Source organism: Pseudomonas sp. H26/SER47-MNA-CIBAN-0231 (assembly GCF_040310465.1).
Classification (GTDB): Bacteria; Pseudomonadota; Gammaproteobacteria; order Pseudomonadales; family Pseudomonadaceae; genus Aquipseudomonas; species Aquipseudomonas atacamensis.
Map to the genome: position 1 here is coordinate 228744 of NZ_JBEOPW010000006.1, position 56937 is coordinate 285680.

At 61.3% G+C, this 56937-nt stretch carries 52 protein-coding genes and 2 pseudogenes (2 of these 54 running past the window's edge); 29 read left to right on the forward strand and 25 right to left on the reverse strand.

Annotated features, from left to right (window positions below):
* Window positions 1–683, reverse strand: the 5' portion of a protein-coding gene (locus tag AAEZ10_RS27930) for a methyl-accepting chemotaxis protein (RefSeq protein ID WP_371915145.1). It extends 82 nt beyond the left edge of the window; only the first 683 of its 765 coding nucleotides appear in the window; its start codon is at window positions 681–683; the stop codon falls past the left edge of the window.
* A gap of 93 nt (window positions 684–776) precedes the next feature.
* Window positions 777–1862: pseudogene (locus AAEZ10_RS27935) on the reverse strand (HAMP domain-containing protein); the annotation flags it as partial.
* 230 nt (window positions 1863–2092) lie between these two features.
* Between AAEZ10_RS27935 and AAEZ10_RS12310 the strand changes: the two are divergent.
* Both AAEZ10_RS12310 and AAEZ10_RS12315 read left to right on the forward strand, forming a co-directional pair.
* On the forward strand, window positions 2093–2347 hold the full coding sequence (locus AAEZ10_RS12310) for a hypothetical protein (protein ID WP_016772095.1): 255 nt from the start codon (window positions 2093–2095) through the stop codon (window positions 2345–2347).
* Between the two features lie 29 nt (window positions 2348–2376).
* The gene (locus tag AAEZ10_RS12315; protein WP_016772094.1) at window positions 2377–2946 is read left to right on the forward strand and encodes a lipocalin family protein; all 570 of its coding nucleotides are present in this window, start codon (window positions 2377–2379) and stop codon (window positions 2944–2946) included.
* A 121-nt stretch (window positions 2947–3067) separates the two neighbouring features.
* Here the strand turns inward: AAEZ10_RS12315 and AAEZ10_RS12320 are convergent, their stop codons facing one another.
* Window positions 3068–4432: a formimidoylglutamate deiminase gene (locus tag AAEZ10_RS12320; RefSeq protein WP_350569376.1), complete on the reverse strand. Its 1365-nt coding sequence runs from the start codon at window positions 4430–4432 to the stop codon at window positions 3068–3070.
* A gap of 146 nt (window positions 4433–4578) precedes the next feature.
* Here AAEZ10_RS12320 and hutC point away from each other — a divergent pair, with 146 nt between their 5' ends.
* The 15 genes from hutC to mdoH all read left to right on the forward strand — a co-directional run bounded on the left by hutC (window position 4579) and on the right by mdoH (window position 24398).
* Window positions 4579–5289, forward strand: coding sequence for a histidine utilization transcriptional repressor HutC (gene hutC, locus AAEZ10_RS12325; protein ID WP_162999786.1), 711 nt, complete (start codon window positions 4579–4581; stop codon window positions 5287–5289).
* Window positions 5286–5855, forward strand: a complete 570-nt coding sequence (locus tag AAEZ10_RS12330) for a HutD/Ves family protein (RefSeq protein ID WP_122705160.1) — start codon at window positions 5286–5288, stop codon at window positions 5853–5855. The genes hutC and AAEZ10_RS12330 overlap by 4 nt, the downstream gene beginning before the upstream one ends.
* Before the next feature lie 471 nt (window positions 5856–6326).
* Complete coding sequence (gene hutU, locus AAEZ10_RS12335; RefSeq protein WP_122705159.1) at window positions 6327–8018, forward strand: urocanate hydratase; 1692 nt, start codon at window positions 6327–6329, stop codon at window positions 8016–8018.
* 163 nt (window positions 8019–8181) lie between these two features.
* A complete protein-coding gene (locus AAEZ10_RS12340) occupies window positions 8182–9654 on the forward strand; it encodes a purine-cytosine permease family protein (protein WP_350569379.1) in 1473 nt (490 codons plus the stop codon).
* Between the two features lie 71 nt (window positions 9655–9725).
* On the forward strand, window positions 9726–10694 hold the full coding sequence (locus tag AAEZ10_RS12345) for an ABC transporter substrate-binding protein (RefSeq protein ID WP_041477544.1): 969 nt from the start codon (window positions 9726–9728) through the stop codon (window positions 10692–10694).
* 68 nt (window positions 10695–10762) lie between these two features.
* A complete protein-coding gene (locus AAEZ10_RS12350) occupies window positions 10763–11614 on the forward strand; it encodes an ABC transporter permease (RefSeq protein WP_016772087.1) in 852 nt (283 codons plus the stop codon).
* Complete coding sequence (locus AAEZ10_RS12355) at window positions 11611–12441, forward strand: quaternary amine ABC transporter ATP-binding protein (RefSeq protein WP_016772086.1); 831 nt, start codon at window positions 11611–11613, stop codon at window positions 12439–12441. The genes AAEZ10_RS12350 and AAEZ10_RS12355 overlap by 4 nt, the downstream gene beginning before the upstream one ends.
* Before the next feature lie 184 nt (window positions 12442–12625).
* A complete protein-coding gene (hutH, locus tag AAEZ10_RS12360; protein WP_122508481.1) occupies window positions 12626–14149 on the forward strand; it encodes a histidine ammonia-lyase in 1524 nt (507 codons plus the stop codon).
* 116 nt (window positions 14150–14265) lie between these two features.
* Window positions 14266–15798 carry a histidine ammonia-lyase gene (gene hutH, locus AAEZ10_RS12365; protein WP_350569382.1) on the forward strand — a complete coding sequence of 511 codons (1533 nt, stop codon included), beginning with the start codon at window positions 14266–14268 and terminating at the stop codon, window positions 15796–15798.
* Window positions 15799–16042: 244 nt separating this feature from the next.
* Window positions 16043–17248: an imidazolonepropionase gene (gene hutI / locus AAEZ10_RS12370; RefSeq protein ID WP_350569384.1), complete on the forward strand. Its 1206-nt coding sequence runs from the start codon at window positions 16043–16045 to the stop codon at window positions 17246–17248.
* A 10-nt stretch (window positions 17249–17258) separates the two neighbouring features.
* Window positions 17259–18062: an N-formylglutamate deformylase gene (hutG, locus tag AAEZ10_RS12375; protein WP_350569386.1), complete on the forward strand. Its 804-nt coding sequence runs from the start codon at window positions 17259–17261 to the stop codon at window positions 18060–18062.
* A 280-nt stretch (window positions 18063–18342) separates the two neighbouring features.
* Window positions 18343–19314, forward strand: a complete 972-nt coding sequence (pip, locus tag AAEZ10_RS12380) for a prolyl aminopeptidase (protein WP_073471584.1) — start codon at window positions 18343–18345, stop codon at window positions 19312–19314.
* Complete coding sequence (gene dtd / locus AAEZ10_RS12385; protein ID WP_122881245.1) at window positions 19311–19748, forward strand: D-aminoacyl-tRNA deacylase; 438 nt, start codon at window positions 19311–19313, stop codon at window positions 19746–19748. Before pip ends, dtd begins: the two co-directional genes overlap by 4 nt.
* Window positions 19749–20053: 305 nt before the next feature.
* Window positions 20054–21835, forward strand: a complete 1782-nt coding sequence (locus tag AAEZ10_RS12390) for a glucan biosynthesis protein G (protein ID WP_162098724.1) — start codon at window positions 20054–20056, stop codon at window positions 21833–21835.
* Entirely contained in the window at window positions 21828–24398 is a 2571-nt protein-coding gene (gene mdoH, locus AAEZ10_RS12395) for a glucans biosynthesis glucosyltransferase MdoH (protein ID WP_024011251.1), read from the forward strand. Before AAEZ10_RS12390 ends, mdoH begins: the two co-directional genes overlap by 8 nt.
* A gap of 253 nt (window positions 24399–24651) precedes the next feature.
* On the opposite strand, the gene AAEZ10_RS27940 is transcribed toward mdoH, so the two are convergent.
* The 11 genes and pseudogenes from AAEZ10_RS27940 to ubiE all read right to left on the reverse strand — a co-directional run bounded on the left by AAEZ10_RS27940 (window position 24652) and on the right by ubiE (window position 32773).
* Window positions 24652–25524, reverse strand: coding sequence for a methyl-accepting chemotaxis protein (locus tag AAEZ10_RS27940; RefSeq protein ID WP_371915146.1), 873 nt, complete (start codon window positions 25522–25524; stop codon window positions 24652–24654).
* Window positions 25507–26568 (reverse strand): annotated as a pseudogene (locus AAEZ10_RS27945) (methyl-accepting chemotaxis protein); the annotation flags it as partial. The gene AAEZ10_RS27940 and the pseudogene AAEZ10_RS27945, both read right to left, overlap by 18 nt.
* Before the next feature lie 95 nt (window positions 26569–26663).
* Window positions 26664–27371 (reverse strand): 16S rRNA (uracil(1498)-N(3))-methyltransferase, encoded by a 708-nt coding sequence (locus AAEZ10_RS12405; protein WP_273528484.1) that lies wholly within the window; start codon window positions 27369–27371, stop codon window positions 26664–26666.
* The gene (tatC, locus tag AAEZ10_RS12410) at window positions 27368–28159 is read right to left on the reverse strand and encodes a twin-arginine translocase subunit TatC (RefSeq protein WP_016772075.1); all 792 of its coding nucleotides are present in this window, start codon (window positions 28157–28159) and stop codon (window positions 27368–27370) included. Before tatC ends, AAEZ10_RS12405 begins: the two co-directional genes overlap by 4 nt.
* Window positions 28156–28614, reverse strand: a complete 459-nt coding sequence (tatB, locus tag AAEZ10_RS12415) for a Sec-independent protein translocase protein TatB (RefSeq protein ID WP_110644829.1) — start codon at window positions 28612–28614, stop codon at window positions 28156–28158. Before tatB ends, tatC begins: the two co-directional genes overlap by 4 nt.
* Window positions 28615–28624: 10 nt before the next feature.
* On the reverse strand, window positions 28625–28906 hold the full coding sequence (locus AAEZ10_RS12420) for a twin-arginine translocase TatA/TatE family subunit (protein WP_016772073.1): 282 nt from the start codon (window positions 28904–28906) through the stop codon (window positions 28625–28627).
* A 25-nt stretch (window positions 28907–28931) separates the two neighbouring features.
* The gene (locus tag AAEZ10_RS12425; RefSeq protein ID WP_003220849.1) at window positions 28932–29264 is read right to left on the reverse strand and encodes a phosphoribosyl-ATP diphosphatase; all 333 of its coding nucleotides are present in this window, start codon (window positions 29262–29264) and stop codon (window positions 28932–28934) included.
* On the reverse strand, window positions 29257–29658 hold the full coding sequence (gene hisI / locus AAEZ10_RS12430) for a phosphoribosyl-AMP cyclohydrolase (protein WP_007899278.1): 402 nt from the start codon (window positions 29656–29658) through the stop codon (window positions 29257–29259). Before hisI ends, AAEZ10_RS12425 begins: the two co-directional genes overlap by 8 nt.
* A 120-nt stretch (window positions 29659–29778) precedes the next feature.
* A complete protein-coding gene (gene ubiB / locus AAEZ10_RS12435; RefSeq protein ID WP_024011256.1) occupies window positions 29779–31383 on the reverse strand; it encodes a ubiquinone biosynthesis regulatory protein kinase UbiB in 1605 nt (534 codons plus the stop codon).
* Window positions 31380–32003: a ubiquinone biosynthesis accessory factor UbiJ gene (locus AAEZ10_RS12440; protein ID WP_151551878.1), complete on the reverse strand. Its 624-nt coding sequence runs from the start codon at window positions 32001–32003 to the stop codon at window positions 31380–31382. The genes ubiB and AAEZ10_RS12440 overlap by 4 nt, the downstream gene beginning before the upstream one ends.
* Window positions 32003–32773 carry a bifunctional demethylmenaquinone methyltransferase/2-methoxy-6-polyprenyl-1,4-benzoquinol methylase UbiE gene (ubiE, locus tag AAEZ10_RS12445; RefSeq protein WP_016772069.1) on the reverse strand — a complete coding sequence of 257 codons (771 nt, stop codon included), beginning with the start codon at window positions 32771–32773 and terminating at the stop codon, window positions 32003–32005. Before ubiE ends, AAEZ10_RS12440 begins: the two co-directional genes overlap by 1 nt.
* 154 nt (window positions 32774–32927) lie before the next feature.
* Here ubiE and AAEZ10_RS12450 point away from each other — a divergent pair, with 154 nt between their 5' ends.
* From AAEZ10_RS12450 to AAEZ10_RS12460, 3 genes are all read left to right on the forward strand, one after another.
* Complete coding sequence (locus AAEZ10_RS12450; protein ID WP_016772068.1) at window positions 32928–33203, forward strand: polyhydroxyalkanoic acid system family protein; 276 nt, start codon at window positions 32928–32930, stop codon at window positions 33201–33203.
* Window positions 33204–33433: 230 nt separating this feature from the next.
* Entirely contained in the window at window positions 33434–33856 is a 423-nt protein-coding gene (locus AAEZ10_RS12455; RefSeq protein ID WP_016772067.1) for a phasin family protein, read from the forward strand.
* A 10-nt stretch (window positions 33857–33866) separates the two neighbouring features.
* Entirely contained in the window at window positions 33867–34772 is a 906-nt protein-coding gene (locus AAEZ10_RS12460; protein WP_350569394.1) for a phasin family protein, read from the forward strand.
* 254 nt (window positions 34773–35026) lie between these two features.
* Here AAEZ10_RS12460 and AAEZ10_RS12465 read toward each other — a convergent pair whose 3' ends face one another.
* The 9 genes from AAEZ10_RS12465 to argS form a co-directional block, all read right to left on the reverse strand.
* A complete protein-coding gene (locus AAEZ10_RS12465) occupies window positions 35027–35647 on the reverse strand; it encodes a TetR/AcrR family transcriptional regulator (protein ID WP_024011259.1) in 621 nt (206 codons plus the stop codon).
* A gap of 30 nt (window positions 35648–35677) precedes the next feature.
* A complete protein-coding gene (gene phaC, locus AAEZ10_RS12470) occupies window positions 35678–37360 on the reverse strand; it encodes a class II poly(R)-hydroxyalkanoic acid synthase (protein WP_073471594.1) in 1683 nt (560 codons plus the stop codon).
* A gap of 140 nt (window positions 37361–37500) precedes the next feature.
* On the reverse strand, window positions 37501–38355 hold the full coding sequence (phaZ, locus tag AAEZ10_RS12475; protein WP_016772063.1) for a poly(3-hydroxyalkanoate) depolymerase: 855 nt from the start codon (window positions 38353–38355) through the stop codon (window positions 37501–37503).
* A 215-nt stretch (window positions 38356–38570) separates the two neighbouring features.
* The gene (phaC, locus tag AAEZ10_RS12480) at window positions 38571–40250 is read right to left on the reverse strand and encodes a class II poly(R)-hydroxyalkanoic acid synthase (protein WP_350569397.1); all 1680 of its coding nucleotides are present in this window, start codon (window positions 40248–40250) and stop codon (window positions 38571–38573) included.
* A gap of 257 nt (window positions 40251–40507) precedes the next feature.
* Window positions 40508–40879, reverse strand: coding sequence for a gamma-butyrobetaine hydroxylase family protein (locus AAEZ10_RS12485; RefSeq protein ID WP_016772061.1), 372 nt, complete (start codon window positions 40877–40879; stop codon window positions 40508–40510).
* Window positions 40880–40956: 77 nt separating this feature from the next.
* Complete coding sequence (gene hslU / locus AAEZ10_RS12490) at window positions 40957–42294, reverse strand: ATP-dependent protease ATPase subunit HslU (RefSeq protein WP_350569399.1); 1338 nt, start codon at window positions 42292–42294, stop codon at window positions 40957–40959.
* A 55-nt stretch (window positions 42295–42349) separates the two neighbouring features.
* Window positions 42350–42880 (reverse strand): ATP-dependent protease subunit HslV, encoded by a 531-nt coding sequence (hslV, locus tag AAEZ10_RS12495; protein ID WP_007968352.1) that lies wholly within the window; start codon window positions 42878–42880, stop codon window positions 42350–42352.
* 233 nt (window positions 42881–43113) lie between these two features.
* The gene (locus AAEZ10_RS12500) at window positions 43114–43824 is read right to left on the reverse strand and encodes an SPOR domain-containing protein (protein WP_016772059.1); all 711 of its coding nucleotides are present in this window, start codon (window positions 43822–43824) and stop codon (window positions 43114–43116) included.
* Window position 43825: 1 nt separating this feature from the next.
* The gene (gene argS / locus AAEZ10_RS12505) at window positions 43826–45568 is read right to left on the reverse strand and encodes an arginine--tRNA ligase (protein WP_122751642.1); all 1743 of its coding nucleotides are present in this window, start codon (window positions 45566–45568) and stop codon (window positions 43826–43828) included.
* On the opposite strand from argS, the gene AAEZ10_RS12510 reads away from it, so the two are divergent.
* The gene (locus tag AAEZ10_RS12510) at window positions 45567–45689 is read left to right on the forward strand and encodes a hypothetical protein (protein WP_256674698.1); all 123 of its coding nucleotides are present in this window, start codon (window positions 45567–45569) and stop codon (window positions 45687–45689) included. The two genes, argS and AAEZ10_RS12510, sit on opposite strands and share 2 nt — an antisense overlap.
* A gap of 90 nt (window positions 45690–45779) precedes the next feature.
* Here the strand turns inward: AAEZ10_RS12510 and AAEZ10_RS12515 are convergent, their stop codons facing one another.
* The gene (locus AAEZ10_RS12515) at window positions 45780–47999 is read right to left on the reverse strand and encodes a primosomal protein N' (protein WP_350569403.1); all 2220 of its coding nucleotides are present in this window, start codon (window positions 47997–47999) and stop codon (window positions 45780–45782) included.
* A gap of 288 nt (window positions 48000–48287) precedes the next feature.
* Here AAEZ10_RS12515 and rpmE point away from each other — a divergent pair, with 288 nt between their 5' ends.
* The 3 genes from rpmE (at window position 48288) to AAEZ10_RS12530 (ending at window position 50786) form a co-directional block, all read left to right on the forward strand.
* The gene (rpmE, locus tag AAEZ10_RS12520; protein WP_016772055.1) at window positions 48288–48509 is read left to right on the forward strand and encodes a 50S ribosomal protein L31; all 222 of its coding nucleotides are present in this window, start codon (window positions 48288–48290) and stop codon (window positions 48507–48509) included.
* A 41-nt stretch (window positions 48510–48550) separates the two neighbouring features.
* Window positions 48551–49333 (forward strand): thermonuclease family protein, encoded by a 783-nt coding sequence (locus AAEZ10_RS12525; RefSeq protein ID WP_350569462.1) that lies wholly within the window; start codon window positions 48551–48553, stop codon window positions 49331–49333.
* A gap of 184 nt (window positions 49334–49517) precedes the next feature.
* The gene (locus tag AAEZ10_RS12530; protein ID WP_016772053.1) at window positions 49518–50786 is read left to right on the forward strand and encodes a malic enzyme-like NAD(P)-binding protein; all 1269 of its coding nucleotides are present in this window, start codon (window positions 49518–49520) and stop codon (window positions 50784–50786) included.
* A gap of 240 nt (window positions 50787–51026) precedes the next feature.
* Here AAEZ10_RS12530 and AAEZ10_RS12535 read toward each other — a convergent pair whose 3' ends face one another.
* Window positions 51027–53471: a penicillin-binding protein 1A gene (locus tag AAEZ10_RS12535; protein ID WP_502947689.1), complete on the reverse strand. Its 2445-nt coding sequence runs from the start codon at window positions 53469–53471 to the stop codon at window positions 51027–51029.
* A gap of 219 nt (window positions 53472–53690) precedes the next feature.
* Between AAEZ10_RS12535 and AAEZ10_RS12540 the strand changes: the two genes are divergently transcribed.
* The 5 genes in view from AAEZ10_RS12540 to AAEZ10_RS12560 are tightly spaced (at most 13 nt apart) and all read left to right on the forward strand, a layout consistent with a single transcriptional unit that may run on beyond the window.
* Complete coding sequence (locus AAEZ10_RS12540) at window positions 53691–54755, forward strand: pilus assembly protein PilM (RefSeq protein WP_024011266.1); 1065 nt, start codon at window positions 53691–53693, stop codon at window positions 54753–54755.
* Window positions 54755–55321: a PilN domain-containing protein gene (locus tag AAEZ10_RS12545; protein ID WP_016772051.1), complete on the forward strand. Its 567-nt coding sequence runs from the start codon at window positions 54755–54757 to the stop codon at window positions 55319–55321. Before AAEZ10_RS12540 ends, AAEZ10_RS12545 begins: the two co-directional genes overlap by 1 nt.
* Window positions 55318–55941 (forward strand): type 4a pilus biogenesis protein PilO, encoded by a 624-nt coding sequence (pilO, locus tag AAEZ10_RS12550; RefSeq protein ID WP_110644835.1) that lies wholly within the window; start codon window positions 55318–55320, stop codon window positions 55939–55941. The genes AAEZ10_RS12545 and pilO overlap by 4 nt, the downstream gene beginning before the upstream one ends.
* The gene (locus tag AAEZ10_RS12555; protein WP_073471601.1) at window positions 55938–56462 is read left to right on the forward strand and encodes a pilus assembly protein PilP; all 525 of its coding nucleotides are present in this window, start codon (window positions 55938–55940) and stop codon (window positions 56460–56462) included. The genes pilO and AAEZ10_RS12555 overlap by 4 nt, the downstream gene beginning before the upstream one ends.
* Window positions 56463–56475: 13 nt before the next feature.
* Window positions 56476–56937: the start of a type IV pilus secretin PilQ gene (locus AAEZ10_RS12560; RefSeq protein WP_122508496.1), read on the forward strand. 1617 nt of this gene lie beyond the right edge of the window; only the first 462 of its 2079 coding nucleotides appear in the window; its start codon is at window positions 56476–56478; its stop codon lies beyond the right edge, outside the window.

A 56937-nucleotide genomic window follows, 5' to 3' on the forward strand; every position in this document is an offset into this window, starting at 1 on the left:
AAGTTCTCCACCCCTTCCTGATTCAGCGTGTTGATCTCGTTGATATCGACATTGATCGACTCGACCACAGCAGTCTGCTCTTCAGTCGCGGTGGCCACCGACTGGTTCATGCCGTCGATTTCGCCGATGCGCTGGGTCACGCTGCCCAGACGCTCGCCGGCCTGGTTGGCGATGCCGACGCTGCTTTCGCTCTCGCGTTGGCTCTCGGTCATGATGCTCACCGCCTGGCGTGCGCCGACCTGCAGCTCTTCGATCATCTTCTGCACTTGCTGCGCCGAATCCTGGGTGCGGTGCGCGAGGTTGCGCACCTCGTCGGCGACCACGGCGAAACCGCGTCCGGCTTCACCGGCGCGCGCGGCTTCGATTGCGGCGTTGAGTGCGAGCAGGTTGGTCTGCTGGGAGATGCTGGTGATCACTTCGAGAATCTGACCGATGTTCACCGTGTTGCTGTTCAGCGTTTCGATGTTGCCGCAGGAGTCGCTGATCTTTGCCGACAGCTGTTGCATGGCGTGGATGGTTTTATCCACCACCTGCTGGCCGTCGACCGCGAGGCTGCGCGCATCGCTGGAATGCTGCGAGGCGAGGGCGGCGTTCTGGGCGATTTCCTGAGCGGCGGCGCCGAGCTGATTGATCGCGGCGGCGACACTGTTGGTGCGGCTGGCCTGCTGGTCGGAGTTGTACATCGACGAGTTCGAGGCAGCGACCACCCGCAGGGCGACTTCGTTGACCTGGCCGGTAGCCGAGGACACTTCGCGGATCGACGTATGAATGCGTTCGACGAAGCGGTTGAACGAAGTGCCCAGCGCGCCGAATTCATCATTGCCGTGAATCACCAGACGTTTGGTCAGATCGCCTTCGCCTTCAGCGATGTCATGCATCGCACGGCCCATGGTCAGCAGTGGCTGCATCAGCACGCGAATCAGCATGCCGAGCAGGCCGATGATGATCAGCACGGCGATGACCATGGCGATCAGTGCCGAGGTGCGGAATTCGCTGAGCATCGAGAACGCGGTGTCTTTGTCGAGCACCAGTGCCACGTACCAGTCAGCCGAAGGCACGCCGTTGACGCGAGTGAAGGAAATCAACTGGGTTTTGCCGTCGAACTCGACTTCTTTCAAGCCCGGACTGACTTGAGGCGCGCCGTTCGGATAGGCCTCGGCGAGGGTCTTGAGCACCAGCTTGCTGTCCGGGTGAATCAGGATCTTGCCTTCGGCGCTGACGATGAACGCATGACCGTGGCCGCCGAAGTTCAGCGAGTTGATGATCGCGCTGACGCTGGTCAGATCGATGTCGGCACCGGCGACGCCGAGCATTTGGCCCTGACGCTGCACCGGGGTGGCAACGGTGATCACCAGTTTGCCCGACGAAGCGGCGATGTACGGTTCGGTGACGATGGTTTGTTGTGCGCTGTTGGCCGCTTTGTACCAGCCGCGCGCGCGTGGATCGTAGTCCGGCGCACGGTTGCCGGCCGGCACCGAGAACATCACGCCGTCAGCACCGCCAAAATAGCTGAGCTGGAAATTGCCGGTGTAGGCGGGCAGGTCAATGATGCGCTTGAGGCTGGCGGGCGCATTGCCATCGACGGCGACTTGCTGCGACAGCGATTGCAGCAGTTGGATGCGGCTTTCCAGCCAGGTCTGAATGTTGCTGGTGGTCAGGCTGCCCAGTTCCTGCATGGTCGCTTCGGTGCTGCTGCTCAAGGCCTGACGCTGGCGATAGTCGTTGAAGAAGATGAAACAGGCGAACGCTACGGCCACCACAAGGGCAGCAGCCAGCAGAATCTTGTGGCTGAATTTCATGTTTCTGGTCATCGAATGAACTACCGCGAAGGGGCTGGTCAGGAAAGGGCGGCAATTTGCCATAATCGGCAGCGTTGCGCTGCTCTTATTTCGACCGCGCCGCGCCAAAGATTAGGCGCTTGCGGGGAAAGTCGACGAAATGCTCGTCGGCTTCACAAAGTTTTTGATTTACCGGCAAAAGCCGGACGGGCGGGCTGATAAATAGGCGTTCGGTCACGGAACCAGATGACACTTTTCTCTTCTAAGCTTCTGGTTGGCACCATGCCATCCCCCCTCGTTCCAGGAGTTTCACCATGTCGCTGCGATCTATCGCCCTGCTGTCGTTTTGCGTGCTATTGGCCGCATGCAGCAAGGTCAATCAGGAAAACTACTCCAAGCTCTCGGCCGGCATGGCCAAGTCCGAAGTGGAAACCCTTCTCGGCAAGCCCACTGATTGCTCGGGCGCGCTCGGTATGTCCAGCTGTACCTGGGGCGACAAGAACAGCTTTATCAGCGTGCAATACGCCGGTGACAAAGTGCTGATGTTTTCCGGCCAAGGCCTGAAGTAAACCGGGGCTTCGCGCCCACGGAGAAAAAAATGAAGCGGTTATTGCTGATCCTTTTTGCTGGCCTGGTACTGGCTGGCTGCGCCACTTCCGGCGTCGACCCGTTGGCGCCCAAGACCGTCAACAGCGTCAATCTCAAGCGTTATCAGGGCACCTGGTATGAACTGGCACGCTTGCCGATGTACTTTCAGCGCCACTGCGCGCAATCCGAAGCCCATTACACCCTCAAGCCTGACGGTAATGTCGGCGTGCTCAATCGTTGCCTGACCCCGGAGTGGCAGTGGGAAGAAGCCAAGGGCACGGCTTATCCACAAGTGCCGGGCAAGACCGACAAGCTCTGGGTCGAATTCGATAACTGGTTCTCGCGTCTGGTGCCGGGTGTGGCAAAGGGCGAGTACTGGGTGTTGTACGTCAGCGACGACTACAAGACCGCCATCGTCGGCGATCCGAGTCGCAAGTACTTGTGGCTGCTGTCACGCACACCGACCGTCAACGGTGTAGTGCGTGAAGAATTGCTGAGCAAGGCGCGTCAGCAGGGTTATGACACGACGCGACTGATCTGGCGGGCGTCGGATCGGCAGATGGCCAAGACATCCAATTAAGCCGCTATACAAATCAAATGTGGGAGCGAGCCTGCTCGCGAAGAGGGTGTATCAGTCGACATGAATATTGACTGATACACCGCGTTCGCGAGCAGGCTCGCTCCCACAGTTTGGTTTTGGGTCAACCCAAGAGATCGCGCAGGACCCGGGTGAAGGCTCGGGCGCTTTGCTCTTCGCCGGCATGCCGGCCATCGCGCACCACCCACTGACCATTGACCAGCACATCGCGCACCTGACGATCGCCGCCGGCGAACAACCAGCGATTGAGAATCCCGTCCCCCGCAGCCGTCGCCAGATACGGATCGCTACCGTCCAGGACAATCCAGTCCGCGCGCTTGCCCACTTCCAGCGCGCCGATCGGCTGCCCCAGCGCCTGTGCACCGCCGTCCAGCGCCGCGTCATACAGGGTGCGACCGACCATCGGCTGCTGCGCGCCATACAAGCGATTACGCCGCTGATCGCGCAGACGCTGACCATATTCCAGCCAGCGCAACTCTTCCACCACGCTTAGCGATACATGGCTGTCGGAGCCAATGCCCATGCGCCCGCCCTGGGCAAGAAAGTCCACCGCCGGGAAAATCCCGTCACCCAGATTCGCTTCAGTGGTCAGGCACAGCCCGGCGATCGCGCGACTGTTGGCCATCAGCGTGACTTCTTCCGGGTTGGCGTGGGTGGCGTGGACCAGACACCAGCGCTGATCGACTTCAGCGTTCTCGTAGAGCCATTGCAACGGACGGCGACCGCTCCAGCTCAGGCAATCGTCGACTTCTTTCTGCTGCTCGGCGATGTGGATGTGCACCGGGCATTGTTTGTCGCTGGCCGCCAACACTTCGCTGATTTGTTGCGGCGTCACCGCACGCAACGAGTGGAAACACAGGCCCAGCGATTGCGCCTTTTGCTGCGCCAGTAACGGCTGCAAACGCGCTTGCAGATTCAGATAGTTTTCAGTGTTGTTGATAAAGCGACGCTGGCCATCGTTGGGCGTCTGGCCACCGAAACCGGAATGGCTGTAGAGCACCGGCAGCAGGGTCAGACCGATGCCGCTTTCGCTGGCGGCCTGACTGATGCGCAAGGCCAGCTCGGCCGGATCGGCGTACGGTTGGCCGTTGCTGTCGTGGTGCACGTAGTGAAATTCGGCGACCGAGGTGTAACCGGCCTTGAGCATTTCGATGTACAGCTGACGGGCGATGATGCCGAGCTGATCCGGGCTGATTTTTCCGACGAGGCGGTACATCAGATCGCGCCAGGTCCAGAAACTGTCGTTGGGGTTGCCGGCCACTTCGGCCAATCCAGCCATGGCGCGCTGGAAGGCGTGAGAGTGCAGGTTGGGCATTCCCGGCAGCAACGGCCCGCGCAGGCGTTCGGCGCCGTCTGCGCTGGAATCGGCCTGGATTCGGGTCAACAGGCCATCGGCGCTGACCTCGAGACGTACATTGTTGGCCCATCCCTCAGGCAGCAGTGCGCATTCGGCAAAGAAGGCGGACATCGTTAGGCACCCCATCGCGTGTAATTTGTATATACATATACAGACGTTTGCCTGCCCGGTAAACTCCGGCAAGCTAGTCACTTTCATCCAATGAACAGGGATCAACCGTGCCGACTCCGCCTCCAGTTTCTCCGTTGGCCGCGAACATGGGCGACAGTCCGGCGCCTTTGTACGCCCGCGTCAAACAGATGATCACCCAGCAGATCGACAGCGGTAACTGGCCGCCGCACTACCGCGTACCGTCGGAAAGCGAACTGGTCAGCCAGCTCGGCTTCAGCCGCATGACCATCAACCGCGCCCTGCGCGAGATGACCGCCGATGGCTTGCTGGTGCGCATGCAAGGCGTGGGCACGTTTGTCGCCGAGCCGAAGAGCCAGTCAGCGCTGTTCGAGGTGCACAACATCGCCGATGAAATCGCCTCGCGCGGCCATCGCCATACCTGCCAGGTCATCACCCTCGAAGAAGAAGCTGCCGGCTCCGAACGCGCGCTGGCGCTGGACATGCGCGAAGGTCAGAAGGTCTTCCACTCGCTGATCGTGCATTACGAAAACGGCATTCCGGTGCAAATCGAAGACCGTTTCGTCAACGCACTGGTCGCGCCGGAATACCTCAAGCAGGATTTCACCCTGCAAACGCCTTATGCCTATCTCAACCAGGTCGCGCCGCTGACCGAGGGCGAGCACGTGGTCGAAGCCATCCTTGCCGAGCCGTCGGAGTGCAAGTTGCTGCAGATCGAAAAGGGCGAGCCGTGCCTGCTGATTCGTCGACGTACGTGGTCGGGGCGTCAACCGGTGACGGCGGCGCGTTTGATCCACCCGGGTTCGCGTCATCGTCTGGAAGGGCGCTTTCACAAATGAATGAGATAAAGGTTTTACGCGCCGAAGGCTACCCGCGCATGCCGTGGAAAAACGGCGGCGGCAGCACCGAGGAAATCGCCCGCGATGCTGGCGCTGGCCTGGACGGTTTCGGCTGGCGCCTCTCAATTGCCGACATCGCCGAATCGGGCGGTTTCTCGACATTCGCCGGTTACCAGCGAGTGATCACCGTGTTGCAGGGCGACGGCATGACTCTGTGCGTCGACGGTGACGCTACCCGTCCACTGTTACCCTTGGACCCGTTTGCTTTCAGCGGCGAAAGTCAGGTGTCCTGCACCTTGCTCGGCGGTGCGATTCGCGACTTCAATCTGATCTACGCGCCGCAACGTTACAGCGCGCGGTTGCAGTGGTTGGCCGGCGAGCAGCGGTTTTTCAGCTCTGCATCGACAGTGCTGGTGTTCAGTGTCAGTGAGCTGATGGACGTGCGTGTTGGCGACGGCGTTTCACAGCTCGGTCGGCATGATTGCCTGCAGCTGGACGGCAACAGCGGGCTGGTCGAAGTCTCCACCCATGGCGCTTGCTGCATAGTCGAACTTCTCCAAAACTGACCCCTGTGGCGAGGGGATTTATCCCCGCTGGGTCGCGAAGCGGCCCCATTCCTGATTAGAAAAGCGGTCTGCTGCGCAGCCCAGCGGGGATAAGTCCCCTCGCCACAAAAGCCATCCCCACTCTTGTTTCCCTTCCGCGCACCAACTTGTTACCGAACGCCCCAGCGTGGCGCAAAACCACACTGACCTGGCCCAGCCGCATCTCCTCAGAATCTCCTCCCGGAAAATTTCATCCACGCCAGAACCCTCGATTCAGGCGCTCTCCAGCCATGCCCGTGATTTTTCCTGAACACGCCTCCAGCAAGTTGGCCGCTTGATTGCATATGCTTGTATGTACAAGTAAAGACGTATGCGTATGAGTCGTCCGAGACTCTCCGCAGCGTCCACTGATTCGCTTGTCGCGCAGCACAGCGCGCAGGCTGCTGCCCACTGCCAGGGTTGGTTTGAATTGATCGCTGAGGAGTCTTTTTCGTGACTGACAATACCCAGAACAGCAACAAGTTTCGTGACGTGCAGATCCGCGCCGCACGCGGTAACACGCTGACCGCCAAGAGCTGGCTGACCGAAGCGCCGCTGCGCATGTTGATGAACAATCTCGACCCGGAAGTCGCCGAGAACCCGAAAGAACTGGTGGTCTATGGTGGCATCGGCCGCGCTGCGCGGAACTGGGAGTGCTACGACAAGATCGTTGAAAGCCTGACTAATCTGAACGACGACGAAACCCTGCTGGTGCAGTCGGGCAAGCCGGTCGGCGTATTCAAGACCCATAGCAACGCGCCGCGCGTGCTGATCGCCAACTCCAACCTGGTGCCGCACTGGGCGAGCTGGGAACACTTCAACGAACTCGACGCCAAAGGCCTGGCCATGTACGGCCAGATGACCGCCGGCAGCTGGATCTACATCGGCAGCCAGGGCATCGTTCAGGGCACCTACGAAACCTTCGTCGAAGCCGGGCGCCAGCATTACAACGCCGACCTCAAGGGGCGCTGGGTGCTCACCGCCGGCCTCGGTGGCATGGGCGGCGCACAACCGCTGGCCGCCACCCTGGCCGGCGCCTGCTCGCTGAACATCGAATGCCAGCAGGTCAGCATCGATTTCCGCCTGAAAAGCCGTTACGTCGATGAGCAAGCCAAAGACCTCGACGACGCTCTGGCGCGCATCGACAAATACACCAAAGAAGGCAAAGCGATTTCCATCGCCCTGCTCGGCAACGCGGCGGAAATCCTGCCGGAACTGGTCAAGCGCGGCGTGCGCCCGGACATGGTCACCGACCAGACCAGCGCCCACGACCCGCTCAACGGCTACCTGCCGGCCGGCTGGAGCTGGGACGAGTACCGCGCCCGCGCCAAGACCGAACCAGCCGCTGTGATCAAAGCCGCGAAGCAGTCGATGGCGGTGCACGTCAAAGCCATGCTGGAGTTCCAGAAGCAAGGCATCCCGACCTTCGACTACGGCAACAACATCCGTCAGATGGCTCAGGAAGAAGGCGTCGAAAACGCTTTCGATTTCCCGGGCTTCGTGCCGGCCTACATCCGTCCGCTGTTCTGCCGTGGTATCGGCCCGTTCCGTTGGGCGGCATTGTCGGGTGATCCGCAGGACATCTACAAAACCGACGCCAAGGTCAAAGAGCTGATCCCGGACGACGCGCACCTGCACAACTGGCTGGACATGGCCCGTGAGCGCATCAGCTTCCAGGGTCTGCCGGCGCGTATCTGCTGGGTCGGTCTGGGCCAGCGCGCCAAGCTCGGTCTGGCGTTCAATGAAATGGTCCGTAGCGGTGAGCTGTCGGCACCCGTGGTGATCGGCCGCGACCACCTCGACTCCGGCTCGGTCGCCAGCCCGAACCGCGAAACCGAATCGATGCAGGACGGTTCCGACGCCGTCTCCGACTGGCCGCTGCTCAACGCACTGCTGAACACCGCCAGCGGCGCGACCTGGGTCTCCTTGCACCACGGCGGCGGCGTCGGCATGGGCTTCTCGCAGCATTCGGGGATGGTGATCGTCTGCGACGGTACTGACGAAGCCGCCGAGCGCATCGCTCGCGTGCTGCACAACGACCCGGCGACTGGCGTCATGCGCCATGCCGATGCCGGTTACCAGATTGCCATCGACTGTGCGAAAGAGCAGGGGCTGAATCTGCCGATGATCACTGATGGCAAGTAATACGCTTTTGCTTCATGTGGGAGCGAGCTTGCTCGCGAAGAGGCCGGCACAGTCAACATTCGTGTCGGCAGACAGATTGCTTTCGCGAGCAAGCTCGCTCCCACAGAAAAGCAGCTCCACCGATGCTCAGTGAACCCGAATAGCAATCCACAGAGGTTGAATCATGGCGGTTAACAACGAACGTGCAGGCAGTACTCCGTTGATCGAAAGGCGTTCGATCGACTACATCCCGGAAGCGGAAAGACACGGTCGTCTGTTCAGTCAGTTCACCCTGTGGATGGGCGCCAACCTGCAGATCACCGCGATCGTCACTGGGGCCTTGGCCGTGGTGCTCGGCGGTGATGTGTTCTGGTCGTTGATCGGTCTGTTGATCGGCCAACTGCTCGGCGGTGGTGTGATGGCGCTGCATGCCGCGCAAGGGCCGAAACTGGGCTTGCCGCAGATGATCTCCAGTCGTGTGCAATTCGGCGTTTATGGCGCTGCGATTCCGATCGTGCTGGTATGCCTGATGTACCTGGGTTTCACCGCCACCGGTACGGTGCTCTCCGGGCAGGCGCTGGGGCAGTTGTTCGGTGTCAGCGACAGTGTTGGCATCCTGATTTTCGCCAGTGTCATCGTGCTGGTCACGGTGCTCGGTTATCGGGTAATCCACTGGATCGGCCGCGTCGCCAGCGTGATTGGCGTGATCGCTTTTGTGTTCCTGTTCTGGCGGCTGATGAGCCAGACCGACGTTGGTGCGCTCCTGCAGATTCGTCATTTCAGCTGGAGCAGCTTTCTGCTGGCGGTTTCGTTGGCGGCGTCCTGGCAGATCGCTTTCGGCCCGTATGTAGCGGACTACTCGCGTTACCTGCCGAGCGCCACTTCATCGGTGAAAACCTTTTTCGCCGCTGGCGCAGGTTCGGTGATCGGCGCCCAGGTGGCGATGATCCTCGGTGTGTTTGCCGCCGCTTCAGCCAACGGTCAATTCGCTGGCCATGAAGTCGCCTACATCGTCGGGCTCGGCGGTACCGGCGCCACTGCCGCGCTGCTGTATTTCAGTATCGCGTTCGGCAAGGTGACCATCTCGACGCTGAACTCCTACGGCAGCTTCATGTGCATCGCCACCATCATCAGTGGCTTCAAAGGGCACCTGACGGTTACGCGCATGCAGCGGTTGGTCTTCGTGCTGTTCATCGTCGGCGCGGCGACGCTGATTGCCCTGCTCGGGCAGCACTCGTTCCTCGGTGCGTTCAAGTCGTTCATCCTGTTTCTGCTCGCCTTCTTCACCCCGTGGAGCGCGATCAATCTGGTCGACTACTACTGCATCACCCGCGAGCGTTACGACGTGCCGGCGCTGGCCGATCCGAACGGCCGCTACGGCCGCTGGAACCTGCTCGGTATCAGCGTCTACGTGTTCGGCGTGCTGGTGCAGTTGCCGTTCATCTCGACCAAGTTCTACACCGGCCCACTGGTAGCCGCCCTCGGTGATGTCGACATTTCCTGGATCATCGGCCTGGTGCTGCCGGCCGCCGTCTATTACTTCTGCGCAAAGAAATGGCACAGCGCAGTGCCCGATCGCCTGATTCTGCCGGTCGAGCAGAACAGCACCCAACAAGCAAAAACGAGCGGGGCCGGTCGCGCTGCGGCGCAGGCCTGATCTGGACGTGGACCAGGCTGGATGCCTCTTGAACTGCCGTAAGCCCATTCATGATTAGGAGCGTCACGACAATGAAATCGAACAAGACCCTGCTGACCACATTGCTGTCCATGGGCCTGTTGGCCAGTGCCGGTGCGACGCAAGCCGCCGGCTGGTGCGAATCGGGCAAACCGGTGAAATTCGCCGGGCTGAACTGGGAGAGCGGCATGCTCCTGACCGACGTTATGCAAGTGGTGCTGGAGAAAGGTTACGGCTGCAAGACCGACAGCCTGCCGGGCAATTCCATCACCATGGAAAACGCCCTGAGCAGCAACGATATTCAAGTGTTCGCCGAAGAGTGGGTCGGCCGTAGCGAGGTCTGGAACAAGGCCGAGAAGGCCGGCAAGGTCGTCGGTGTCGGCGCACCGGTGGTGGGCGCGGTCGAAGGCTGGTACGTGCCGCGTTACGTGATCGAAGGCGACGCCAAGCGCAAGCTCGAGGCGAAAGCCCCGGACCTGAAAAACATCGCTGATCTGGGCAAGTATTCCGCCGTGTTCAAGGACGCTGAAGAGCCGTCCAAGGGCCGCTTCTATAACTGCCCGGCCGGCTGGACCTGCGAGCTCGACAACAGCGAAATGCTCAAGAGCTACGGTCTGGAAAACAGCTACACCAACTTCCGTCCGGGCACCGGACCTGCGCTGGATGCAGCGGTGCTGTCGAGCTACAAGCGTGGCGAGCCGATCCTCTTCTACTACTGGTCGCCAACGCCGCTGATGGGCCAGATCGATGCAGTCAAACTGGAAGAGAAACCCGGCGTCGACAAGACCGTCAGCATCAAGGTCGGCCTGTCGAAAACCTTCCACGACGAAGCCCCGGAACTGGTCGCCGTGCTGGAAAAGGTCAACCTGCCGATCGACCTGCTCAATCAGAACCTCGGCCGCATGGCCAAGGAACGTATCGAGTCGGCAAAACTGGCGAAAATCTTCCTCAAGGAACATCCTGAAGTCTGGCACGCATGGGTGAGCGACGACGCAGCCAAGAAAATCGACGCGGCCTTGTAGGTCAGGTTTCCCGGCTGCCAGCACGGCAGCCGGACGCTTGATCGCAACCCCTTGATTGAGAGTCCCTTATGTTTCCCGAAAGTTTTACCTTTTCCATCGCCGACTGGGTCAACGGTTGGGTCGATTCGCTGGTGACCAATTACGGCGACGTGTTCCGGCACATCTCCGACACGCTGCTGTGGGCCATCGTCAGTCTCGAAGGTTTGCTGCGTGCGGCGCCGTGGTGGTTGATGCTGGCAATTGTCGGTGTCATCGCCTGGCACGCCACGCGCAAAGTCGTCACCACCGCCGTGATTGTCGGCTTGCTGTTTCTGGTGGGTGCGGTCGGCCTGTGGGACAAGCTCATGCAGACCCTAGCGCTGATGATGGTCGCGACGATCATTTCGGTGCTGATCGGCATCCCGCTGGGGATACTCTCTGCACGCAGCAATCGCCTGCGTTCGGTGCTGATGCCGCTGCTCGACATCATGCAGACCATGCCGAGTTTCGTGTACCTGATTCCGGTGCTGATGCTGTTCGGCCTGGGCAAGGTGCCGGCGATTTTCGCCACGGTGATCTACGCCGCGCCGCCGCTGATTCGCTTGACCGATCTGGGCATTCGCCAGGTCGACGGCGAAGTCATGGAGGCGATCAACGCCTTCGGCGCCAACCGCTGGCAGCAACTGTTCGGCGTGCAACTGCCGCTGGCGCTGCCGAGCATCATGGCCGGGATCAACCAGACCACGATGATGGCCCTGTCGATGGTGGTGATCGCCTCGATGATCGGCGCCCGTGGCCTCGGTGAAGACGTACTGGTGGGGATTCAGACCCTCAACGTCGGCCGTGGTCTCGAAGCCGGGCTGGCGATCGTGATTCTCGCTGTGGTCATCGACCGCATCACTCAAGCGTACGGTCGGCCACGGCACGAGGTGAGCAAATGAGCAACGCAAGCGTGAGCAAGATCGAAGTGCGCAACGTCTTCAAGATTTTCGGCAACCGCGCCAAGGATGCGCTGGCCATGGTCGGCCAGGGCAAGAGCAAGGATCAGGTGCTCAACGAAACCGGTTGCGTGGTCGGCGTGAACGACTTGTCGCTGAGCATCGGCACCGGCGAAATCTTTGTGATCATGGGCCTGTCCGGCTCGGGCAAATCCACCCTGGTACGGCACTTCAATCGCCTGATCGACCCCACCAGCGGGGCGATTCTGGTCGATGGCGAGGACATCCTGCAGTACGACATGGACGCCCTGCGCGAATTTCGTCGACACAAGATCAGCATGGTGTTCCAGAGCTTCGGTCTGCTGCCGCACAAAACCGTGCTCGATAACGTCGCCTACGGCCTGAAAGTGCGCGGCGAGAGCAAGCAGGTCTGCGCCGAACGCGCGCTGCACTGGATCAACACCGTGGGCCTGAAGGGCTACGAAAACAAATACCCGCACCAGCTCTCCGGCGGCATGCGTCAGCGCGTCGGCCTCGCCCGTGCATTGGCGGCGGACACCGACATCATCCTCATGGACGAAGCGTTCAGTGCGCTGGATCCGCTGATCCGCGCCGAGATGCAGGACCAGTTGCTGGAGCTGCAAAAGACCCTGCACAAAACCATCGTCTTCATCACCCACGACCTCGACGAAGCCGTGCGCATCGGCAATCGCATCGCGATTCTCAAGGATGGCCGGTTGATCCAGGTGGGTACGCCGAGAGAGATCCTGCATTCGCCGGCGGATGAGTATGTCGACCGGTTCGTACAGCGGCGGGCGGCGGTGGTGTGACGCTGAGTGGCCGTTGTGGTGAGGGGATTTATCCCCGTTCGGCTGCGAAGCAGTCGTAAAACCGGCCACTGCGGTCTGTCTGACGGATTTGCGGGCATGGTTTGGGGCGGCTTCGCCACCCAACGGGGATAAATCCCCTCACCACTGGGTTACCGGCATCAACAGAATTGGTATGAGGTTTTAGATGTCCCAGGCTGAAAAAATCGCTATCACAGGCAGCCCTCTGCGTTGGCAGGACGTGGTCGCTGTCGCCCGTCACGGTGCGCCGCTGGAACTGTCCAGCGACACCTGGGCGCGCATCGACAACGCTCAGGCCATCGTTCAGCGCATCGTCGCCAGCGGCGAGCGTGCCTATGGCGTCAACACCGGTCTGGGCGGTCTGTCCAACGTTTCGCTGCAAGACGAACAGCTCAGCCAACTCTCGCGTAACACCCTGCTCAGCCATGCCTGCGGTGTCGGCCCGGTGCTCAGCGACGAGCAGACCCGCGCGATCATCTGCGCCGCGATCCACAACTACAGCCACGGCAAATCCGGCCTGCATCGGCGCGTGGTCGAAGGGCTGCTGGCGCTGCTCAATCGCGGCATCACTCCGCAGGTGCCGTCGCAGGGTTCGGTGGGTTATCTGACGCACATGGCGCACATCGGCATCGCGCTGCTCGGCGTTGGCAATGTCAGCTATCGCGGGCGGATCATTTCGGCGCAACAGGCGCTGGCCGAGGAGGGTCTGCAACCTGTGCAGCTCGGCGCGAAGGATGGCTTGTGTCTGGTCAACGGCACGCCGTGCATGACCGGCCTCAGTTGCCTGGCGATTGCCGACGCTACGCGGCTGTTGCAATGGGCCGATGTCATCGGCGCGATGAGTTTCGAAGCCCAGCGCGGCCAGGTCGATGCCTTCGATGCCGAGATCATTGCGCTCAAGCCGCATCCGGGCATGCAGCAGGTCGGCAACAACCTGCGCGCCTTGCTCGATGGCAGCGAAGTGATCGCCGCGAGCAAAGGCATTCGCACTCAGGACGCGCTGAGCATCCGTTCGATCCCGCAGGTACACGGTGCCGCCCGTGATCAACTCGACCACGCGACCAAACAGGTCGAAGCGGAGCTCAACGGCTGCACCGACAACCCGTTACTGCTGGGCACGCCGGACAATTTCCGGGTGATGTCGCAGGCCAACCCGCACGGTCAATCCGTGGCGATGGCAGCGGATCTGCTGGCGATTGCCATGGCCGAAATCGGCTCGATTGCCGAGCGCCGTCTGGACCGTTTGGTCAATCCGCACGTCAGCGGTCTGCCGGCGTTTCTGGTGGCCAATCCCGGGGTCAACTCGGGGATGATGATCGTGCAATACGTCGCCGCATCGCTGTGTGCGGAAAACCGTCAATTGGCGCAACCGGCGGTGCTCGACAACTACATCACCTCGGGCCTGCAGGAAGATCACCTGAGCATGGGCACCAACGCCGCGCTGAAGCTGCATCGTGCGCTGGAAAACTGCACGCAGATCCTCGCGATTGAATATTTGCTGGCGGCGCAGGCGTTTGAATTCCTCAAGGAACAGCGCTTTGGCGTGGGCACTGACCGCGCGTGGAAACTGCTGCGCGAAACGGTCCCGGCCTACGATCAGGATCGCTGGCTGGCGCCGGATATCGCTGCCGCTGCGACCGTGTTGAAAAACCCGAATCTGCCGCACAACGTCCTACCGAATTTGCACTGACAACTACCCATACCAGCGTGCCAAGGCGTGGATCGTTCACAAGACGAGAAGCGACGGATAACGGAATGCTCCGGAGCGACTGGTAGTTAATAACAATGCCTGACAGGAGCATTTTAATGACTGCGCTGAACCTGATCCCCGGCCAACTGAGCCTGGCCCAACTGCGTGACGTCTACCAGCATCCGGTCACCTTGACCCTCGACAACAGCGCCAGCGCGCAGATCGAGGCCAGCGTCGCCTGCGTCGAGCAGATCCTTGCCGAGAACCGCACCGCCTACGGCATCAACACCGGTTTCGGTCTGCTGGCCTCGACGCGCATCGCCAGCGAAGACCTGGAAAACCTGCAGCGTTCGCTGGTGCTCTCGCACGCGGCCGGCGTCGGCCAGCCGATCAGCGATGAGCTGGTGCGACTGATCATGGTGCTCAAGGTCAACAGCCTCAGCCGCGGTTTTTCCGGCATCCGTCGGCAGGTGATCGATGCGCTGATCGCGCTGATCAATGCCGAGGTCTATCCGCACATTCCGCTGAAAGGTTCGGTCGGTGCGTCGGGGGATCTGGCGCCGTTGGCGCACATGTCGCTGGTGCTGCTGGGCGAGGGCAAGGCCCGCTACAAGGGCGAATGGCTTGAGGCCACCGAAGCGCTGAAAGTCGCCGGCCTGGCGCCGCTGACGTTAGCGGCTAAAGAAGGTCTGGCGCTGCTCAACGGTACCCAGGTTTCCACGGCGTTTGCCCTGCGCGGTTTGTTCGAAGGCGAAGATCTGTTTGCCGGTGCCCTGGCGCTGGGCAGTCTTACTGTTGAAGCCGTGCTCGGTTCGCGCTCGCCGTTCGACGCGCGCATTCACGCTGCACGTGGGCAGAAAGGTCAGATCGACGCCGCTGCCGCGTACCGCGATCTGCTCGGTGAGCGCAGCGAAGTCTCCGCCTCGCATCAGAACTGCGACAAGGTCCAGGACCCGTACTCGCTGCGCTGCCAGCCGCAAGTCATGGGCGCCTGCCTGACCCAGTTCCGTCAGGCCGCTGAAGTGCTGGCAGTGGAAGCCAACGCGGTTTCCGACAACCCGCTGGTATTCGCCGCTGAAGGCGACGTGATTTCCGGCGGCAACTTCCACGCCGAGCCGGTGGCCATGGCCGCTGACAACATGGCCCTGGCCATCGCTGAAATCGGCTCGCTGAGCGAACGCCGCATCTCGCTGATGATGGACAAGCACATGTCGCAACTGCCGCCGTTCCTGGTGGCCAATGGCGGGGTGAACTCCGGTTTCATGATCGCCCAGGTCACCGCTGCGGCGCTGGCCAGCGAAAACAAGGCGTTGTCCCACCCGCATTCGGTGGACAGCCTGCCGACCTCAGCCAACCAAGAAGACCACGTGTCGATGGCCCCGGCCGCCGGCAAGCGGCTGTGGGAAATGGCTGAGAACACTCGCGGCATTCTCGCCGTGGAATGGCTGGCGGCGGTGCAGGGCCTGGATCTGCGCAACGGTCTGAAGACCTCGCCGAAGCTGGAACAGGCACGGGCGATTTTGCGCAAGGAAGTGCCGTTCTATGAAAAGGACCGCTTCTTTGCGCCGGACATCAATGCGGCGACTGAATTGCTGGCGTCGCGGTGCTTGACCCAGCTTGTCGCTGGGCAGTTGTTGCCTAGTTTGTAAGCGCTTTACGGGGAGATTTGTATTGTTAGTGAAATCGCTCCCCCTCACCCCAGCCCTCTCCCCCAAGGGGGAGAGGGGGAAGGGAGCCGATCTTCATTGTTTTCGCAACGTGAGTTCGGCTGAGAAATTTCAGGTCGGCATATCTCGACGGAACAACACGGTCAGTCCCCTCTCCCTCTGGGAGAGGGCTAGGGTGAGGGGCTTTTGAGGCTGCTCACCATACAAACCCAAACGGAGGCCAACAGTGAAAACCCTCTGGCAACACTGCCACGTCGCAACCATGGCCAACGGCGCCTATTCGATCATCGAGGATGCCGCGATCGTGACGTCCGGCACGCTGATCGAGTGGATCGGCCCGCGCACTCAATTGCCGTCCGGCGAATACCCGGCGGTCAATGATTTGCAGGGTGCGTGGGTCACCCCCGGTCTGATCGACTGCCACACCCACACCGTGTTCGGCGGCAACCGCAGCGGCGAATTCGAGCAGCGCCTGCAAGGCCTCAGCTATGCCGAGATCGCCGCGCAGGGCGGCGGCATCGCCAGCACCGTGCGCGCCACTCGCGAAGCCACTGAGGACGAGCTGTTCGCCAGCGCCGCCAAACGCCTGAAAAGTCTGATGCGCGACGGCGTGACCACGGTGGAAATGAAATCCGGCTACGGTCTCGATCTGGCCAACGAGCGCAAGCTGCTGCGGGTCATCCGGCGCCTGGCCGAAGAGCTGCCGATCAGCGTGCACAGCACTTGCCTGGCGGCGCACGCCTTGCCGCCGGAGTACAAGGATCGCGCCGACGACTACATCGATCTGGTCTGCGAGCAGATGCTCCCGGCCCTTGCCGCCGAAGGTCTGGTCGATGCCGTGGATGCGTTCTGCGAATACCTGGCGTTTTCGCCGGAGCAGGTCGAGCGGGTGTTCGTCGCCGCGCAACAACTCGGTCTGCCGGTGAAACTTCATGCCGAGCAATTGTCCTCGCTGCACGGCTCCAGCCTCGCCGCGCGCTACAAAGCCTTGTCCGCCGATCATCTGGAGTTCATGGACGAGGACGATGCCATCGCCATGGCCGCCGCCGACACCGTCGCCGTACTGCTGCCAGGCGCGTTCTACTTCTTGCGCGAAACCCAGTTGCCGCCGATGGAAGCGCTGCGCAAGCACAAGGTGAAAATCGCCATCGCCAGCGACCTCAACCCCGGCACCTCGCCGGCGCTGTCGTTGCGTCTGATGCTGAACATGGCCTGCACCTGTTTCCGCATGACCCCGGAAGAAGCTCTGGCCGGGGCGACCATCCATGCCGCGCAGGCGCTGGGCATGGCGCAGACCCATGGCTCGCTGGAGGTTGGCAAGGTCGCCGACTTTGTCGCGTGGGACATCGAGCGTCCGGCGGATCTGGCCTATTGGCTCGGTGGCGATCTGGACAAGCGCGTCGTGCGTCACGGCGTCGAATCGAATCTGTAGGAGAACGGTTGTGGACAAGGTACTGAATTTCAAACAAGGCCGCGTGCCGCTGCTGATCAGCATGCCCCACGCCGGCGTGCGTCTGACCCCGGCTGTCGAAGCCGGGTTGATCCCCGCCGCGAAGAGTTTGCCGGACACCGACTGGCATATCCCGCAGCTCTACGATTTTGCCGAGGAACTGGGCGCGAGTACCCTGGCGGCTGAGTATTCGCGTTTCGTCATTGACCTCAACCGGCCGTCCGACGACAAGCCGTTGTATGCCGGGGCGACCACCGGGTTGTATCCGGCGACGTTGTTCGACGGCATTCCGTTGTTTCAGCAAGGTCTGGAACCGTCGAAAGAGGAGCGCGCGACTTACCTGGAGCAGATCTGGACGCCGTATCACCGCACCTTGCAGGAGGAACTGGCGCGATTGAAAGCCGAATTCGGCTACGCGCTGTTGTTCGATGCGCACTCGATCCGCTCGATCATCCCGCACCTGTTCGACGGCAAACTGCCAGACTTCAACCTCGGCACCTTCAATGGCGCCAGTTGTGATCCGCAACTGGCTGCTGAACTGGAAGTGACCTGCGCACGGCACGAGCAGTTTACTCATGTGCTCAACGGTCGCTTCAAAGGCGGGCACATCACCCGCCAGTACGGCGACCCGGCGCAGAACATCCACGCCGTGCAGCTGGAACTGTGCCAGTCCACCTACATGGAAGAGTTCGAACCGTTCCGCTACCGCGCCGATCTGGCCGAACCGACGCGGGTGGTGCTCAGGGAATTGCTGCAGGGCTATCTGGCCTGGGCAAAATCTCACTACAGCGCCTAACCGCTGTGGGAGCGAGCCTGCTCGCGAAGGCGTCCGTTCAGCCGACAACCAGGCCGAATGACACACCGCGTTTTGATCGTTCCCACGCTCTGCGTGGGAATGCAGCCCGTGACGCTCCGCGTCACTGGACGCGGAGCGTCCCAAGAGGCGTTCCCACGCAGAGCGTGGGAACGATCAGGCCCCGGAGCATGCTCATTGACGCAAATCGGGTTTATGATGCCCAACGGCAGAATAATACGAGTCCCCCCAGGGATGACCTCGACCCCTTACGGAGCGCGCAATGCAGACTTTGTTTCCGCAGATCAAACCCCACGCCCGGCACGATCTGGCTGTCGATGACACCCATACGCTGTACGTCGATGAAAGCGGCTCGCCGGAAGGATTGCCGGTCGTATTCATCCATGGTGGTCCCGGCGCCGGCTGCGACGCCCAGAGCCGACGCTATTTCGATCCGAATCTGTATCGCATTGTCACCTTCGACCAGCGCGGCTGCGGTCGCTCCACCCCGCACGCCAGCCTGGAAAACAACACCACCTGGGATCTGGTCGAAGACCTTGAGCGCATCCGCAAACACCTGGGCATTGAAAAATGGGTGCTGTTCGGCGGCTCCTGGGGTTCGACCCTGGCGCTGGCCTACGCGCAAACTCACCCGGAGCGGGTCCATGGTCTGATTCTGCGCGGGATCTTTCTCTGCCGTCCGCAGGAAATCGAATGGTTCTATCAGGCCGGCGCCAGCCGTCTGTTCCCCGATTACTGGCAGGACTACATCGCGCCGATCCCGCTGGACGAGCGCGACGACCTGCTCAACGCTTTCCACAAACGCCTGACCGGCAACGATCAGATCGCCCAGATGCATGCGGCCAAGGCGTGGTCGACCTGGGAAGGGCGCACCGCGACCCTGCGCCCGAACCCGCTGGTGGTCGATCGTTTCTCCGAGCCGCAACGCGCGCTGTCGATTGCGCGGATCGAATGCCACTACTTCACCAACAACGCCTTCCTTGAGCCGAACCAGTTGATCCGCGACATGGGCAAGATCGCTCATCTGCCCGGCGTGATCATTCACGGTCGCTACGACGTGATCTGCCCGCTCGACAACGCCTGGGAATTGCACCAGGCCTGGCCGAACAGCGAATTGCAGGTGATCCGCGACGCCGGCCACGCCGCATCCGAGCCGGGCATCACCGATGCGCTGGTGCGCGCCGCGAGCAAAATGGCCCAGCGCCTGCTCGACCTGCCACTCGAAGAAGCATGAAGGCGCTGTTGCAACGCGTACGCGGTGCGCGGGTAGAGGTCGCCGGCGAGGTTGTCGGCGCGGTCGATCAAGGTTTGCTGGTGCTGGTGGCGGTAGAACCCGACGACACGCGTACCAGCGCCGACAAACTTCTGCATAAGCTGCTTAACTATCGGGTATTCAGTGACGCCGAGGGCAAGATGAATCTGTCCCTGGCGGATGTGGGTGGCGGGTTGCTGCTGGTCTCTCAGTTCACCCTCGCCGCCGACACCAGAAGCGGCCTGCGTCCGAGCTTTTCCACGGCTGCACCGCCGGCACTGGGTGAGGAATTGTTCGACCATTTATTGAGCCAGGCGAAACAGGTGCATGGCACTGTGGCATCAGGTAGATTCGGCGCCGATATGCAGGTGCACCTGGTCAACGATGGCCCGGTAACCTTCCTGTTACAGACCTGACAGTGCCTGAAACATGTTTTTCGGCAATTTCGACTGTTTTTAGGCTGTTTTCGCGATAAATACTTTGTTACCCCTGATGCGTTGTCATCCGGGCTACTAGATAATCGCGCGCTGCGGGGATCGACATTCGTTGATCCGTTTTGACTTAGGTAGAGACTTGTCTGGATCCGATTGGGGAATCATTTTGCCCCGGCGGAGTCGGAACAATGCTCGCCAACCTGGCATAAAGATAGCTGGCCGTTGGTTTATTGATCTGTTTTCGGCGAGGGTTGCTCGTGATTGTTAGTCCCTGTAATGCAGCAAAAATGTCTGCCAAACGCATGCGAAGTGCTCTGGTAGCGGGTTCGGCGCTCCTGTGCCTGCTCAGCGCCGGTCAGCTTTGGGCGTTCAATCTTGACGACGTATCGGCCAAGGCCAAAGAGCTGGCCGGGCAGAAGTTCGAAGCCCCGCGCAGCAACCTGCCGAACGAATTCCGCGAAATGAAGTTCGCGGACTATCAGAAGATCCGCTTCCTCACCGAAAAGGCTGAGTGGGCCGATCAGAAGACGCCGTTCAAGCTCTCCTTCTATCACCAGGGTATGCACTTCGATACACCGGTGAAGATCAACGAAATCACCACCAATACCGTCTCGGAGATCAAATACGATCCGAGCCGCTTCGATTTCGGCGATCTGAAATTCGATCCGAAAGCCACCGAACAACTGGGCTATGCCGGTTTCCGTGTGCTGTACCCGATCAACAAGGCCGACAAGCAAGACGAGATCATGACCATGCTCGGCGCGAGTTACTTCCGCGTCGTTGGCAAGGGCCACACCTACGGTCTGTCGGCCCGTGGTCTGGCGATCGATACCGCGCTGCCGTCGGGTGAAGAGTTCCCGCGTTTCCGCGAGTTCTGGATTCAGCAGCCCAAGCCGGGCGACAAGCACCTGGTGATCTTCGCGCTGCTGGATTCGCCGCGTGCCACTGGTGCCTACCGTTTGATCCTGCGTCCAGGCAGCGACACCATCGTCGACGTCAAGGCGCAGATGTTCCTGCGTGACAAGGTCGGCAAACTGGGCATCGCGCCGCTGACCAGCATGTTCCTGTTCGGCGCCAACCAGCCGTCGAAAGTGCTCAACTACCGTCGTGAACTGCACGACTCCAGCGGTCTGTCGATCCATGCCGGCAACGGCGAGTGGATCTGGCGTCCACTGAACAACCCGAAACACCTGGCCGTGAGCAACTTCAGCGTCGAGAACCCGCGTGGTTTCGGTCTGCTGCAGCGTGGCCGTGATTTCAGCCACTACGAAGACCTCGACGACCGCTACGACAAGCGCCCAAGCGCCTGGATCGAGCCGAAGGGCGAGTGGGGCAAGGGTACTGTCGATCTGGTAGAGATTCCGACCGCTGACGAAACCAACGACAACATCGTTGCGTTCTGGAGCCCGGAAAAAATGCCGGAGCCAGGCCAGCCGCTGGACTTCGCCTACCGCATGCACTGGACCATGGACGAAGCAGCACTCCATGCGCCGGACAGCGCCTGGGTGGCACAGACCCTGCGTTCGACCGGTGACGTCAAGCAATCGAACCTGATCCGTCAGCCCGATGGCAGCGTCGCCTATCTGGTCGACTTCGAAGGTCCATCGCTGGCGGCCTTGACGCCGGATGCCGACGTGCGCAGTCAGGTCAGCGTCGGTGACAACGCCGAACTGGTCGAGAACAGCGTGCGCTACAACCCGGAAACCAAGGGCTGGCGTTTGACCCTGCGGATGAAGATCAAGGATCCGAGCAAAGCGACCGAGATGCGCGCCGCCCTGGTTCAGCCGGTAGTCACCGCAGATCTGGGCAAATCGGTGCCGGCGTCCAATTCGTCGGTTGCCAAGGCTGACAAGGTTGCCGCCAAGCAACAGGAAAAACTCGACAAGGAAGCCAAGGCCGCCGAAGCCAAACAGGCTGAAGCCAAGCCTGCAGCCGACGCCAAGGACAAGGCCAACAAAGACGCCAAGCAGCCAGTCGCTGCCGACGCGGCCCCAGCCACACCGGAATCGGCGCCGACTGAAGAAGTCCTGACCGAGACCTGGAGCTATCAGTTGCCTGCCGATGAGTAATTCACCAGTACAGCCAGAGACTCTGTCCGAGTATCTGGCGCATCTGCCGATGACCGACGAGCAACGCGCGGAACTCGCGGGTTGCCAGTCGTTCAGCGAGCTGCATGAACGCCTGTCGTCCTCGACATTCGACGCCCCTGCCGAAGCCGCCCAGGCTTCGGTGGGCAAGCGTCTGACCCTGAGCACTGCCGAAGAACTGGCTGAAGCGGAAATGCTGATGCTCGACGCCAGTGGTCGGGTCAGCCTCAAGGCGACCCCGCCGATCCGCCGCACCAAGGTCGTGCCGGAGCCATGGCGCACCAATATCCTGGTGCGTGGCTGGCGCCGTCTGACCGGGCGCACCAACCCGCCGCAGCCGCCGAAGGACGCCAATGTCCTGCCGGCCGCGCGCTGGCGCACGGTCGGCTCGATCCGCCGCTACATTCTGTTGCTGCTGATGCTCGGCCAGACCATCGTTGCCGGTTGGTACATGAAAGGCATCATGCCGTACCAGGGCTGGTCGTTCGTCGATCTGGAAGAAGTCCTGCATCAACCGCTGCTGCAAACCGCCACGCAAGTGCTGCCGTATGCGCTGCAAACCAGCATCCTGATTCTGTTCGGGATTCTGTTCTGCTGGGTCTCGGCCGGTTTCTGGACCGCGCTGATGGGCTTCCTCGAGCTGCTTACTGGCCACGATAAATACCGTATCTCCGGGAAAAGCGCCGGTAATGAGCCGATTCCGAAAGATGCGCGTACTGCGCTGGTGATGCCGATCTGCAACGAAGACGTGCCGCGTGTATTCGCCGGTCTGCGTGCGACGTTCGAATCAGTCGCGGCCACCGGTGATCTGGATCGCTTCGACTTCTTCGTCCTCAGTGACAGTAACGACACCGATATCTGCGTCGCCGAGCAACAGGCCTGGCTGGATGTCTGCCGCGAAGCCAAAGGCTTCGGCAAGATCTTCTATCGCCGTCGTCGCCGTCGTGTGAAACGCAAGAGCGGCAACCTCGACGACTTCTGCCGTCGTTGGGGCGGTGACTACAAGTACATGGTCGTGCTCGACGCCGACTCGGTGATGAGCGGCGAGTGCCTGACCAGTCTGGTGCGCCTGATGGAAGCCACGCCGGACGCCGGGATCATCCAGACCGCGCCACGTGCGTCGGGCATGGACACCCTGTATGCGCGGATGCAGCAGTTTGCGACCCGCGTGTACGGCCCGCTGTTTACTGCCGGTCTGCACTTCTGGCAGTTGGGTGAATCCCACTATTGGGGTCACAACGCGATCATCCGCATGAAGCCGTTCATCGACCACTGCGCTCTCGCGCCGTTGCCGGGTAAAGGCGCGTTCTCCGGTGCAATCCTTTCCCACGACTTCGTCGAAGCTGCGCTGATGCGCCGTGCCGGCTGGGGCGTGTGGATTGCCTACGACCTGCCGGGCAGTTACGAAGAGTTGCCGCCGAACCTGCTCGACGAGCTCAAGCGTGACCGTCGCTGGTGCCACGGTAACCTGATGAACTTCCGCCTGTTCCTGGTCAAGGGCATGCACCCGGTGCACCGCGCGGTGTTCCTCACCGGCGTGATGTCCTACCTGTCGGCGCCGTTGTGGTTCTTCTTCCTGGTGTTGTCGACCGCGCTGCTGGCGGTGAACACGCTGATGGAGCCGCAGTACTTCCTCGAACCGCGCCAGCTCTATCCGCTGTGGCCACAATGGCACCCGGACAAGGCCATCGCGCTGTTCTCGACGACCATCGTGCTGCTGTTCCTGCCGAAGCTGTTGAGCATCATCCTGATCTGGGCCAAGGGCGCGAAAGAGTTCGGCGGCAAGTTCAAGGTGACCCTGTCGATGCTGCTGGAGATGCTGTTCTCCATGCTGCTGGCGCCGGTGCGGATGATTTTCCACACCCGCTTCGTCCTCGCCGCGTTCCTCGGCTGGGCCGCGACCTGGAACTCGCCGCAGCGTGACGACGACTCGACGCCGTGGAGCGAAGCGGTCAAGCGCCACGGTCCGCAGACGTTGCTGGGCTTCTTGTGGGCGCTGCTGGTGATCTGGCTGAACCCGAGCTTCCTCTGGTGGCTGGTGCCGATCGTCGGTTCGCTGATGCTGTCGATCCCCGTATCGGTGATCTCCAGCCGTGTCGGCCTTGGTCTGAAGACCCGTGACGAGAGCCTGTTCCTCATCCCCGAGGAATACAATCCGCCACAGGCCTTGCTGGCAACCGATCAGTACACCCACGAGAACCGCTATCACGCCCTCAACGACGGCTTCGTCCGCGCCGTGGTCGATCCACAGCAGAACGCCCTGGCGTGCTCGCTGGCGACTTCGCGTCACGGTCAGGCCGAGCCGATCGAGTGGCTGCGTCAGGAACGTGTGCGCCACGCGATCAAGGTCGGCCCGGCCGGGCTGAACAACCATGATCGCCTGCAACTGCTTAGCGACCCTGTCGCACTGGCACGCCTGCACGAGCAGGTCTGGGCCGAAGGTCACGCTGAGTGGCTGGACGCCTGGCGCGCTTCGGTGAAAGCCGATCCGCACGCGCCGTTGCTGCCGCTGCGACCGGTGAGCCTGCAGGCTCAGCCGGCCTGATGAGAAAACCCCGCTGATTCAGCGGGGTTTTTTTATGTCCGCTGTTGAGCTGCGAACAAACACCGATCAAACCTAAAACCAGTGCAAAGCATCCGTCGCCGAATTGGCGCGCCCGTTCCCTACGACGCGCAAACCGCGCCGCTGCCTTCGCGAGCAGGCTCGCTCCCACCTTGGAATGCGTTTCCCTGTGGGAGCGAGCCTGCTCGCGAATGGCATCACCTCGGTTACAGGCGAACCGAGGTTGTGCATCAACTCAGACTTTGAAACGGCCTACCAGCATCTGCAGATGCGTGCCCAGTCGCGCCAGTTCAACGCTGGATGCGGCAGTCTCCTCGCTCGCCGCCGAGGTCTGATCGGACACATCGCGCACGTTCAGTACGCTGCGGTTGATCTCTTCGGCCACGGCGCTCTGCTGCTCGGCGGCTGCGGCGATCTGCTGGTTCATTGCCTGGATCGCCGAGACGGTGCGGGTGATGCTTTCGAGCGAGCCACCGGCACGCCGGGTCAGTTCGACGCTGCTGTCGGTGAGGCTGCGGCTGTTGTCCATGATCGTCGCCACTTGCTGGGTACCGTTTTGCAGACCGACGATCAGCTCCTCGATCTCTTCGGTGGACTTCTGCGTGCGCTGGGCGAGGCTGCGAACTTCGTCGGCAACCACGGCGAAACCACGTCCGGCTTCACCGGCGCGGGCCGCTTCGATGGCGGCGTTGAGGGCCAGCAGGTTGGTTTGCTGGGCCACCGACTTGATCACATCGAGGACGCTGCCGATCTTGTCGCTTTCACGCTTGAGCTCGCCCATGGCTTCGGTGGAGTGGCCGACCTCGACCGCCAGACGTTCGATCTGGGCGATGGCTTCGCCGACGACCTTGTCACCTTCGCGGGCCTGTTGATCAGCGGCGACAGCGGCCTCGGAAGCTTCTTCAGCGTTGCGTGCGACTTCCTGCACGGTAGCGGCCATTTCGTTCATGGCGGTGGCGACCTGATCGGTCTCGACCTTCTGATTGTTGACCCCGGCGCTGGTCTGCTCAGTCACCGCCGAAAGCTCTTCAGCGGCGCTGGCGATCTGCGTGACGCCGTCGCTGATACCGCCGATCAACTCGCGCAGGCCCTGGGTCATGCTTTGCATCGAGCGCTGCAATTGACCGAGTTCATCGCGACGCAGGGACACCAGGTCGTGGGTCAGGTCGCCGGCGGCCACGCGCTCGGCGACTTTCAGGGTCTGGGTCAGCGGAATGATGATTTGTCGGGTGATCGCCCAAGCGGCAATCAGACCGAAGGCCAGCGCCAGCGCAGTGGCGATCAGCAGCATGTTCTTGGCATGGGCGGCATCGGTGTCGCGCACCACGGTTTGCGATTCGGTGAGCTTCTTGCTGGCCGCGATCAGGATGTCGCCCTGGGCCGACATGTTGGCCAGTGCGGCGGCGTTCTTGACTTGTGAATCACGGAACTGAGCGACGGCGGCGCGGTAAGCCTTGAGCGAATCGGTGGCTTGCTGCAGGTTGGCGATGTGCTGCTCTGGCACGCGGGTCGGCAGGCTCTCGAGATTTTTCAGGGCGTTGTCGATGGCGGTCAGTGCCGGTTGCTCGGCATCGGCCTTGCCGCTGTAGGTGTAGCCGCGTACCTGATAGCGCGCCTGCTGCAGCAGTTTGCTCAGCTCGATGACAGCGTTGTACTGCGCAACGCTGTCGCCTTGCAGCAGCGCACTTTCGACTTCGCCGACCTTGGCCACAGCATTGTCAGCGTTGGCGCCAAGCTTGCTGCGCGCATCTTCACGGTGCACGGTGGCCTGGGTCATTTCGCCGAAGGCGCGTTTGTATTCGGCGACCGCAGCAAGCTGTTGATCGACCATCGCCACATCGGATGGCTGCTCGATCATGCCGCGTGCCGATTGCAGACCGCTTTCGAGTTTGCTGAGCAATTCATTGACCGCGCCCGGACCCTGTTCACCACGACGCATGTCGTAGTCCATGCGCGCCAGGCGCAGGTCTTTGGTTAGCTCATTGAGGCTGGAAATGAAGCCGAGCTTGTCGCCACGGCTGATGATGCCGCTCATGCCGGTCCAGCCGGTGAAAGTGATCAACAGCGTCAGCAACAGCACCAGGCCGAAACCGATGCCTAGCTTGCGTTTGACGCTGACGTTTCCAAGACTCTCGGCTAACCAACGGTACATGCGACCACTCCCTTCGGACCACTTAATTGGACTTATAGGGGCTGTATCGGCTGGGTGATGGCAATCTGTAACGCCACTTGTCCGACGCGGTTGCGTCAGAACAGGCGTGCAAGCAGGGCGGTGACGGCGGTTTCGACGCGCAGGATGCGCTCGCCCAGTTGCACCGGTTGCAGGCCGGATTTGGCCAGCAGATCGATTTCGTAAGGAATCCAGCCACCCTCGGGACCGATGGCCAGGGTCACCGGTTCGCTCAGAGCGCGCGGGCAGGGCGGGAAGTTGCCGGGGTGGCCTACCAGGCCGAGGGTGCCCTCGGCGATCGCCGGCAAGCGATCTTCAACAAAAGGCTTGAAGCGCTTTTCGATGACGATCTCTGGCAGCACGGTATCGCGAGCCTGTTCGAGCCCGAGGATCAACTGCTCACGAATCGCTTCCGGCTCCAGAAATGGCGTCTGCCAGAAGCTTTTTTCGACGCGATAGCTGTTGACCAGAATTACCTTGGCCACGCCCATCGTCGCGACGGTCTGGAACACGCGGCGGAGCATTTTCGGCCGAGGCAGGGCCAGCACCAGGGTCAGCGGCAGCTTGGCCGGCGGTGGCTGATCGAGGCTGACGCGCAGCTCCGCTTCGCCCGCTTCGAGGCGAAGCAACTCGGCCGAACCCATCAACCCGTTGATGCGCCCGACGCGCAGGCTGTCGCCCACTTCCGAGCGATGCACTTCCTGCATGTGGGTCAGGCGCCGGTCGCGCAGGATCACGCGGTCGGCCGCAATGAAGTCGTCCTCTTCGAGCAGCAGCAGGTTCATGCCTGAGTCGCTGGCGGCTGGTCGTTGTGGTCGTCGGCCGGCGTTTCGTCCGGGCGTTCGCGCTTGCTGACCAGCGCGCCGAAGAGGATGCCGATCTCGAACAGCATCCACATCGGCACAGCCAGCAGGGTCTGCGAGAAGATGTCCGGCGGGGTCAGGATCATGCCGACCACGAAGCAGCCGATGATCACGTACGGGCGGATCTTCTTCAGGTATTTGACGTCGACCACGCCGATCCACACCAGCAGGACCACGGCCACCGGGATTTCGAACGCCACGCCGAAGGCGAAGAACAGCGTCATGACGAAATCGAGGTAGCTGGCGATGTCGGTCATCATTTCCACGCCGGCCGGGGTGGCAGCGGCGAAGAACTTGAAGATCAGCGGAAAAACGAAGTAATAGGCGAACGCCATGCCGATGTAGAAGAGCAGGATGCTGGAGATCAGCAGCGGCACCGCGACGCGTTTTTCATGCTTGTACAGGCCTGGCGCAATAAAGCCCCAGATCTGATGCAGGATCACCGGAATCGCAAGGAACAGCGAAACCATCATCGTCAGTTTCAGCGGCGTCAGGAACGGCGACGACACGTCGGTGGCGATCATCGTCGCGCCGACCGGCAGGTACTGGCGCAGCGGCGTCGAGACGAAGGTGTAGATCTGCTGGGTAAACGCAAACAGCCCGGCAAAGATAATGAAGATCGCCGCCACGCAACGCAGCAGGCGGGTGCGCAACTCGGTGAGGTGCGAAACCAGCGGCATGTGCTGGTCGTTTTCGGGGAGATCGCTCATGGGGCTCGCGGCGGCAGTGTAGGGTCTTGAGGCGCTGGTGTAGTCGGCGCGGCGGAGGGCGCTACGTGTTCAACCGATGTGTCTGTAGTAACCGGCGCCGGTCCTGGCGGTGTTACAACAGGTGCAGGTGCAGGTGCAGGTGCAGTGGGAGCGGCAGCGCTGTGAATCGTCGGCTCAGCGGGCGGCTGCGCCGGCGTCGGCTCCTGCTGGTTCGGATTGAAAATCTTCCGCGCCTCTTGCTCCAGCGACAGAATATGTTCGTTGTGCAGTTGCCGACGGATCTCGTCGGCACCGATTTCACGTTCAACTTCCTGTTTGATCGCGTTGAAGCTGCGCTTCAGGCGGCCGACCCACAGACCGGCGGTGCGCGCCGCGCCCGGCAGACGCTCGGGGCCGAGCACCAGCAGGGCGACGAGGCCGACGAGCAGCAGTTCAGAGAAGCTGATACCAAACATTAGTCAGTGCTCACACGTCTTTGCGGATCGGCTCTTCGACTTTCTGCGCCTGCACGTCGATGGTGTGCGGCGGGTTGGCCTGAGCGGTGGTTTGCGGCTGCACCGGTGGCACTGGCTGGGCCGGCGGGGTCACGCTCGGCTCGGCCGGTTTTTCGTCATCGTTCATGGCTTTGCGAAAACCCTTGATCGATTCGCCAACGTCGGTGCCGAGGTTTTTCAGTTTCTTGGTACCGAATACCAGCACCACGACAATCAGAATGACGACCCAGTGTTTCCAGTCAAAAATGCCCATGTGGCGATTCCTCTCTAAAAGTTGTTCAGGCGGACGGACGCGAGGCTTTCTCGACGTGTCCGGACAGGCCGAAGCGACGGTCCAGTTCATCCAGCACGGCCTGCGGATGCTGCCCCAGTTGGGCGAGCATGACCATGCTGTGGAACCACAGGTCGGCGGTCTCGTAGATCACATCACTGCAATCGCCGCTGATCGCGGCATCCTTGGCGGCAATAATGGTTTCGACCGACTCTTCGCCGACTTTCTCCAGAATCTTGTTCAGCCCCTTGTGATACAGGCTGGCGACATACGAACTGTCGGCGGCTGCGCCTTTGCGCTCTTCAAGTACCTGAGCGAGGCGGGTCAGGGTGTCACTCATGTGTGTGTCCTGCGGAATAGATAGCGTGCGGATCTTTCAGTACCGGGTCGACCGTTTTCCAGTCGCCGTTTTCGAAGACCCGGTAAAAGCAGCTTTGACGGCCGGTGTGGCAGGCGATGTCGCCGATCTGTTCAACCATCAGGATGATCACGTCGGCGTCACAGTCCAGGCGCATCTCATGCAGTGTCTGCACATGACCGGACTCTTCGCCCTTGCGCCACAGCTTGCCACGGGAACGTGACCAGTAGATTGCACGATTTTCCGCAGCGGTCAGTTCCAGCGCTTCGCGGTTCATCCAGGCCATCATCAATACGCGCCCGGTCTTGTGATCCTGGGCAATCGCCGGCACCAGGCCGTCAGCGTCCCACTTGATCTCGTCCAGCCAGTTTTTCATCGTCAAATCTCGAAAAGCAGCAGCAAGCGATGAGCTTCGAGCTGCAAGTAAACGCACGTTGCGGCGTGCCTGTAGCGTCAAGCTTGAAGCTGGCAGCTTATAACTTGCAGCTGATTCGTGCTATCGGCGAACGACCAGATACAAACCGACTGCGATCATGATTCCGGCGGGCCAATGCGCCCACTCGGTCAGCGGACCACCCGCAGCGAGGATCGCGCCGCCGGCCAGATGCGCGCAGCCGAGCAGGCGCAGGAACCAGTCGTCCTTGCGTTTGCGCCACGGCGGCGGCGGGTCTTTGGCGTGGGGTTGCGACATGCGTTCGAGCAGATCGCGGGCCATGTTCGACAGGTGCGGAATCTGCTCCAGCTGGCTCTGCACGTTGCCCAGCAAGGCTTTCGGGCTGACGCGTTCGCGCATCCAGCGCTCGAGAAACGGCTGCGCGGTGTTCCACAGATCCAGATCCGGGTACAGCTGACGCCCGAGGCCTTCGATATTCAGCAAGGTCTTCTGCAACAGCACCAGTTGCGGCTGCACTTCCATGTTGAAACGGCGAGCGGTCTGGAACAGGCGCATCAGTACTTGGCCAAATGAAATATCTTTTAACGGTTTTTCGAAGATCGGTTCGCACACCGTACGGATCGCCGCTTCGAATTCGTTGAGTTTGGTTTCCGCCGGCACCCAGCCCGAATCGATGTGCAACTGCGCCACACGGCGGTAGTCACGCTTGAAGAAGGCGAACAGGTTGCGCGCCAGATAATCCTGGTCTTCCGGGGTCAGGCTGCCGACGATGCCGCAGTCGATCGCGATGTATTGCGGGCTCCACGGATTGACCGTGCTGACGAAAATGTTGCCCGGGTGCATGTCGGCGTGGAAGAAGCTGTCGCGGAACACTTGCGTGAAGAAAATCTCCACGCCGCGCTCGGCGAGCATTTTCATGTCGGTGCGCTGGTCGGCGAGGGTCGCCAGGTCGGTGACCTGAATGCCGTAGATGCGCTCCATGACCAGCACTTTCGGCCGGCACCAGTCCCAATAGACTTGCGGTACATAAAGCAGCTGCGAGCCTTCGAAGTTGCGGCGCAACTGGCTGGCGTTGGCCGCCTCGCGCAACAGATCGAGTTCGTCGTAAATAGTCTTTTCGTAATCCTGCACCACATCGACAGGGTGCAGCAGGCGCGCGTCAGCGGAGAATTTTTCCGCCGCGCGGGCGAGGATGAACAGCCATGCCAGATCCTGCGCGATGATCGGTTTCAGGCCCGGGCGAATGACCTTGACCACGACTTCTTCGCCGCTTTTGAGCTGCGCCGCGTGCACCTGCGCCACCGAGGCCGAGGCCAGCGGGGCAACGTCGAAACGGCTGAACACTTCGCTGATTTTCTTGCCCAGCTGTTCTTCGATCAGCTTGATCGACACTTGCGAATCGAAAGGCGGCACGCGGTCCTGCAACAGCATCAGCTCATCGGCGATGTCTTCGGGCAACAGGTCGCGGCGGGTCGAAAGAATCTGCCCGAACTTGATGAAAATCGGCCCCAGATCCTGCAACGCCAGACGCAAGCGCGCACCACGGTTGAGCTCCAGCGGCTTGCGCGGCAGCCAGCGCCACGGCAGCAAAAAGCGCACGGCCAGAAGAAACCAGGGCAGCGGCAGATCGAACAGCAGGTCATCGAGGCGGTAGCGGATCACGACGCGCTGGATGCGCAACAGACGGCGGACGGCAAGCAGCTTCATGCGTTATCGCTTGGGTCGAGGGATCGGGAAAGGCGCTCGAAACGCGCCTCGAGTCGTTCCAGATCAAGTTTGATCCGGTCCAGTTCGCTGAATCGCGCTTCGGCTTCGCGCTGCCCGACAAGGGTGCGCGATTCTTCGGCGAGGTATTCGGCAAGATTCTGGTTGAGGCTGGCAAATCCTTGTTGATACCAGCGTGCGCGGCTGCGCAGATGGCCACCGAGCAATTGCGTGGCGACCGGACCGAGCCAGCGCGAGAGTTCGTACTCCCAGTCCAGCTCAAGATCCTGCAGTACGCCGGCCAGCTCCAGCAACACGCCGCTGTCGCCATCGAGCTCGACTTCCGGGGCGTGCAGCACGGCGGTCTTGTCCTTGCTCAGGGCCAGTTTCAGCAGGCTTGAGGCCGGTGCACGCAACGTGCAATCGACGTCCGCTGCCCACTGCGAAGCCAGCATCAGGCCTTCGTCACTGGGCAGTATGAACAGTTGCAGCGCCGGGCTGCGGCAGTCGACGGCAATCACCTTGCCGGTCAGATGCGCCAGGCGCGGCAGCGCCGTGCTGTCGAGACGCAGCACCCGGTTGAGGCCGAGTTCGACGCTGGCGAGCAGCCCGGTGAGCAACATCAGGGTTTGATGCCGCGGTGCAGGGCGACGATGCCTGCGGTCATGTTGTGATAGGTCACGCGGTCGAAACCGGCCTCGACCATCATCGACTTCAGGGTTTCCTGATTCGGGTGCATGCGGATCGATTCGGCCAGGTAACGATAGCTTTCCGAATCGTTGGTGATCAGCTTGCCCATCAGCGGCATGAAGGCGAACGAGTAGGCGTCATAGGCTTTCGACATCAGTGCGTTGGTCGGCTTGGAAAATTCCAGCACCAGCAGACGACCGCCAGGCTTGAGCACGCGCAGCATCGAACGCAACGCGTCCTCTTTGTGCGTCACGTTGCGCAGGCCGAAGGCGATGGTCACGCAGTCGAAATGGTTGTCCGGGAACGGCAGTTTTTCCGCGTCGGCCTGGACGAATTCGACGTTGCCGGCAACGCCCAGATCGAGCAGACGATCACGGCCGACCTTGAGCATCGACTCGTTGATGTCGGCCAGCACGACCTGGCCGGTCGGGCCGACGAGGTTCGAGAACTTGCGGGTCAGGTCGCCGGTGCCACCAGCGATGTCGAGCACGCGGTTGCCGCTGCGCACGCCGGAAAGCTCGATCGCGAAACGCTTCCACAGACGGTGCATGCCGCCCGACAGAAGGTCGTTCATCAGGTCGTATTTAGCGGCTACGGAGTGGAAAACCTCAGCGACTTTTTCCGCTTTCTGGCTTTCCGGAACGTTTTTGAAGCCGAAGTGAGTGGTGGGTTCGGCATCGCTGCCTTTGCGCTGATCAGTCATATCGCTGTCACCAAAAGAGATTGCGCGACATTCTAATCCCCAAGCCATGCTTTGTCTTGGAATGGCTAAAGGTAAGATGGGCAACCTTCGGGACGATTTGCCGCAGATGCGGTCAAGATTCAACGTCAGCCATTCAATCATCAGGAGTCATTCCATGGCCAAAATCAGTGTTGAGCGCGCCCACACTCTGGGCAAGGACGCCGCCCGCGAAAAGGCCGACAAACTGGCCAAAAAGCTCAATGAACAATACGGCCTGGAGCCGCAATGGTCGGGCGACACCCTGAACCTCAAGCGCTCCGGCGTGAAAGGTGAAGTGCATGTGGCGGACGATTCGATCAGGGTCGACGTCGAGCTGGGCCTGATGATGTCGGCCATGAGCGGCATGATCAAAGCCGAGATCGAGAAAGCCCTCGACAAAGCCCTGGCCTGATTTCCAGATTGAAATCCAATCCCCTGTGGGAGCGAGCCTGCTCGCGAAAGCGTTCTTTCAGTCAAATTATCCGTGATTGACAAACCGCTTTCGCGAGCAGGCTCGCTCCCACATTTGTTTAGAGTTGCTCCCGCTGGTTAGGGTGCCCTTTCTAATTTTTCTCCCTACTTTGTGCCTGAGCCCGACACTCGTCCGGCAGTTCCTCAAACCTTCTGCGCGTGAGGTGCACCATGGCCAAAGTCATTTTGAAGAAAAAAATCGACGCTCCGACTTCCACTCTGAGCGACGTCAAATCCTATGCCCGCAAGATCTGGCTGGCAGGCCTGGGCGCCTACACCAAGGTCGGCCAGGAGGGCAGCGAGTACTTTCAGGAGCTCGTGGCCGCCGGTCAAACCGTTGAAAAGAAAGGCAAAAAGGCCGTCAGCGAAAAACTCCTCGCGGCCAACGCCGAGATCGACGACGCGGCCACGCAGGTCAGCTCGTTCAAGGGTCGCGTTGAAGTTCAGCTCGACAAGGTCGAGAAGGCCTTCGACAACCGTGTGGCCAGCGCCTTGAATCGGATCGGCATTCCGTCTAAACATGACGTTGAGGCACTCTCTGCTAAGCTCGATGAGCTGACGGCATTGCTCGAACGCGTCGCGCGAAAATCTTAAGGAGAACGGGATGGCTGGCAAAAAGAACACCGATAAAGAAAGCAGCTCGTGGGTCGGGAAGGTCGAGTCCTACTCCCGCAAAATCTGGCTGGCTGGTTTAGGCGTGTACTCGAAGATCGACACTGACGGCAGCAAACTCTTCGATGCATTGGTCAAAGACGGCGAGAAAGCCGAGAAGCTCACCAAGACTGCCGTCGGCAAGAAAGTCGAGGACTCGACCTCTTCGGCCAAGTCGCGCATCAGCGGCGTGAAAGACCGCGCCATGGGCAAGTGGGACGAGCTGGAAGGCGCTTTCGACAAGCGCCTGAACAGCGCGATTTCGCGCCTGGGTGTGCCGAGCCGCAATGAGGTGAAGGCGCTCAACGCCAAGGTCGACACGCTGACCAAACAGATCGAAAAACTCACCGGTCTGAAAGCTCAGCCTGTGGCGGCGAAAACCGCTGCGGCGAAACCTGCCACTAAAACTGCAGCGGCCAAACCTGCGGCGAAAACCGCGGCCAAGCCACTGACCAAAGCAGCGGCGAAACCTGCTGCAAAAGCTGCGGCCAAAACTGCAGCCGCCAAGCCTGCGGCCAAAGCGGCAGCCAAACCGGTTGCCGCCAAGGCCGCTGCGAAACCGGCAACCAAAGCAGCAGCAAAACCTGCGGCTAAAACTGCAGCGAAACCAGCGGCCAAGCCAGCAGCGAAAACTGCTGCTGCCAAACCCGCTGCGAAGCCTGCGGCCAAACCGGCTGCGGCGAAAAAGCCTGCAGTGAAAAAACCGGCTGCGCCGAAAGCCGCTGCGCCGAAACCGGCCGCCGCACCATCGACTGCTCCAACAGCTCCGGCCAACGCGGCAAACTCCGCTGCGGCACCCACGGCAGCAGCTACTCCGACTGCGGCATCGACACCGTCGACGCCATCCAGTCAGTCCTGATTTCAGGGCAAATCAAAAACGCCCGGCCTGTGAAGGTCGGGCGTTTTTGTTTGTGCATTCCAAGCGGCCCCTCACCCCAGCCCTCTCCCCAAGGAGAGGGAGCCGACCGAGGTGTCCTGCGTCATACGTCGACCTGAACAAATCGAGTCGATTATCGATTCAAAGAAGCTCGCTCAGGTCGGCGTAGCTCGCGAACATCCCCCAATCAGTCCCCTCTCCCTCCGGGAGAGGGTTAGGGTGAGGGGCTTTTCGGGTCAGTCGTGATCCTCAAGGTATTGCAGCGCCATCCGCTCTGTCGCCACCTTCACTGGCGGCAGCAAATGCGGCGCCACCAGCATCATGATCTGATAAACCACCAACCTGACCTCTCCCTCACGATCAAGAATCCGCTGGTAATCCAGCGAGAACAGCAGCGTCATGGTCACCTGCTCCACCAGTTGCCCCAAGGCCTGGGTATCGCTGACCAGTTGCCCCGAAGCCTTCAATCGCGCCAGCAACGACGCCAGCGTCCGCTTCAGCGCATTGAGCAGATTGCGAATCCCCTTGGCCAGTTTCGGCAAGCGCCCGGCGAGGTTCGACAGGTCCTGGAACAGGAACCGGTATTGCGCCAGGCGCTCGACGATCAAATGCAAGAACAACCAGTAATCCTCCGGCGCCAGCTCCACGTCCGGCGGCGGGTCGAGCAGGGGTGCGAGTTCGTGCTGGAAGCGTTCGAACAGACCGAGAATCAGCGGTTCCTTGCCGTGGAAGTGGTAGTAGAGATTGCCCGGGCTGATCCCCATTTCGTTGGCCACCTCCATGGTGGAAACGTTCGGCTCACCCTTTTCGTTGAACAGTTGCAGTGCACATTCGAGGATCCGGTCGCGGGTTTTCATCCAGTCTTCTTAGAAAATTTCGGTTGAGCGTCAGCGCACATGCACATAGGTGCCGGGTGCCGCTTCCATCGGTGGATAGTTCGGGTTACCCAGTGTTGTGCGAGTCTCGTTAAGGGCGCCGGAGCGCTGCGCGACCCACTCCAGCCACTGCGGCCACCAGCTGCCGTCGACGTGTTTGGCATCGTAGTACCAGGCACGCGGGTCGCTGCTCAGCTTGGCGTTTTCGACGTAGGCAGCTTTCGGGTTGCTCGGCGGGTTGAGGATGCTCTGCACGTGGCCGCTGTTGGACAGCACGAAACGTCGCTCGCCACCGAGCAGCAGGGTCGAGCGATACACCGCGTCCCACGGCGTGATGTGGTCGTTCATGCCGGCGACGCTGAAGCTGTCGACATTGACCTTCTGCAGATCGATCGGCGTACCGCACACCTCGAGACCGCCCGCGTGTATCAGCGGGTTGTGCTTGAAGAAGTCCAGCAGATCGCCGTGCAGCGCCGCCGGCAGGCGGGTGTTGTCATTGTTCCAGTAGAGGATGTCGAAGGCTGGCGGCTCCTTGCCCAGCAGGTAGTTGTTGACGAAGTAGCTCCAGATCAAATCGTTGGGGCGCATCCAGGCGAAGACCTTGGCCATGTCGCGACCGTCGAGCACGCCTCGCTGGTACGAGCGACGCTTGGCCGCTTCCAGTGTTTGTTCATCGGCGAACAGCGTGGCCGGGGTTTCGATCTGGCTGTCGAGCAGACTGACCAGATAGGTCGCGCTGGCGACCCGGCGCAGTTGCCGTTTGGCCTGCAAATGCCCTTGCAGGGCGGCGATGGTCAGGCCGCCGGCGCAGGCGCCCATCAGGTTGACTTCGCGGGCGCCGGTAATCGCCCGGCAGATGTTCATCGCTTCTTCGACCGCTTCGACGTAACTCGACAGGCCCCACTCGCGATGGCGCACATCAGGGTTGCGCCAGCTGATCATGAAGGTCTGCAGGCTGTTTTTCAGGGCGTACTGGACGAAGCTGTTTTGCGGGCTCAGATCGAAAATGTAGTACTTGTTGATTTGCGGCGGCACCACCAGCAGCGGTTTGGCGTACTGCTTTTCGCTCATCGATTTGTACTGGATCAGCTCGAACATTTCATTGCGAAACACCACAGCCCCAGTGGTGGTCGCCACGGTTTTGCCGACCTCGAACGCCTGCCTGGTCACTTGCCGTGGCAGGCCGTCGTTGTGCAACAGATCATCGAACAGATGGCTCAGGCCACGCACCAGACTCTGCCCGCCGGAATTGAACAACTCCTTGACCGCCAGCGGATTGAGCAGCGTGTTGGACGGCGCCACAGCGTCATTGAGCAGGGTGAAAGCGAAGTGCGCACGGGCACGATCTTCAGGGCTCATGTCGCCTTCATCGATCCAGCTCTTGACCTGTTTCTGCCAGGCTAGATAAGCCTGCAGGCTGCGTCGGTAGAACGGGTTGAGGCTCCACGCCGGATCGGCGAAGCGGCTGTCTTGCGGATTGGTCGGGTGCAGGGTTTCGCCGAGCAGCACGCGGCCCAACTGTCCGCCAAGCTTCAGCGCATGCTTTGCGCTGTGCAACGGATTGCGCAAGCCGTGGGCGGCGACGCTGCGCAGGGTCGACAGCAGATCCCTGCCACGCAGACCGGCGATCGCACTTTGGGCGTTGATAAACACGGCGGGGCTGGGCACCACGCCCGTCGCTGGTTTTTCGCGCATGACTCAACACTCCTTCGTCTTCAGGGCAAAAACACACTCACCGAACCAGAACACCATAGACGCTGTTACCGGTTGCTGCCTGCGCGGCGTCCTGCCGCGCGCTTGATTTGAAAAGTGCTGCATAAAGCAGGCCGCCGCGATCAGCCGCCGAGCGGGGTCGGATGCGGGTGCATGACTGCGCGCAGACGCTCCTCTTCGAGAAACTTCATGATGATCGGCGCCACCGCTTCGGCGCGGGTAATCAGGAACAGATGGCCGTCATCGATGATGTGCAACTGCGCATTGGGAATGCGCCAGGCGAGCATGCGCATGTTGATCAGCGGGATCAGTGGGTCGTCATCGCCGGCCAGCACCAGCGTTGGCTGATGGATCTTGTGCAGCCAGTGGATGCTGGTCCAGCCGAGGCCTGCGAACAGCTGCCAGTAGTAACCGAGCTTGCCCGCCGAGCGCACTTTCGCCGCATGGCTGGCGGCCAGCGTCGGATCGCGGCGGAACGAGCCGCCGTAGATCATCGGCGCGATGCGAATCACATGGGATGGCTGAATGTAGCGGCGCGGGCTGGCCATCATCCACAGCACTTTCGGTTTGCCGGGGACCATCACCGCACCGGCCGCGGTCGCCGCCAGTACCAGTTTCTTGCAGCGCTCGGGATAGTCGTAGGCAAACTGCTGCGCCAGGGCGCCGCCCCACGACACGCCGATCACATTGACCTGACCGTAGTCGAGATAGTCGAGCATCCGCGCCGTCAGTTTGGCCAGGCCGGGAAAGCGATACGGCCGGTTCGGCGTCGACGAACCGCCGACCCCGGGCACGTCGAAGGCGATCACTTCCAGGTCCGGGTCGAGCGCTGCGACAAACGGAAACACCAGCTCCAGGTTGGCGCCGATGCCGTTGAAAATCAGCAGAGGCGTCAAATGAGGCTTGCCGGGACGCACCGCCGTGCGGAGGGTCTGGCCATCCAGATCGACGGTGCGGAATATGAACGGTTGCGGCATGCGTGAGGCCCTGTAGATTTCAAGTCCACCCGTATTCCTGTAGGGGCGGGCCTTGTGGTGAGGGGATTTATCCCCGTTGGGTTGCGAAGCGACCCCGAATCCTGAAACCGCGATTTGTCAGACTGATCGCGGCTAGTCGATTCACGACTGCTTCGCAGCCGAACGGGGATAAATCCCCTCGCCACAAGGCCCTCTCCCACAATGGGTGGGGTCAGTTACCGTTCGTGAACGTAAGTGCCCGGCGAAGCCTCGCCTGCCGGGTACGCTTTGTTGCCCAGTTTCGTCGGGGCCTTTTTCAGGTTGCCCGAGCGCTCGGCCAGCCATGCCTGCCAGTACAGCCACCAGGAATCGGTGTGCTTGGTCGAGTTTTCCTGCCAGTCATCGGCGGTCGGCGCCATCTCTTCGCTGGTCATGTAGCGCGACTTCGGATTGCCCGGCGGGTTGAGGATGCTCTGGATATGGCCGCTGCTCGACAGCACGAATTCGACTTTGCCGCCGAACAGTTGCGCCGACTTGTAGCAGGACTTCCACGGCGTGATGTGATCGTTGGTGCCGGCCAGCGAGAAGATGTCGGCAGTCACCTGCTTGAGGTCGATCGGCGTGCCGCACACTTCCAGTGCATTGGGGCGGATCAGTGGATTGTTTTTGAACATCTCGATCAGGTCGCCGTGGAACGCAGCGGGCAGGCGAGTGGTGTCGTTGTTCCAGAACAGGATGTCGAACACCGGCGGCTCGTTGCCGAGCAGGTAGTTGTTGACCCAGTAGTTCCAGATCAGATCGTTGGGGCGCATCCAGGCGAAGACCTTGGCCATGTCTTTGCCTTCGAGCACGCCGGCCTGGTAGGAGTGGCGCTTGGCGGTCTCCAGGGTCTGCTCATCGACGAACAGGGCGACGTCGCTGTCCAGGGTGGTGTCGAGCACGCTGACCAGCAGGGTGAGGGCGTTGACCTTGTTCTGGCCGAGCGCGGCGTAGTGGCCGAGCAGGGCGGTGCAGGTGATGCCGCCGGAACAGGCGCCGAGCATGTTCACATCTTTGCTGCCGGTTATAGCGGTGACTACGTCGACGGCTTCTTTCAGCGCTTCGATGTAGGTCGACAGACCCCATTCGCGCTGGGCCTTGGTCGGGTTGCGCCAGCTGATGATGAAGGTCGGCACGTTGTTGCGCAGGCAGAAGCGCGCCAGGCTCTTGTCCGGGCTCAAGTCGAAAACGTAGAACTTGTTGATCTGCGGCGGCACTACCAGCAGCGGGCGCTCGTGGACCTGCTCGGTGATCGGCCGGTATTGAATCAGCTCCAGCACATCATTGCGGAACACCACAGCACCTTCGGTGACGCCGAGGCTCTTGCCGACTTCGAACGCGCCCATGTTGACCTGGCTCGGCATGCCGCCGTTGTGCACCAGATCCTTGGCCAGATGCGAGAGGCCATCGAGCAGGCTCTTGCCGCCGGTTTCGAAGAAGCGTTTGACCGCCGCCGGATTGGCCGCCGTATTGGTCGGCGCCATGGCTTCGGTCATCAGGTTGATGACGAAATGGCCGCGAGCGATGTCTTTGGGGGACAGGCTGCTGTCATCAATCCAGGCATGCAGTTCCTTGCGCCAGGCCAGGTAGGTTTGCAGATAACGTTTGTATAGCGGGTTCTGGCTCCACGCCGGGTCGGCAAAGCGGCGGTCATCACCGGCCGGTTGCAGCGCGGATTTGCCCAGCAGCACGTTTTTCAGTTCGAGCCCGAAATGGGTCACGTGCCTGACGCTGTGAATCGGTTGTCTGATGGCCTGTTTCAGCACCATTCGAGCAGAGGCCAGCAGATCCTTTCCGCGCAGCCCGACGACGGGGTTAAGCCCCAGAGTGTTTTCCGAGGCTTGGTACTTCAGGTCATCGTTATTCTTGTCACTCATCTACGACGCTCCATTGTCCTGAGACGAGTACCCGGTTTCACGCTGTCGCTTCCACAGCCAATGCCGGGTACTACTGCTCGGGTGACCGTTGATTCTGCATAGCTGCTTTACAGTCGTAGAGCACTGCAGGGAACTTGCCAGCTCCATTGGTTACCCGAGTTTAATTTTTTTCGCAAGCGGCCGATCCGGGGCCGTATGCGCGGAGCATTCAAACAGATGAAGTTAGAAAATGCCCTCTAAAGAGCAAGAGCCACGGCCTAGAGCATCAGCTTGACGAACGACTCGTTCGGATCGCGGGATTTTCCGGCCGCGCGCAGCTCGGCAAGATAATCGTCCCAGAGTTCGTTCTGGCGCTTGCCGAGTTCGTAGAGGTATTCCCAAGTGAACAGGCCACTGTCGTGACCGTCGTCGAAGGTCAGTTTCAGTGCATAGTTGCCAGCCGGTTCCAGCTTGCTCAGACCCACGTTGAGCTTGCCGAATTGCAGGATCGGTTTGCCGTGGCCCTGGACCTCGGCGGAGGGAGAGTGCACGCGCAGAAACTCCGCGGGCAGAGTGTATTCCTCGCCGGACGCGTAAGTGAGCGTCAGGGTTTTCGAGGCTTTGTGCAGTTTGATGTCGGTGGGAATCATGAAAAACAGCCTTTAGCTGCAAGCTACAAGTTGCAAGCTTAACTCAGCTTGCCGCTTGTAGCTTGTAGCTTGCCGCTCTACAGAATGTAGCGGGACAGATCTTCGTTCTGCGCCAATTCGCCGAGGTGGCTGTTGACGTAGTCGGCGTCGATCAGAATCGCCTTGTCATCGTGGGCGCTGGCCAGGTCGCCGGCGCTGAACGACACCTCTTCGAGCAGACGCTCAAGCAGGGTGTGCAGGCGACGGGCACCGATGTTCTCGGTCTTCTCGTTGACCTGCCAGGCGATCTCCGCCAGACGCTTGATGCCCTCGGGCTGGAACTGGATGTTCAGGCCTTCGGTCTTCAGCAGCGCGCAGTATTGCTCGGTGAGCGAGGCGTGCGGTTCGCTGAGGATGCGTTCGAAGTCTTCCGGGCTCAGCGCCTTGAGCTCGACGCGGATCGGCAGACGGCCTTGCAGCTCCGGCACCAGATCGCTTGGCTTGCTCAGGTGGAACGCACCGGAGGCGATGAACAGGATGTGATCAGTCTTGACCATGCCCAGTTTGGTGTTAACGGTGCAGCCCTCGATCAGCGGCAGCAGGTCGCGCTGTACGCCTTCGCGGGAGACATCGGCGCCGCCGACATTGCCGCGCTTGGCGACCTTGTCGATCTCGTCGATGAAGACGATACCGTGCTGCTCGACCGCTTCCAGCGCCTTGGCCTTCAGCTCTTCTTCGTTGACCAGGCGCCCGGCTTCTTCATCGCGCACCAGTTTCAGCGCTTCCTTGACCTTGAGCTTGCGCGACTTCTTCTTGCCCTTGCCCATGTTGGCAAACAGCGATTGCAGCTGGTTGGTCATCTCTTCCATGCCTGGCGGCGTGGCGATTTCGATGCCGGAGACTTCGGCGACTTCGATCTCGATTTCCTTGTCGTCCAGCTGGCCTTCGCGCAGGCGCTTGCGGAACAGCTGACGGGTGTTGGAATCGGAGCTCGGCGCTTCTTCGTTGCTGAAGCCCGTGCGTGCCGGCGGCAGCAACGCGTCGAGGATGCGATCCTCGGCGGCGTCTTCGGCGCGGTGGCGTACGCGGGTCATTTCCTGCTCGCGGAGCATCTTGATCGCGGCATCGGCCAGATCACGGATGATCGACTCGACGTCACGGCCGACATAACCGACTTCGGTGAATTTGGTCGCTTCGACCTTGATGAACGGCGCGTTGGCCAGTTTCGCCAGGCGACGGGCGATCTCGGTTTTACCGACACCGGTCGGGCCGATCATCAGGATGTTCTTCGGGGTCACCTCAACGCGCAGCTCTTCAGGCAGCTGCATGCGGCGCCAGCGGTTGCGCAGGGCAATCGCGACGGCGCGCTTGGCATCGTCCTGGCCGATGATATGGCGGTTGAGTTCGTGGACGATTTCGCGGGGAGTCATGGACATAGTAATTGACGGTCCTCAAGCAGAAACAAGCCGTGGCACATGGGCCGCAACAGGCTTATTCAGCGAGATCCTGCTCCTCAATGGTCTGGGTGTGGTTGGTGAATACGCAGATGTCGCCAGCGATGCCGAGAGCGGTTTCGACGATCTCGCGCGCTGACAAGTCGGTCTTTTTCAGCAGGGCGCTGGCGGCGGCTTGCGCGTAGGCGCCGCCGGAACCCATGGCGATCAGGCCATCTTCGGGTTCGACCACGTCACCGTTGCCGGTGATGATCAGCGAGGCGTCCTTGTTAGCGACCGCGAGCATCGCTTCGAGGCGGCTCAGGGAGCGGTCGGTGCGCCATTCTTTGGCGAGTTCGACGGCGGCGCGGATCAGGTGGCCCTGATGTTTTTCGAGCTGGCCTTCGAAACGTTCGAACAGGGTGAAGGCGTCGGCGGTGGCACCGGCGAAACCGGCGATGACCTGGCCGTGGTACAGGCGACGGACCTTTTTGGCGTTGCCTTTCATCACGGTGTTGCCGAGAGAAACCTGGCCGTCGCCGCCCATGACGACTTTGCCGTGGCGGCGGACTGAAACGATGGTGGTCAAGGGAAGAGTCTCCACGCAGCGGGGCGAAAATGCCTTATGCCCATTCATATGGGGGTGCTGGAGGGGATTTCAACCTTGGTGCAGGTGAGGGGACGAGCGGTGTCTGCCAACTGATCGTTCCCACGCTCCGCGTGGGAATGCAGCCCGGGACGCTCCGCGTCCCTTCGCTGCCGGGGACGCAGAGCGTCCCTTGAGGCATTCCCACGCGGAGCGTGGGAACGATCGTCGATGAGTCAGCGGCTCTGGCGTTGTTGTAACAACAGGTTGCTGAAGCCGGCGCCAGCCAGTTGTTTCTGCGCCGTGGTCAGTTGTTCACGGTTGCTGAACGGCCCGACCAAAACGCGGTACCAGGTTTCATCCTTGACCGTGCCGGACTCCACCGCGACGGCTTGGCCGAGCAGAATGATCTGCGCACGCACCTTGTCAGCATCGGTTTCCTTGCGGAACGAACCGGCCTGGAGGAAGAACTTGGTCACTGGCGCGGCCTTGCTCACTGGCGGCGCTGGCGGCGGCGTGATCCCGGCCAGAGCCGCTTGAGCCCGTGCGGTGTCGATCTTCGCCGCTTCGGCCGGGGTTACCGGCGTGGTCGGGATGGCCGGCACTTGCGGCGTCGGCAGGGTCTTCTCCGGTACCGCGTCCGGCGGCACGATCACTTCCGATTCCGGCAGCAAGGTGTAGAAGTCGTACTTCGGTTTCACCGGTTGCGTCGGGCTCGGCGGGGTCTTGTTGGCCTCGGCGATCTTCGACGCTTTCTGCTGCTGTTCGACTTTCTCGCGCTTGACCGTGTCGCTGCCCTTGCCCGGTTCCAGTTTCATCAGAAACACGATGAACGCGCCGACGGTCAGGCCGATGGCCATCCACAGCCAGCCCGGAATCGGTTGTTTCGCCGGGGCCTGATAGCGGCTGGCGCCGCGTTTGGGTGCAGGTTTTTTCTTGGCAGCCAACTTACATACGCTCCAGAGTTTCCAGACCCAACAGCTCCAGGCCTTGCTTGAGGGTGCGACCGGTCAGTGCGGCCAGACGCAGACGGCTCTGCATCTGCGCCGGGGTGTCGGCGGCGAGGATCGGGCAGTTCTCGTAGAAGCTGGAGAACAGGCCGGCGACGTCGTACAGGTAGGTGCAGAGAATGTGCGGCGTACCTTTTTCAGCGACGTTGTTCAACACTTCGCCGAACTGCGCCAGCTTCGCCGCCAGCTCCTGCTCGTGCGCCGCTTCGAGGACGATCTGGCCGTCGACTTCGCTGAAGTCCTTGCCCAGTTTACGGAACACACCGGCCACGCGGGTGTAGGCGTACAGCAGATACGGCGCGGTGTTGCCTTCGAAATTGAGCATCAGGTCAAAGTTGAAGCTGTAATCGCTGGTGCGATGCTTGGACAGGTCGGCGTATTTCACCGCGCCGATGCCGACGACCTTGGCGATGTTGCGCAACTCGTCTTCGGCCAGGGTCGGGTTCTTCTCTTTCACCAGGTTGTAGGCACGTTCCTGGGCTTCGGTCAGCAAATCGATCAGCTTCACGGTGCCGCCATCACGGGTCTTGAACGGACGGCCGTCGGCGCCGTTCATGGTGCCGAACCCCATGTGCTCCATTTCCATCGGATGGGTGACGAAACCGGCCTTGCGCGCCACAGCGAAGACCTGCTGGAAGTGCAGGGCCTGGCGCTGGTCGACGAAATACAGCGCACGATCAGCCTTGAGCTTGCCGCTGCGGTAGCGCACGGCGGCGAGGTCAGTGGTGGCGTACAGGTAACCGCCATCGGCCTTGACGATGATCACCGGCAGCGGGTCGCCATCGGCGTTCTTGAACTCGTCGAGGAACACGCACTGGGCGCCGTTGCTCTCGACCAGCATGCCGGCAGCCTTGAGATCGTTGACCACATTGATCAGGTCATCGTTATAGGCACTTTCGCCCATCACGTCGGCCATGGTCAGTTTGACGTTGAGCTTTTCATAAATTGCTTGGCAGTGAGACAGGGATATATCTCGGAAACTTTGCCAAACGTCTCTGCAATTTGGGTCACCTGCTTGCAGATCTACAACCAACTGTCGGGCGTGATTCGCGAAATCTGGATCTTCGTCAAAGCGCTTCTTGGCTGCGCGATAAAAATCCTCTAGATCAGCCAAGTTGCCGCTTCTGTCGAACTTTTTCTGTTCCATCATGTGAGCCATCAGCATGCCGAACTGGGTGCCCCAGTCGCCGACGTGGTTCTGGCGGATCACATCGTCGCCGAGGAACTCAAGCACGCGGGCCACGCCGTCGCCGATGATGGTCGAGCGCAAGTGGCCGACGTGCATCTCTTTGGCCAGGTTCGGCGCCGACAGATCGACCACGGTGCGCTGCGCCGGGCCGGCCTTGCGCACGCCGACACGGGCGTCGGCCAGTGCGGCGTCGAGGCGCGAGGCCAGTGCCTGGGTGTTCTGGAAGAAATTGATGAAGCCCGGGCCGGCGATTTCGGCCTTGGTGACGTTCTCGTCAGCGGGCAGGGCGGCGATGATTTTCTCCGCCAGATCGCGCGGCTTCATGCCGGCAGGCTTGGCCAGCATCATGGCGATGTTGCTGGCGAAGTCGCCGTGGGTCTTGTCGCGGGCGTTCTCCACCTGGATCGCCGGCGTCAGGCCTTCAGGCAACACACCTTCGTTGACGAGTTGGGTGAGGGCTTGCTGGATCAGCTGGCGAATGGTGTCTTTCATGGTCTTCTCTTTCGACCGCAAGCGCGGCGGGCGCATCGATGCGCGGGTGGAAAAACTGGGCATTATCCGTTGCGAAGACGGGCTTGCCAACCTTAGCAGGCAGCTTATGGATTTGTGGTGACAATTCGACCGTTATCGCTGGCAAGCCAGCTCCCACAAGAGCGGCGCAGTCCCTGTGGGAGCTGGCTTGCCAGCGATAGCAATCGATCAATCAGTACAAGTCGACGGGATCAACATCCAGCGACCAGCGCACTGCCCGCCCACTCGGCATCTGCTCCAGCACCAGCATCCAGCTGGCCAGCAAGCGATGCAACGGTGCCCGCGCGGTCGCCTGCAACAACAGCTGGGCGCGATAACGCCCGGCGCGGCGCTCCATCGGTGCCGGCACCGGCCCGAGCAGCTCGATGCCGCTCAGATTCAATTCGGCCAGCAGGCGTTCGGCCGCGCTGCACGCTTCATCGAGAAAACCTTCCGCCTGCCCCGGCTTGTGCGCTTCGGCACGCAACAGTGCCAGATGGGCAAACGGCGGCAACCCGGCCGCGCGGCGCTCGCTCAAGGCTTGTTCGGCGAAGGCGAAATAACCCTGCTCGGTCAGTTGCACCAATAAAGGATGGTCGGCCAAATGCGTCTGGATGATCACCCTGCCCGGCTCCTCAGCCCGGCCGGCGCGCCCGGCGACCTGGACGATCAGTTGCGCCATGCGCTCGCTGGCGCGGAAGTCGCCGGAAAACAGGCCACCGTCGGCATCCAGAATCGATACCAGCGTCACCCTTGGGAAATGGTGCCCTTTGGCCAACATCTGCGTGCCGACCAGAATGCACGGCTGGCCTTTCTGGATCGTCGCGAACAACTGATTCATCGCGTCCTTGCGCGAGGTGCTGTCGCGATCGACGCGCAGTACCGGGTAATCCGGGAACAGAATCGCCAGACGCTCTTCGGCGCGTTCGGTACCGGCGCCGACCGGGCGCAGATCGACCTTGCTGCACTTCGGGCACTGGCGTGGCGTGCGCTCAACGTTGCCGCAGTGGTGACAGCGCAACTCGCCGTAACGCTGGTGCACGGTCATGCGCGCATCGCAGCGCGAGCACTCGGACATCCAGCCGCAATCGTGGCAGAGCAGGGTCGGGGCAAAGCCGCGACGATTGAGGAACACCAGCACCTGCTGGCCGTTGGCGAGGGTCTGGCCGATGGCTTGCTGCATCGGCCCGGAAATACCGCTGTCGAGCGGACGGCTTTTGACGTCCAGACGCAGGAAGCGCGGTTGCTTGGCGCCGCCGGCGCGCTCGTTCAGGCGCAGCAGGCCGTAGCGCCCCGTGTAAGCGTTGTGCAGGCTCTCCAGCGACGGCGTGGCGGAGCCGAGCACGATCGGGATGTTTTCCTGTCGCGCGCGCACCAGCGCCAGATCGCGAGCGTGGTAGCGCAGACCTTCCTGCTGTTTATAGGAACCGTCGTGCTCTTCATCGATGATGATCAGCCCGGGATTTTTCATCGGCGTGAACAGCGCCGAACGGGTGCCGATAATAATGTCGGCCTCGCCATCACGGGCGGCGAGCCAGGCTTCCAGGCGTTCGCGATCATTTACCGCCGAGTGCAGCAGGGCGATGCGCGCATTGAAGCGCTGTTCGAAGCGCGCCAGGGTTTGCGGGCCGAGGTTGATCTCCGGAATCAGTACCAGGGCTTGCTTGCCGGCTTCGAGGGTCTCGCGAATCAGTTGCAGATAGACTTCGGTCTTGCCGCTGCCGGTGACGCCGGCCAGGAGAAAAGCGTGGTAACTGTCGAAGCCGGCGCGAATCGCTTCATACGCCGCGCGCTGTTCGCTGTTGAGCGGCAGCTCCGGTTGCGCCAGCCAATGTTCATGGCGAGCGCCGGGGGCGTGGCGGCGGATTTCGACCTGCACCAGCCCCTTGGCCAGCAGCAGATCGAGGCTGTCCTTGCTCAGCATCAGTTTGCTCAACAACTGATGGGCGACGCCGTGGGGGTGCTGGGCCAGCGTGGTCAGCGCCTCGCGCTGGCGTGGCGCGCGGGCCACTCGCGGGTCATCGACGCTGGCGCCGGTCGCCACCGACCAGAAGCGTTCCTGCCGGGCCTCGGCCAGCTCGCCCTGACGCAGCAGCACTGGCAAGGCCCAATTCAAGGTGTCGCCGAGGCTGTGCTGGTAGTACTGCGCGGTCCACAGGCACAGCTTGAACAGCGCTGGCGGCAGTGGCGATGTCGTGTCGAGCAGGGCCAGCGCCGGCTTGAGTTTTTCTGCCGGCACTTCGCTGGTGTCGGTGATCTCGACCAGAATGCCGATCATCTCGCGCCGGCCGAACGGCACCCGCAGGCGCATGCCCGGCTGCAATTGCTCGCGCCGCACCCCAGCCGGCGCCCGGTAATCGAACAGGCGGCGCAAAGGCGAAGGCAGGGCAAGGCGCAGAATGGCGTCGGGCACGCGGGGGGATCTCTATAAACGCAAAAGAAGGGTTGAACGCAGATCAATTGTGGGAGCGAGCTTGCTCGCGAAGGCGGTGTATCAGACGCTTGGACATTGACTGACACAACGCATTCGCGAGCAAGCTCGCTCCCACAGGGGAACGCGTTCAAGGTCGGGAGCCTAGCAGACGGTCGGTCTCGGTGACAGCTTGCGCGATTGAAAAGGTCTGGTAGAATCCGCGGCCTAATTACGTGCGGTATTCAACAATAGTGTTGGGTGGCGGCACGCTAGCCTGAGGAAGACACCATGAAAGCCGAAATCCATCCGAACTACCCGGAAATCGCTGTTACCTGCAGCTGCGGTAACAAGTTCGAAACTCGTTCGACCTACGGCAAAGCCCTGGCGATCGACGTTTGCAACGAATGCCACCCGTTCTACACCGGTAAGCAGAAGACTCTGGACACCGGCGGCCGTGTGCAGAAGTTCGCAGACCGTTTCGCTACTTTCGGCGTCGGCAAAAAAGCCTGAGGCTGATCATTTTGGAAGGTCGCTTCGACTTCTCCAGACTGATGAAAAAGGCGTCCCTTGCGGGCGCCTTTTTTGTGTCTGCGATTTGGCTGTCCGCCGCCCAGGCGTTCTGCCCGACACCCGCAGTGCTGACCGACGTCTCCGTGCAGCGGGTGGTCGATGGCGACACCCTGCGCCTGAGCGACGGGCGCAATGTGCGCATGATCGGCCTCAATACGCCGGAGCTGGGCAAGCAGGGCCGCAGCGACGAACCCTTCGCCGTGGCGGCGCGCAAACGCCTGCAAACGCTGGTCGATGACAGCGGCGGCCGGGTCGGTCTGCGGCCCGGCAAGCAGGCGAAAGACCATTACGGGCGTACGCTGGCGCATGTTTACAGTGTCAGCGGTGCCAATCTCGAAGCGCAGATGCTTGCCGCTGGCCTGGGTTTTCAGGTCGCGGTGGCGCCGAACATCGATCTGGTCGCCTGCCAGCAGGCCGCCGAACGCAGCGCGCGACAGGCCGGGCTTGGTCTCTGGCGGCAATCGCCGGTGCAGAAAGCGCAGGAGATCCAGCGTTCAGGTTTTGCCGTAGTCAGCGGTCGGGTGAGCAAGGTGCAGCGCAATCGCGGCGGAATCTGGATCGAGTTGCAGGACAGGGTTGTATTGCGGGTTGCACCCAATCTGCTCGGACAATTTGACAGTGCTGGTTTGCAAGCATTGAAAGGCAGGCAGATCGAGGCGCGTGGCTGGGTGGTTGACCGATCCCGGCGCGGTGGTCTGCCAAAAGGTCAGGCGCGCTGGTTGCTGCCATTGACCGATCCTTCAATGCTGCACGTACCGCGCTGAAGAAAAATTGTAGACATTTTTTCTCTTGATTGTGAACAGTCCAGCCCTTGTGCGCCGTGGCTCTTGGCCCAAAGTCGTAGGGAAGGGCGCTTGACAGCGGTGACTGCCCAGTCTTGTGGGGACTTTGCGAGGCGCGTATCCTCGCTGACCAGTCTGTCCAACAGTAAAAAAGCGGAATGCCAAAATGTCTGATCTGAAAACTGCCGCTCTCGAATACCACGCCAATCCTCGTCCGGGGAAGCTGAGTGTCGAGCTCACCAAGGCCACTGCTACCGCCCGCGACCTGTCGCTGGCCTACAGCCCCGGCGTAGCTGAACCAGTGCGCGAGATTGCTCGCGATCCTGAACTGGCCTACAAATACACCGGCAAGGGCAACCTGGTGGCAGTCATTTCCGACGGCACCGCGATCCTGGGTCTGGGCAACCTCGGCCCACTGGCTTCCAAGCCTGTAATGGAAGGCAAGGGCGTACTGTTCAAGCGTTTCGCCGGCATCGACGTATTCGACATCGAAGTCGACTCGGAAAGCCCGCAGGCCTTCATCGACACCGTCAAGCGCATCTCCATCACCTTCGGTGGCATCAACCTGGAAGACATCAAGGCGCCAGAGTGCTTTGAGATCGAACGCGCTCTGATCGAGCAGTGCGACATTCCGGTGTTCCACGATGACCAGCACGGCACCGCGATCGTGACCGCTGCGGGCATGATCAACGCCCTGGAAATCGCTGGCAAAACCCTGCCGGAAGCGAAGATTGTCTGCCTCGGCGCCGGCGCTGCCGCCATCTCCTGCATGAAACTGCTGGTGAGCATGGGTGCTCGCATCGAAAACATCTTCATGGTTGACCGTACCGGCGTGATCCACTCCGGCCGTGACGACCTGAATCAGTACAAAGCCGTGTTCGCCCACGCTACCGAGAAGCGCACCCTGGCAGACGCACTGGCAGGCGCTGACGTATTCGTCGGTCTGTCCGGTCCGAACCTGCTGAGCGCCGAAGGCCTGTTGTCGATGGCGGCCAACCCGATCGTCTTCGCCTGCTCCAACCCGGATCCGGAAATCTCCCCGGAACTGGCGCACGCCACCCGTAGCGACGTGATCATGGCCACCGGCCGTTCGGACTACCCGAACCAGGTCAACAACGTACTGGGCTTCCCGTTCATCTTCCGTGGTGCCCTGGACGTTCGCGCCAAGCGCATCAACGAAGAAATGAAAGTCGCCGCCGCCAACGCCCTGCGCGAACTGGCCAAACTGCCTGTTCCACAGGACGTGTGCGATGCCTACGGCGGTGCTCCGCTGGAATTCGGCCGTGAGTACATCATTCCGAAACCAATGGACAAGCGCCTGATCACCCTGATCTCCGACGCCGTGGCCAAGGCTGCGATCGAGACCGGCGTTGCTACTCTGCCGTATCCGAAGAACTACCCGCTGAAAAGCGTGGATGACGTGTTCAACGGCTAAGTCGTTGTAGCGCTTCAAACAAAAGCCTCGGCTCGCGAGAGTCGGGGCTTTTTTATACCTGCGAGTTTTGCCGTGCTGTTGAGGGCCTCTTCGCGAGCAGGCTCGCTCCCACCTTGAAATGCATTCCTCTGTGGGAGCGAGTCTGCTCGCGAAGACCTCAGACCAGTCAGCGCATGAACTGGCAGGTATAAAAAAAGCCCCGCACTTCTCACGAAGGCGGGGCTTTTCATTAGCTCAGCATCAGAACAGATCGATCGGCGCCTGCTCATCCGCCGGCAGCGGGCTGCCTGGCACGGCGCCGTTGCCCAGCTCGTTCACAGATGGCGGCGTGTCTTCGGCCTTGAACAGTTCGAAATACGCGCCCGGTGTGCTCGGCGTCGCGGCGCGGCCACTGACCGGATCCACCCGCAGGCTGAGCAGACCTTCCGGCTCAGGCTGCACATGCGGCGGCTTGTCTTTCAGCGCGGCCGACATGTAATTCATCCAGATCGGCAGCGCCACGGTGCCACCGAACTCACGGCGACCGAGGCTTTCCGGCTGGTCGAAACCGGTCCATACCGTGGTGACGTAATCAGCGTTGTAACCGGAGAACCAGGCATCTTTCGATTCGTTGGTGGTACCGGTCTTGCCGGCGATGTCGCTGCGGCCCATGGCCAGTGCGCGCCGGCCGGTGCCGAGTTTGATTACGTCCTGCAGCATGCTGTTGAGGATGTAGGTGGTACGTCCATCGACAATCCGCTCGGCCACGGCCGGCGCTTGCGGCACTGCCGGATTGCCGGGCGCTTCACCGGCAACCGGAGCGGCATGGACCGTGAACGACTCGGTAGCCGGCGCAGCGATACCGTCGGTCGCCGCACCACCCTGTGGCACGGTCGGCGGATTGGCGACGAACAGCGTGTCGCCGTTACGGCTTTCGATCCTGTCGATGATGTACGGGGTGATCTTGTAGCCGCCGTTGGCAAAGGTGCTCCAGCCAGTGGCGATTTCCATCGGCGTCAGCGTTGCGGTGCCGAGTGCCAGCGACAGGTTCGGCGGCAGGTCCTGCTTGTTGAAGCCGAAGCGAGTGATGTAATCGATGGTCTTGCCCACGCCCATGGCCTGCAACAGGCGGATCGACACCAGGTTGCGCGACTTGTACAGCGCTTCACGCAGGCGGATCGGGCCGAGGAAGGTGTTGGTGTCGTTCTTCGGCCGCCAGACCTTGTCCAGGTACTCGTCGACGAACACGATCGGCGCATCGTTGACCAGGCTGGCAGCGGTGTAGCCGTTATCCAGCGCGGCGCTGTAAACGAATGGTTTGAAGCTCGAACCCGGCTGACGCTTGGCCTGCATGGCGCGGTTGTAGTTGCTCTGCTCGAAAGCGAAGCCACCCACCAGCGAACGGATCGCACCGTTTTGCGGATCCAGCGACACCAGCGCGCCCTGAGCCTGCGGAATCTGACTGAATTTCAGCGAATTGTCGGTCTGGCGCTGCACGCGGATCAGATCGCCGACCTGCGCGACATCCGACGGCTGGCGCGGGTTGGCGCCCATGCTGTTGGTATTGAGGAACGGTCGCGCCCATTTCATCGTGTCCCAGGCAACGTGCTCTTCACCAGTGCGGGTCAACACTTGCAGTCCGGTTTTATCGACTTGGGTGACGATCGCAGGTTCGAGACTGCTGATGGTGCGCTGCTTGGTCAGTTCGCTGGCCCAGGCTTCGCGGGTCTTGCCCGGCAGGCGCGACTCGGGGCCACGGTAGCCGTGGCGCTGGTCGTAAGTCATCAAACCTTCGTGCAGTGCGGTGTTGGCCATTTCCTGCAGATTGCTCGGCACTGTGGTGGTGACGCGGAAGCCTTCGGTGTAGGCCTCGCTGCCATAACGACCGACCATTTCGGCACGGGCCATTTCGGCGATGTACGGTGCGTTCACTTCCGGGGTCGGCACGTGGTAGCTGGCGTTCAGCGGCTCGTTGATCGCGGCGGTGTAGTCGGCTTCGCTGATCTTGCCCAGCTTGTACATGCGCCCGAGGATCCAGTCGCGGCGTTCTTTGCTGCGTGCCGGGTTGGCCAGCGGGTTGAAGCGCGACGGAGCTTTTGGCAGGCCGGCAATCATCGCCATCTGCGCGAGGCTGATGTCACGGATCGATTTACCGTAATACACCTGCGCCGCCGCCTCGATGCCGTAGGCGCGGTTACCCAGGTAGATCTTGTTGACGTACAGCTCAAGGATCTCGTCCTTGGTCAGCTGCCGTTCGATCTGCAAGGCGAGGAGAATTTCCGTGGTTTTACGCGAGAAGCTGCGCTCGCTGGTGAGGAAGAAGTTCTTCGCCACCTGCATGGTGATGGTGCTACCGCCGGACTGAATGTGCCCACTCTTGACCAATTGCGTTGCCGCGCGCATCAGGCTGCTCGGATCGACGCCATAGTGATTGGCGAAATTGTCGTCTTCAGCACTTAGTAACGCATTGATGAAATTGGGTGGAATGTCGGCGAAACGGATCGGTGTACGGCGCATTTCGCCAAATTCTGCGATCAACTTGTTGTCGCTGCTGTAGACGCGCAGAGGAATCTGCAACTGAATGCTTCTCAGCGCCTCCACAGACGGCAAACCCGGACTAAGGTAAAGAAAGGCGCCGCTGAGACCTAAGAGCAGTCCGCAGAAAACGGCGACGATGGACCAACCGAAAAATTTCAGCAGACGAATCAAGGCTTTTGGACATCCAGGGCAAAGAATGAATTTGGCACGGGGCTGCGGTTACACACAGAGCCATCCGCGCGGGCAGTAAAAAGCGGAAAAAATCGCTGGGCATTATAAGCACTTTTCCGTCGGAGGCGTCATTGGCGCTTCTGTCAAGACGGGGGTGAAGGAACGCAATGCGTATTACAGAGTCCGTAACTCACGGAAAGTCATAGGGAATTGGTAGTGCTGGGACTCTTCAATAAAAAGACCAATGCGTTACTGGGGATCGACATCAGCTCCACGTCGGTGAAGCTGCTGGAACTGAGCCGTCAGGGCGAGCGCTACCGGGTCGAGGCCTACGCGGTGGAGCCGTTGCCGGCGAACGCTGTGGTCGAAAAGAACATCGCCGAACTCGAGGGCGTTGGCCAGGCACTGAGCCGCCTGCTGGTCAAGGCGCGTACCGGGGTCAAGAGCGTGGCGGTGGCAGTGGCGGGTTCGGCGGTGATCACCAAGGTCATCGAGATGGACGCCGGGCTGTCCGACGACGAACTGGAAAACCAGCTCAAGATCGAGGCCGACCAATACATTCCCTATCCGCTGGACGAAGTCGCCATCGACTTTGAAGTCCAGGGCGTCTCGCCGCGCAACCCGGAACGGGTCAACGTGCTGCTCGCCGCCTGTCGCAAGGAAAACGTCGAGGTGCGTGAAGCGGCGCTGGCGCTCGCCGGCCTGACCGCGCGGGTGGTGGATGTCGAGGCCTACGCGCTGGAGCGCTCGTTCGGCCTGCTGGCGACGCATCTGGCAGCCTCCCAGGAGCGCCTGACCGTGGCGGTGGTCGACATCGGCGCCACCATGACCACCCTCAGCGTCCTGCACAACGGCAAGATCATCTATACCCGCGAGCAATTGTTTGGCGGGCGCCAGCTCACCGAGGAGATCCAGCGCCGCTACGGCCTCACGGTCGAACAGGCGGGCCTGGCGAAAAAGCAGGGCGGGCTGCCTGACGATTACGTCAGCGAGGTCCTGCAGCCATTTCGCGAGGCGCTGGTGCAGCAGGTCTCGCGCTCGCTGCAGTTCTTCTTCGCCTCCGGCCAGTACAACGCGGTCGACCATATCCTGCTGGCCGGCGGCACTGCCTCGGTGCCCGGCCTGGACCGTCTGATCGAACAGCGTCTGGACACGCCGACGCAGGTCGCCAACCCGTTCGCCGACATGGCTTTAGGCAGCAAGGTCAATGCTGGGGCGCTGGCCAGTGATGCGCCAGCCTTGATGATTGCCTGCGGGCTCGCGCTCAGGAGTTTCGACTGATGGCGCGGATCAACCTTCTCCCCTGGCGCGAGGAGCGCCGCGAAGAACGGCGCAAACGCTTTCTGCTGGTCCTGATCGGCGTGCTGGCCGGCTCGATCGGCGCGGTGCTGATTGCTGACCAGATCATCACCGCGGCCATCGAGCGGCAAATGGCGCGCAACGATTACATCGGCAAACAGATTGCCGTGGTCGACGAACGCATCAAACAGATCAGCGAACTCAAGGCGCGCCGCCAGCAATTGGTCGAGCGCATGCGCATCATCCAGGACCTGCAGGGCAATCGGCAGATCAGCGGGCGAATCTTCGATCAGCTGGCGCGTACCCTGCCGGACGGCGTGTATTTCACCGATGTGAAAATGGCCGGCAAGACCTTGTCCATCAGTGGCGCGGCGGAGTCGAACAACCGGGTCTCCGAGCTGATGCGCAATCTCGACGCGTCCGACTGGTTCGACGCGCCGAGCCTGAATGAGGTCAAGGCCACCAGCGCCGATCAGGTCGAACAGGCCAACGTCTTCCAGCTGACCGTTCGTCAGACCCAGCCCAAGGTTGTGGAGGACGAGCAATGAACGCCTCCGAGTGGCTGCAAAGCCTGCGCAACGTCGATTTCAACGACCTTGACACCAGCAATATCGGCTCCTGGCCGCCTGCCGTGAAAACCCTGTGGGGTGCGCTGGTGATGGTGTTGATCCTCGCGCTTGGCTATTACTTCTTCATCAGCGACATGGAAAATCAGCTCGACCTCAAGCGCGAAGAAGAAATCACCCTCAAGGAACAATTCGCCAGCAAGGCGCGGCTGTCGGCGAACCTTGAGCTGTATACCCAGCAAATGAAGGAAATGGAAAACACCTTCGGCGTGCTGCTGCGGCAATTGCCCAGCGACACCGAAGTGCCGGGCCTGCTCGAAGACATCACCCGCACCGGTCTGGGCAGCGGCCTGGAATTCGAGGAAATCAAGCTGCTGCCGGAAGTGACCCAGCCGTTCTACATCGAGCTGCCGATCCAGATCACCGTAACCGGTGCCTATCACGACCTCGCCACCTTCGTCAGCGGCGTCGCCGGCCTGCCACGAATTGTCACTCTGCACGATTTCGAACTGGCGCCGGCCAATCCCGAGGGCGGGACGAAGCTGCGCATGAGTATTCTTGCCAAGACGTACCGCTATAACGACAAGGGGCTGGAGAAATGACCCCGATCCGTTATCTCGTCCTGCCCATGCTGCTGGCGTTGAGCGGCTGCGGTGGCGGCGATGACTTCAGCGACCTCGACGCGTACCTCAACGAAGTGCGCCTGCGCCCGGCGGGCAAGATTGAACCAACGCCGACATTCCGGTCTTACCCCACATTCACTTACAGCGCCGCCAACCTGCGCAGCCCGTTTTCGCGGCAGGCGCGGGTCGATCTGGCCGGGCAGAAACACGGTTCGCGCAACGTCAAACCCGACCCCAATCGGGTCAAGCAATACCTTGAAGGGTTCAATATCGAGCAGTTCGAAATGGTCGGCACGATTGCCAATGCCTCGGGCTCGTTCGCGCTGTTGCGCGGCGCAGGCGGGGTGCATCGCCTGAAGGTCGGCGACTACCTGGGCCGCAACGACGGCCGCATCGTCGCCATCAGCCCTACCCAGGTCGATGTCGTGGAGATCGTGCCCGACGGCGCCGGCGCCTGGCTGGAGCGGCCGCGCACCATTCCTTTGAAAGAGCACTCATAGTGGAAGTCGAATAATGAACAGGATTTTCTCCACCCTCGGTTTTTCGCTATGGATAGCGCTGGTGTCACCGATGGTAATGGCGGCCAGTCTGAAAGCGCTGGATGTTGCCGCGCTGCCGGGTGACCGCGTCGAACTGAAGCTGTCGTTCGACGGCCCGCCACCACAGCCCAAGGGCTACACAACCGAGTCGCCGGCGCGCATTGCACTGGATCTGCCGGGCGTGACCAGCCAGTTGGCCAGCAGGAATCTTGATCTGGGCAGCGGCAACGCGCGCACGGCCACGGTGGCCGAAGCCAAGGATCGCACGCGGCTGATTGTCAGCCTGACGCAATTGGCGCCTTACAGCACGCGGGTCGAGGGCAATAATCTGTTTGTGGTGGTCGGTCAGGGCGCTTCCGCGACTGCGCCGCGCCCGGCTGCCGTGGCACCGCGTGCTGCCACGGCCGCTGCGGCACCTGCCAGACCAGCCGCGCAA

Bases quoted from the DNA above. Each gene is read 5' to 3' on its own strand.
- AAEZ10_RS12310 (WP_016772095.1), top strand. From the start codon at position 2,093: ATGTCGCTGCGATCTATCGCCCTGCTGTCGTTTTGCGTGCTATTGGCC.
- AAEZ10_RS12315 (WP_016772094.1), top strand. From the start codon at position 2,377: ATGAAGCGGTTATTGCTGATCCTTTTTGCTGGCCTGGTACTGGCTGGC.
- AAEZ10_RS12320 (WP_350569376.1), bottom strand. From the start codon at position 4,432: ATGTCCGCCTTCTTTGCCGAATGCGCACTGCTGCCTGAGGGATGGGCC.
- hutC (WP_162999786.1), top strand. From the start codon at position 4,579: ATGGGCGACAGTCCGGCGCCTTTGTACGCCCGCGTCAAACAGATGATC.
- AAEZ10_RS12330 (WP_122705160.1), top strand. From the start codon at position 5,286: ATGAATGAGATAAAGGTTTTACGCGCCGAAGGCTACCCGCGCATGCCG.
- AAEZ10_RS12340 (WP_350569379.1), top strand. From the start codon at position 8,182: ATGGCGGTTAACAACGAACGTGCAGGCAGTACTCCGTTGATCGAAAGG.
- AAEZ10_RS12345 (WP_041477544.1), top strand. From the start codon at position 9,726: ATGAAATCGAACAAGACCCTGCTGACCACATTGCTGTCCATGGGCCTG.
- AAEZ10_RS12350 (WP_016772087.1), top strand. From the start codon at position 10,763: ATGTTTCCCGAAAGTTTTACCTTTTCCATCGCCGACTGGGTCAACGGT.
- AAEZ10_RS12355 (WP_016772086.1), top strand. From the start codon at position 11,611: ATGAGCAACGCAAGCGTGAGCAAGATCGAAGTGCGCAACGTCTTCAAG.
- hutH (WP_122508481.1), top strand. From the start codon at position 12,626: ATGTCCCAGGCTGAAAAAATCGCTATCACAGGCAGCCCTCTGCGTTGG.
- hutH (WP_350569382.1), top strand. From the start codon at position 14,266: ATGACTGCGCTGAACCTGATCCCCGGCCAACTGAGCCTGGCCCAACTG.
- pip (WP_073471584.1), top strand. From the start codon at position 18,343: ATGCAGACTTTGTTTCCGCAGATCAAACCCCACGCCCGGCACGATCTG.
- dtd (WP_122881245.1), top strand. From the start codon at position 19,311: ATGAAGGCGCTGTTGCAACGCGTACGCGGTGCGCGGGTAGAGGTCGCC.
- AAEZ10_RS12390 (WP_162098724.1), top strand. From the start codon at position 20,054: ATGTCTGCCAAACGCATGCGAAGTGCTCTGGTAGCGGGTTCGGCGCTC.
- mdoH (WP_024011251.1), top strand. From the start codon at position 21,828: ATGAGTAATTCACCAGTACAGCCAGAGACTCTGTCCGAGTATCTGGCG.
- AAEZ10_RS27940 (WP_371915146.1), bottom strand. From the start codon at position 25,524: ATGCAAAGCATGACCCAGGGCCTGCGCGAGTTGATCGGCGGTATCAGC.
- AAEZ10_RS12405 (WP_273528484.1), bottom strand. From the start codon at position 27,371: ATGAACCTGCTGCTGCTCGAAGAGGACGACTTCATTGCGGCCGACCGC.
- tatC (WP_016772075.1), bottom strand. From the start codon at position 28,159: ATGAGCGATCTCCCCGAAAACGACCAGCACATGCCGCTGGTTTCGCAC.
- tatB (WP_110644829.1), bottom strand. From the start codon at position 28,614: ATGTTTGGTATCAGCTTCTCTGAACTGCTGCTCGTCGGCCTCGTCGCC.
- AAEZ10_RS12420 (WP_016772073.1), bottom strand. From the start codon at position 28,906: ATGGGCATTTTTGACTGGAAACACTGGGTCGTCATTCTGATTGTCGTG.
- AAEZ10_RS12425 (WP_003220849.1), bottom strand. From the start codon at position 29,264: ATGAGTGACACCCTGACCCGCCTCGCTCAGGTACTTGAAGAGCGCAAA.
- hisI (WP_007899278.1), bottom strand. From the start codon at position 29,658: ATGAAAAACTGGCTGGACGAGATCAAGTGGGACGCTGACGGCCTGGTG.
- ubiB (WP_024011256.1), bottom strand. From the start codon at position 31,383: ATGAAGCTGCTTGCCGTCCGCCGTCTGTTGCGCATCCAGCGCGTCGTG.
- AAEZ10_RS12440 (WP_151551878.1), bottom strand. From the start codon at position 32,003: ATGTTGCTCACCGGGCTGCTCGCCAGCGTCGAACTCGGCCTCAACCGG.
- ubiE (WP_016772069.1), bottom strand. From the start codon at position 32,773: ATGACTGATCAGCGCAAAGGCAGCGATGCCGAACCCACCACTCACTTC.
- AAEZ10_RS12450 (WP_016772068.1), top strand. From the start codon at position 32,928: ATGGCCAAAATCAGTGTTGAGCGCGCCCACACTCTGGGCAAGGACGCC.
- AAEZ10_RS12455 (WP_016772067.1), top strand. From the start codon at position 33,434: ATGGCCAAAGTCATTTTGAAGAAAAAAATCGACGCTCCGACTTCCACT.
- AAEZ10_RS12460 (WP_350569394.1), top strand. From the start codon at position 33,867: ATGGCTGGCAAAAAGAACACCGATAAAGAAAGCAGCTCGTGGGTCGGG.
- AAEZ10_RS12465 (WP_024011259.1), bottom strand. From the start codon at position 35,647: ATGAAAACCCGCGACCGGATCCTCGAATGTGCACTGCAACTGTTCAAC.
- phaC (WP_073471594.1), bottom strand. From the start codon at position 37,360: ATGCGCGAAAAACCAGCGACGGGCGTGGTGCCCAGCCCCGCCGTGTTT.
- phaZ (WP_016772063.1), bottom strand. From the start codon at position 38,355: ATGCCGCAACCGTTCATATTCCGCACCGTCGATCTGGATGGCCAGACC.
- phaC (WP_350569397.1), bottom strand. From the start codon at position 40,250: ATGAGTGACAAGAATAACGATGACCTGAAGTACCAAGCCTCGGAAAAC.
- AAEZ10_RS12485 (WP_016772061.1), bottom strand. From the start codon at position 40,879: ATGATTCCCACCGACATCAAACTGCACAAAGCCTCGAAAACCCTGACG.
- hslU (WP_350569399.1), bottom strand. From the start codon at position 42,294: ATGTCCATGACTCCCCGCGAAATCGTCCACGAACTCAACCGCCATATC.
- AAEZ10_RS12510 (WP_256674698.1), top strand. From the start codon at position 45,567: ATGGTCTTCTCTTTCGACCGCAAGCGCGGCGGGCGCATCGATGCGCGG.
- argS (WP_122751642.1), bottom strand. From the start codon at position 45,568: ATGAAAGACACCATTCGCCAGCTGATCCAGCAAGCCCTCACCCAACTC.
- rpmE (WP_016772055.1), top strand. From the start codon at position 48,288: ATGAAAGCCGAAATCCATCCGAACTACCCGGAAATCGCTGTTACCTGC.
- AAEZ10_RS12525 (WP_350569462.1), top strand. From the start codon at position 48,551: ATGAAAAAGGCGTCCCTTGCGGGCGCCTTTTTTGTGTCTGCGATTTGG.
- AAEZ10_RS12530 (WP_016772053.1), top strand. From the start codon at position 49,518: ATGTCTGATCTGAAAACTGCCGCTCTCGAATACCACGCCAATCCTCGT.
- AAEZ10_RS12545 (WP_016772051.1), top strand. From the start codon at position 54,755: ATGGCGCGGATCAACCTTCTCCCCTGGCGCGAGGAGCGCCGCGAAGAA.
- pilO (WP_110644835.1), top strand. From the start codon at position 55,318: ATGAACGCCTCCGAGTGGCTGCAAAGCCTGCGCAACGTCGATTTCAAC.
- AAEZ10_RS12555 (WP_073471601.1), top strand. From the start codon at position 55,938: ATGACCCCGATCCGTTATCTCGTCCTGCCCATGCTGCTGGCGTTGAGC.